This window comes from Hafnia alvei (genome assembly GCF_034424155.1).
Classification (GTDB): domain Bacteria; phylum Pseudomonadota; class Gammaproteobacteria; order Enterobacterales; family Enterobacteriaceae; genus Hafnia; species Hafnia alvei.
Map to the genome: position 1 here is coordinate 4434643 of NZ_CP139992.1, position 57671 is coordinate 4492313.

49 protein-coding genes and 1 pseudogene (2 of these 50 only partly in view) are annotated in these 57671 nt (G+C 48.1%); 28 read left to right on the plus strand and 22 right to left on the minus strand.

The features are described from left to right. From fdnG to U0008_RS20530, 5 genes are all read left to right on the plus strand, one after another. Window positions 1–2130: the 3' portion of a formate dehydrogenase-N subunit alpha gene (fdnG, locus tag U0008_RS20510; protein WP_121626087.1), read on the plus strand. Its footprint begins 921 nt before the window's first position; 2130 of the gene's 3051 nt are visible here — the last part of the coding sequence; its start codon lies off the left edge, out of view; it ends in the stop codon at window positions 2128–2130. 12 nt (window positions 2131–2142) lie between these two features. Then, window positions 2143–3087 carry a formate dehydrogenase subunit beta gene (gene fdxH / locus U0008_RS20515; protein WP_025799435.1) on the plus strand — a complete coding sequence of 315 codons (945 nt, stop codon included), beginning with the start codon at window positions 2143–2145 and terminating at the stop codon, window positions 3085–3087. Further along, window positions 3084–3716, plus strand: a complete 633-nt coding sequence (fdoI, locus tag U0008_RS20520; protein WP_025799436.1) for a formate dehydrogenase cytochrome b556 subunit — start codon at window positions 3084–3086, stop codon at window positions 3714–3716. Before fdxH ends, fdoI begins: the two co-directional genes overlap by 4 nt. A gap of 94 nt (window positions 3717–3810) precedes the next feature. Next, a complete protein-coding gene (gene fdhE / locus U0008_RS20525) occupies window positions 3811–4740 on the plus strand; it encodes a formate dehydrogenase accessory protein FdhE (RefSeq protein WP_025799437.1) in 930 nt (309 codons plus the stop codon). 352 nt (window positions 4741–5092) lie between these two features. Further along, window positions 5093–5479, plus strand: coding sequence for an endonuclease domain-containing protein (locus tag U0008_RS20530; protein WP_043489534.1), 387 nt, complete (start codon window positions 5093–5095; stop codon window positions 5477–5479). A 207-nt stretch (window positions 5480–5686) separates the two neighbouring features. On the opposite strand, the gene yigL is transcribed toward U0008_RS20530, so the two are convergent. Next, window positions 5687–6499, minus strand: a complete 813-nt coding sequence (gene yigL, locus U0008_RS20535) for a sugar/pyridoxal phosphate phosphatase YigL (RefSeq protein ID WP_043489581.1) — start codon at window positions 6497–6499, stop codon at window positions 5687–5689. Window positions 6500–6515: 16 nt separating this feature from the next. After that, window positions 6516–7541: a lysophospholipase L2 gene (gene pldB / locus U0008_RS20540; protein ID WP_043489582.1), complete on the minus strand. Its 1026-nt coding sequence runs from the start codon at window positions 7539–7541 to the stop codon at window positions 6516–6518. Between the two features lie 286 nt (window positions 7542–7827). Here pldB and asd point away from each other — a divergent pair, with 286 nt between their 5' ends. Beyond that, window positions 7828–8931 carry an aspartate-semialdehyde dehydrogenase gene (gene asd / locus U0008_RS20545; protein ID WP_025799443.1) on the plus strand — a complete coding sequence of 368 codons (1104 nt, stop codon included), beginning with the start codon at window positions 7828–7830 and terminating at the stop codon, window positions 8929–8931. Window positions 8932–8978: 47 nt separating this feature from the next. Here the strand turns inward: asd and U0008_RS20550 are convergent, their stop codons facing one another. Then, window positions 8979–10673 carry a sensor histidine kinase gene (locus tag U0008_RS20550; RefSeq protein ID WP_043489585.1) on the minus strand — a complete coding sequence of 565 codons (1695 nt, stop codon included), beginning with the start codon at window positions 10671–10673 and terminating at the stop codon, window positions 8979–8981. A 401-nt stretch (window positions 10674–11074) separates the two neighbouring features. On the opposite strand from U0008_RS20550, the gene U0008_RS20555 reads away from it, so the two are divergent. Continuing rightward, window positions 11075–11575: a GNAT family N-acetyltransferase gene (locus U0008_RS20555; RefSeq protein ID WP_043489588.1), complete on the plus strand. Its 501-nt coding sequence runs from the start codon at window positions 11075–11077 to the stop codon at window positions 11573–11575. On the opposite strand, the gene U0008_RS20560 is transcribed toward U0008_RS20555, so the two are convergent. After that, a complete protein-coding gene (locus tag U0008_RS20560) occupies window positions 11558–12196 on the minus strand; it encodes a LuxR C-terminal-related transcriptional regulator (RefSeq protein WP_025799449.1) in 639 nt (212 codons plus the stop codon). The genes U0008_RS20555 and U0008_RS20560 overlap by 18 nt on opposite strands. 443 nt (window positions 12197–12639) lie before the next feature. Here U0008_RS20560 and U0008_RS20565 point away from each other — a divergent pair, with 443 nt between their 5' ends. Next, window positions 12640–13503: a hypothetical protein gene (locus U0008_RS20565; RefSeq protein ID WP_025799451.1), complete on the plus strand. Its 864-nt coding sequence runs from the start codon at window positions 12640–12642 to the stop codon at window positions 13501–13503. A 74-nt stretch (window positions 13504–13577) separates the two neighbouring features. Here U0008_RS20565 and U0008_RS20570 read toward each other — a convergent pair whose 3' ends face one another. The 5 genes from U0008_RS20570 to U0008_RS20590 are packed head-to-tail and all read right to left on the minus strand — an operon-like array spanning window position 13578 to window position 19514. Next, window positions 13578–14285: a fimbrial biogenesis chaperone gene (locus U0008_RS20570; protein WP_043489590.1), complete on the minus strand. Its 708-nt coding sequence runs from the start codon at window positions 14283–14285 to the stop codon at window positions 13578–13580. Further along, a complete protein-coding gene (locus tag U0008_RS20575; RefSeq protein WP_043489593.1) occupies window positions 14257–15555 on the minus strand; it encodes a fimbrial protein in 1299 nt (432 codons plus the stop codon). Before U0008_RS20575 ends, U0008_RS20570 begins: the two co-directional genes overlap by 29 nt. 19 nt (window positions 15556–15574) lie before the next feature. After that, on the minus strand, window positions 15575–18172 hold the full coding sequence (locus U0008_RS20580; protein WP_043489595.1) for a fimbria/pilus outer membrane usher protein: 2598 nt from the start codon (window positions 18170–18172) through the stop codon (window positions 15575–15577). A 40-nt stretch (window positions 18173–18212) separates the two neighbouring features. Then, the gene (locus U0008_RS20585; RefSeq protein ID WP_043489598.1) at window positions 18213–18926 is read right to left on the minus strand and encodes a fimbrial biogenesis chaperone; all 714 of its coding nucleotides are present in this window, start codon (window positions 18924–18926) and stop codon (window positions 18213–18215) included. A gap of 48 nt (window positions 18927–18974) precedes the next feature. After that, window positions 18975–19514 carry a fimbrial protein gene (locus U0008_RS20590; RefSeq protein ID WP_043489601.1) on the minus strand — a complete coding sequence of 180 codons (540 nt, stop codon included), beginning with the start codon at window positions 19512–19514 and terminating at the stop codon, window positions 18975–18977. A gap of 1423 nt (window positions 19515–20937) precedes the next feature. Here U0008_RS20590 and mgtA point away from each other — a divergent pair. Further along, complete coding sequence (gene mgtA / locus U0008_RS20595) at window positions 20938–23646, plus strand: magnesium-translocating P-type ATPase (protein WP_025799464.1); 2709 nt, start codon at window positions 20938–20940, stop codon at window positions 23644–23646. A gap of 68 nt (window positions 23647–23714) precedes the next feature. Here the strand turns inward: mgtA and U0008_RS20600 are convergent, their stop codons facing one another. Next, the gene (locus tag U0008_RS20600) at window positions 23715–24044 is read right to left on the minus strand and encodes a type II toxin-antitoxin system HicB family antitoxin (protein ID WP_025799466.1); all 330 of its coding nucleotides are present in this window, start codon (window positions 24042–24044) and stop codon (window positions 23715–23717) included. After that, on the minus strand, window positions 24041–24310 hold the full coding sequence (locus U0008_RS20605; RefSeq protein ID WP_043489604.1) for a type II toxin-antitoxin system HicA family toxin: 270 nt from the start codon (window positions 24308–24310) through the stop codon (window positions 24041–24043). Before U0008_RS20605 ends, U0008_RS20600 begins: the two co-directional genes overlap by 4 nt. Window positions 24311–24614: 304 nt before the next feature. Between U0008_RS20605 and U0008_RS20610 the strand changes: the two genes are divergently transcribed. Beyond that, window positions 24615–25190: a nuclear transport factor 2 family protein gene (locus U0008_RS20610; RefSeq protein WP_043489605.1), complete on the plus strand. Its 576-nt coding sequence runs from the start codon at window positions 24615–24617 to the stop codon at window positions 25188–25190. Between the two features lie 41 nt (window positions 25191–25231). On the opposite strand, the gene U0008_RS20615 is transcribed toward U0008_RS20610, so the two are convergent. Next, complete coding sequence (locus U0008_RS20615; RefSeq protein WP_043489608.1) at window positions 25232–26428, minus strand: BaiN/RdsA family NAD(P)/FAD-dependent oxidoreductase; 1197 nt, start codon at window positions 26426–26428, stop codon at window positions 25232–25234. Between the two features lie 323 nt (window positions 26429–26751). On the opposite strand from U0008_RS20615, the gene pitA reads away from it, so the two are divergent. Then, a complete protein-coding gene (pitA, locus tag U0008_RS20620) occupies window positions 26752–28245 on the plus strand; it encodes an inorganic phosphate transporter PitA (protein ID WP_025799474.1) in 1494 nt (497 codons plus the stop codon). 251 nt (window positions 28246–28496) lie between these two features. Here the strand turns inward: pitA and U0008_RS20625 are convergent, their stop codons facing one another. Then, window positions 28497–29183, minus strand: coding sequence for a helix-turn-helix domain-containing protein (locus U0008_RS20625; protein ID WP_043489610.1), 687 nt, complete (start codon window positions 29181–29183; stop codon window positions 28497–28499). Between the two features lie 232 nt (window positions 29184–29415). Here U0008_RS20625 and U0008_RS20630 point away from each other — a divergent pair, with 232 nt between their 5' ends. From U0008_RS20630 to U0008_RS20665, 8 genes are all read left to right on the plus strand, one after another. Next, a complete protein-coding gene (locus U0008_RS20630; RefSeq protein ID WP_043489612.1) occupies window positions 29416–29976 on the plus strand; it encodes a fimbrial protein in 561 nt (186 codons plus the stop codon). Window positions 29977–30109: 133 nt separating this feature from the next. Beyond that, window positions 30110–30613, plus strand: coding sequence for a fimbrial protein (locus tag U0008_RS20635; RefSeq protein ID WP_226930034.1), 504 nt, complete (start codon window positions 30110–30112; stop codon window positions 30611–30613). A 96-nt stretch (window positions 30614–30709) separates the two neighbouring features. Next, window positions 30710–31408 (plus strand): fimbria/pilus periplasmic chaperone, encoded by a 699-nt coding sequence (locus U0008_RS20640; protein ID WP_227660066.1) that lies wholly within the window; start codon window positions 30710–30712, stop codon window positions 31406–31408. A gap of 3 nt (window positions 31409–31411) precedes the next feature. Next, window positions 31412–34021, plus strand: coding sequence for a fimbrial biogenesis usher protein (locus U0008_RS20645; protein WP_080723881.1), 2610 nt, complete (start codon window positions 31412–31414; stop codon window positions 34019–34021). Continuing rightward, entirely contained in the window at window positions 34021–35115 is a 1095-nt protein-coding gene (locus tag U0008_RS20650; protein WP_043489619.1) for a fimbrial protein, read from the plus strand. The genes U0008_RS20645 and U0008_RS20650 overlap by 1 nt, the downstream gene beginning before the upstream one ends. Window positions 35116–35124: 9 nt before the next feature. Continuing rightward, a complete protein-coding gene (locus U0008_RS20655; RefSeq protein WP_043489622.1) occupies window positions 35125–35649 on the plus strand; it encodes a fimbrial protein in 525 nt (174 codons plus the stop codon). Next, on the plus strand, window positions 35649–36182 hold the full coding sequence (locus U0008_RS20660; protein WP_051874043.1) for a fimbrial protein: 534 nt from the start codon (window positions 35649–35651) through the stop codon (window positions 36180–36182). Before U0008_RS20655 ends, U0008_RS20660 begins: the two co-directional genes overlap by 1 nt. Further along, window positions 36182–36889: a fimbrial biogenesis chaperone gene (locus tag U0008_RS20665; RefSeq protein WP_051874044.1), complete on the plus strand. Its 708-nt coding sequence runs from the start codon at window positions 36182–36184 to the stop codon at window positions 36887–36889. The genes U0008_RS20660 and U0008_RS20665 overlap by 1 nt, the downstream gene beginning before the upstream one ends. Window positions 36890–36945: 56 nt before the next feature. On the opposite strand, the gene U0008_RS20670 is transcribed toward U0008_RS20665, so the two are convergent. Continuing rightward, window positions 36946–38259, minus strand: a complete 1314-nt coding sequence (locus U0008_RS20670; protein ID WP_043489623.1) for a sodium-dependent transporter — start codon at window positions 38257–38259, stop codon at window positions 36946–36948. A gap of 307 nt (window positions 38260–38566) precedes the next feature. Next, the gene (uspB, locus tag U0008_RS20675; protein ID WP_043489625.1) at window positions 38567–38902 is read right to left on the minus strand and encodes a universal stress protein UspB; all 336 of its coding nucleotides are present in this window, start codon (window positions 38900–38902) and stop codon (window positions 38567–38569) included. 786 nt (window positions 38903–39688) lie between these two features. Between uspB and uspA the strand changes: the two genes are divergently transcribed. The 3 genes from uspA to gdhA all read left to right on the plus strand — a co-directional run bounded on the left by uspA (window position 39689) and on the right by gdhA (window position 43610). Continuing rightward, a complete protein-coding gene (gene uspA, locus U0008_RS20680) occupies window positions 39689–40126 on the plus strand; it encodes a universal stress protein UspA (RefSeq protein WP_008815546.1) in 438 nt (145 codons plus the stop codon). A 436-nt stretch (window positions 40127–40562) separates the two neighbouring features. Further along, window positions 40563–42041: a dipeptide/tripeptide permease DtpB gene (gene dtpB, locus U0008_RS20685; RefSeq protein ID WP_025799482.1), complete on the plus strand. Its 1479-nt coding sequence runs from the start codon at window positions 40563–40565 to the stop codon at window positions 42039–42041. A 225-nt stretch (window positions 42042–42266) separates the two neighbouring features. Next, window positions 42267–43610, plus strand: coding sequence for an NADP-specific glutamate dehydrogenase (gene gdhA, locus U0008_RS20690; RefSeq protein ID WP_043489626.1), 1344 nt, complete (start codon window positions 42267–42269; stop codon window positions 43608–43610). Window positions 43611–43727: 117 nt separating this feature from the next. On the opposite strand, the gene ampC is transcribed toward gdhA, so the two are convergent. Next, a complete protein-coding gene (ampC, locus tag U0008_RS20695) occupies window positions 43728–44897 on the minus strand; it encodes a class C beta-lactamase (protein WP_043489629.1) in 1170 nt (389 codons plus the stop codon). 226 nt (window positions 44898–45123) lie between these two features. On the opposite strand from ampC, the pseudogene U0008_RS20700 reads away from it, so the two are divergent. Then, a pseudogene (locus U0008_RS20700) lies at window positions 45124–45990 on the plus strand (LysR substrate-binding domain-containing protein). Window positions 45991–46197: 207 nt separating this feature from the next. Beyond that, complete coding sequence (gorA, locus tag U0008_RS20705) at window positions 46198–47550, plus strand: glutathione-disulfide reductase (protein ID WP_043489630.1); 1353 nt, start codon at window positions 46198–46200, stop codon at window positions 47548–47550. A gap of 87 nt (window positions 47551–47637) precedes the next feature. Here gorA and U0008_RS20710 read toward each other — a convergent pair whose 3' ends face one another. Together U0008_RS20710 and U0008_RS20715 are read right to left on the minus strand one after the other, a co-directional pair. Next, entirely contained in the window at window positions 47638–48267 is a 630-nt protein-coding gene (locus U0008_RS20710; RefSeq protein ID WP_043489632.1) for a helix-turn-helix domain-containing protein, read from the minus strand. A 750-nt stretch (window positions 48268–49017) separates the two neighbouring features. Further along, window positions 49018–49914 (minus strand): LysR family transcriptional regulator, encoded by an 897-nt coding sequence (locus U0008_RS20715; RefSeq protein ID WP_043489704.1) that lies wholly within the window; start codon window positions 49912–49914, stop codon window positions 49018–49020. 556 nt (window positions 49915–50470) lie between these two features. On the opposite strand from U0008_RS20715, the gene yhjD reads away from it, so the two are divergent. Continuing rightward, window positions 50471–51454, plus strand: a complete 984-nt coding sequence (yhjD, locus tag U0008_RS20720) for an inner membrane protein YhjD (RefSeq protein WP_025799495.1) — start codon at window positions 50471–50473, stop codon at window positions 51452–51454. 64 nt (window positions 51455–51518) lie between these two features. Here yhjD and U0008_RS20725 read toward each other — a convergent pair whose 3' ends face one another. Continuing rightward, the gene (locus tag U0008_RS20725; RefSeq protein ID WP_043489634.1) at window positions 51519–52412 is read right to left on the minus strand and encodes a LysR family transcriptional regulator; all 894 of its coding nucleotides are present in this window, start codon (window positions 52410–52412) and stop codon (window positions 51519–51521) included. Window positions 52413–52565: 153 nt separating this feature from the next. On the opposite strand from U0008_RS20725, the gene U0008_RS20730 reads away from it, so the two are divergent. The 3 genes from U0008_RS20730 to U0008_RS20740 all read left to right on the plus strand — a co-directional run bounded on the left by U0008_RS20730 (window position 52566) and on the right by U0008_RS20740 (window position 55311). Then, the gene (locus U0008_RS20730) at window positions 52566–53735 is read left to right on the plus strand and encodes an MFS transporter (RefSeq protein WP_025799500.1); all 1170 of its coding nucleotides are present in this window, start codon (window positions 52566–52568) and stop codon (window positions 53733–53735) included. Between the two features lie 43 nt (window positions 53736–53778). Further along, on the plus strand, window positions 53779–54555 hold the full coding sequence (locus U0008_RS20735) for a CDP-diacylglycerol diphosphatase (protein WP_226930038.1): 777 nt from the start codon (window positions 53779–53781) through the stop codon (window positions 54553–54555). 105 nt (window positions 54556–54660) lie between these two features. Next, window positions 54661–55311 (plus strand): DUF421 domain-containing protein, encoded by a 651-nt coding sequence (locus U0008_RS20740; protein WP_025799504.1) that lies wholly within the window; start codon window positions 54661–54663, stop codon window positions 55309–55311. A gap of 41 nt (window positions 55312–55352) precedes the next feature. Here U0008_RS20740 and U0008_RS20745 read toward each other — a convergent pair whose 3' ends face one another. The 3 genes from U0008_RS20745 to U0008_RS20755 all read right to left on the minus strand — a co-directional run. After that, on the minus strand, window positions 55353–55601 hold the full coding sequence (locus U0008_RS20745) for a GlsB/YeaQ/YmgE family stress response membrane protein (protein ID WP_025799506.1): 249 nt from the start codon (window positions 55599–55601) through the stop codon (window positions 55353–55355). Between the two features lie 66 nt (window positions 55602–55667). Next, window positions 55668–56180 (minus strand): E3 ubiquitin--protein ligase, encoded by a 513-nt coding sequence (locus U0008_RS20750; RefSeq protein ID WP_043489706.1) that lies wholly within the window; start codon window positions 56178–56180, stop codon window positions 55668–55670. Window positions 56181–56294: 114 nt separating this feature from the next. After that, on the minus strand, window positions 56295–57671 hold the 3' portion of the coding sequence (locus U0008_RS20755; protein ID WP_043489639.1) for an AsmA family protein. 675 nt of this gene lie beyond the right edge of the window; 1377 of the gene's 2052 nt are visible here — the last part of the coding sequence; its start codon lies off the right edge, out of view; its stop codon occupies window positions 56295–56297.

A 57671-nucleotide genomic window follows, 5' to 3' on the forward strand; every position in this document is an offset into this window, starting at 1 on the left:
GCCAGCCTGCTGGTGCGCGAAGACTATGCCTTCGACGACGGTTTATTCAGTGGCTATAACGAAGAAAAACGTACCTACGACAAAACGACCTGGAACTATCAGCTCGACGAAAACGGCTTCGCCAAACGCGATGACACACTGCAAGATCCGCGCTGTGTGTGGAATATGCTGCGCGAACATGTCAGCCGCTATACGCCAGAAGTGGTGGAAAACGTCTGCGGCACGCCAAAAGCCGATTTCCTCACCGTTTGCGAATATATCGCTGAAACCAGCGCCGCTGATAAAACAGCCTCGTTCCTGTATGCCTTGGGCTGGACCCAGCACTCCGTCGGTGCGCAAAACATCCGCACCATGGCGATGATCCAGCTGCTGTTGGGCAACATGGGGATGGCCGGTGGTGGCGTTAACGCCCTGCGCGGTCACTCCAACATTCAAGGTCTAACCGACTTAGGATTGCTGTCCACCAGCCTGCCGGGCTATCTCAATTTGCCGTCAGAAAAACAGGCCGATCTGCAAACCTATCTCACTGCGACAACGCCAAAACCAACGTTACCGGGTCAGGTAAACTACTGGGGTAATACGCCTAAGTTCTTCGTTAGCCTGATGAAATCTTTCTACGGCGATAAAGCGCAGAAAGAAAATAACTGGGGCTTTGATTGGCTGCCGAAGTGGGACAAAGGCTACGACGTTCTGCAGTATTTCGAAATGATGTCGCAGGGCAAAGTGAATGGCTATCTATGCCAAGGCTTTAACCCGGTGGCCTCGTTCCCGAACAAAAACAAAGTGGTGAAATCACTCTCCAAGCTGAAATTCTTGGTGACGATTGATCCTCTGAACACCGAAACCTCGACGTTCTGGCAAAACCATGACGAATTCAACGACGTTGATCCGTCACAGATCCAGACAGAGGTCTTCCGCTTGCCTTCAACCTGCTTCGCCGAGGAAAACGGTTCTATCGTGAACTCTGGCCGCTGGTTGCAATGGCATTGGAAAGGAGCAGACGCCCCGGGTGAAGCGTTAAATGACGGTGAAATTCTGGCCGGTATTTTCCTTCGCCTGCGTGAAATGTATGCCAAAGACGGCGGCGCCGTGCCTGAGCAAGTCCTTAATATGACGTGGGATTACCTCACGCCAGAAAATCCTGCGCCGGAAGAAGTGGCAAGGGAAAGCAACGGTAAAGCGCTGGCTGATTTGATTGACCCAGCTACCGGCGCTGTTCTGGTGAAAAAAGGTCAACAGCTTAGCTCCTTTGCTCAGCTGCGTGACGACGGCACCACCTCAAGCGGCTGCTGGATCTTCGCCGGAAGCTGGACGCCAGAAGGTAACCAGATGGCGCGCCGTGACAATAGCGATCCGTCCGGTTTAGGCAATACTTTAGGTTGGGCATGGGCATGGCCGCTGAACCGCCGCATTCTGTATAACCGCGCTTCAGCCGATCCATCGGGTAAACCGTGGGATCCAAAACGTCAGTTGCTGGAGTGGGACGGCGCAAAATGGTCAGGCATTGATATTCCTGACTACAGCACCGCCGCGCCAAACAGCGGTGTCGGTCCGTTCATCATGCAGCCGGAAGGTATGGGACGCCTGTTTGCGATTGATAAAATGGCCGAGGGCCCGTTCCCTGAACACTATGAGCCGTTTGAAACGCCGCTGGGAACCAACCCGCTGCATCCAAACGTGGTGTCTAACCCTGCTGCTCGCGTGTTTAAAGACGATCTGGCTGCCATGGGCAAAGCCGATAAGTTCCCCTACGTGGGCACTACTTACCGCCTGACCGAGCATTTCCACTACTGGACTAAACATGCCCTGCTGAACGCCATTCTTCAGCCTGAGCAGTTTGTCGAAATCGGTGAAACGCTGGCAGAGAAAAAAGGTATCAAGCATGGCGATACCGTGAAAGTCAGCTCCAACCGTGGCTACATCAAAGCCAAGGCGGTGGTGACCAAACGTATCCGCACGCTGAAAGTGGACGGTAAAGATATCGATACCATCGGTATTCCAATCCACTGGGGTTACCAAGGCGTGGCGAAGAAAGGCTTTATCGCCAATACCCTGACACCGTTTGTCGGTGATGCCAACACGCAAACGCCAGAGTTCAAGGCGTTCCTGGTCAATGTGGAAAAGGTGTAACGGAGACGCATTATGGCTTATCAATCTCAGGACATAATCCGGCGCTCTGCCACCAATTCCCTGACGCCGCCCCCCGAGGCGCGTAACCATCAGGAAGAAGTGGCAAAGCTGATAGATGTGACCACCTGTATAGGCTGCAAAGCCTGTCAGGTGGGCTGTTCCGAATGGAATGACATCCGTGATGAAGTTGGTCATAACGTCGGGGTGTACGATAACCCCGCCGATTTAACCGCTAAATCGTGGACGGTAATGCGTTTTTCCGAAGTTGAGGAAAACGGCAAGCTGGAATGGCTTATCCGCAAAGATGGCTGCATGCACTGCGCCGATCCGGGCTGTCTAAAAGCCTGCCCATCGGAAGGCGCAATCATTCAGTATGCCAACGGCATTGTCGATTTCCAGTCAGAGCACTGCATCGGCTGCGGTTACTGCATCGCAGGCTGCCCGTTTGACGTGCCGCGCATGAACAAGGAAGACAATCGGGTGTACAAATGCACCCTGTGCGTCGACCGCGTAACCGTGGGACAAGAGCCCGCCTGCGTGAAAACCTGCCCAACCGGCGCCATTCATTTTGGCACCAAAGAAGCGATGAAGAACCTTGCCGCCGAGCGTGTTGCCGAGCTGCAAACCCGGGGTTTTGCGAATGCAGGGCTGTACGATCCTGCTGGCGTCGGCGGTACTCACGTGATGTACGTATTGCACCACGCCGACAAGCCAGAGCTCTACCACGGCCTGCCGAAAGATCCAACCATCAGCCCAACCGTGCAGTTCTGGAAAGGTGTTTGGAAACCGCTGGCCGCCATTGGCTTTGCGGCCACCTTTGCCGCCAGTATCTTCCACTACGTCGGCGTCGGCCCTAACCGCGTCCACGACGAGGAAGAAAACGAAGTGGATGGCAAAGTCGACGATATCCCGCCAGATACCGAACAGCACGATCACGATAAGGAGGAGCGCAAATGAAGAAGGAAAAGCCGATTCAGCGTTACTCAGCGCCAGAGCGGATTAACCACTGGGTGGTGGCGTTCTGCTTTATTGTGGTGTCCATCAGCGGCTTGGGGTTCTTTTTCCCCTCGTTTAACTGGCTGATGAATGTCTTTGGCACGCCGCAGCTCGCACGCATCCTGCACCCCTTCTTTGGCGTGGTGATGTTCGCTTCGTTCCTGATCATGTTCTTCCGCTATTGGAAGCATAACCTGATCAATCGCGAAGACATCACATGGGCAAAAAACATTCATAAGATCGCGATGAATGAAGAAGTGGGTGATACCGGTCGCTATAACTTTGGGCAGAAGTGTGTGTTCTGGGCCGCCATCGGCAGCCTGCTCCTCCTTTTGGCCAGCGGCATCGTGATTTGGCGTCCTTATTTCGCCGATGCGTTCTCCATTCCAGTGATCCGTTTGGCGCTGATGGTGCATTCATTCGCCGCAGTGCTGCTGATTATTGTTATTATGGTACATATCTATGCGGCACTGTGGGTGAAAGGTACGATCACCGCGATGGTCGAAGGCTGGGTACCTGCTGCATGGGCCAAAAAACATCATCCGCGCTGGTATCGAGAAGTGAAAGCCAAAGAGCAAGAGCGGAAGTAACCTTATCTCCTCCACACGCCAGCGTCGTTTTGCGCTGGCATCTCCCCCTGATAAGGGGGAGCGCGAGAGGAGGTCTTAACACTGGATCAATTTCATGAGCATTAAAATCGTCCCAAAAGAACAGCTAGGTGCAGAACGCGAAAAATCAGGTGGTTTAGACAATATTCCTCCGGTGCTGTTTGCTAACCTTAAGAGCCTCTATTCCCGCCGCGCGGAACGTCTGCGTCAACTTGCGGAAAATAATCCTCTGGGCGATTACCTGAATTTTGCCGCGGCGATTGCTGATGCTCAGCAAAAAGCATTGCACGACAATCCATTAACCATCGATTTAACCCAAACGCTAACCAACGCGGCCGCCATGGGCAAACCGCCTCTGGATACGAGTATTTTCCCACGCACTCATCACTGGCACACCCTGTTGCAGGCGCTGATTGCCGAACTGATGCCTGATGCGCCAGAGCATGTTCAGCCGGTGCTAGAGAACCTATCTAAAACATCTGATTCCGAGCTGGAAATCATGGCGAAGGATCTGTTTGCCGGTAACTACGGTGTCGTCGGTAGCGATAAAGCCCCCTTCATCTGGGCCGCGCTGTCTTTATATTGGGCGCAAATGGCAACCCAAATTCCGGGCAAAGCCAAAGCCGAATATGGTGAACATCGCCAATTCTGCCCGGTATGCGGCAGCATGCCAGTAGCCAGCGTCATTCACATGGGTACCACCAACGGCTTACGTTATTTGCACTGCAACCTGTGCGAAAGCGAATGGCACGTAGTACGCGTAAAATGCACCAACTGTGAACAAACGCGCGATCTCAATTACTGGTCACTCGACAGTGAAAATGCCGCTGTCAAAGCAGAAAGCTGCGGGGATTGCGGAACTTACCTGAAAATGGTTTATCAGGAAAAAGACCCGAAAGTTGAGCCCGTTGCCGACGACTTAGCAACGCTGGTGCTCGATGCAAAAATGGAAGAAGAAGGCTTCGGGCGCAGCAGCATCAACCCGTTCCTGTTCCCAGGGGAATAAACCCCACCCGTTCTCTTTCTTCATAAAAAAACCCGCCGATGTATGGCGGGTTTTTTATTGCCCAGTCTGCGAGCTCAACTCCATCCTTGGTGACAACATTCTGTAAATCTATCCGAACTGTTTTCTTGGTGTAAAAGCTGGCGTAGCGTAACCCTTCACAAACGAGAAAACGAAATAGAGCTCGACCAGCTCCTCCCGCACCCAACAAGGCGAGGATTGGGAAAGGGTCAGTCCGTAATACTGATATTTCCCCCCCTAACCCTCCCCTTCACAAAAGCGGGAACTGTTCGGCTATATTCGTAAGGATCACGATCGGCTCCTCCCCCTGCGAAGGGGGAGGTTGGGAGGGGGTATGCCGAAAAACTCAATATTTAACGTTCCACAACATACCGATTTGCGTAAAGACTTAAGACATAACCTCACCTACCCAGAACGAAAACTCTGGTCAGCGCTTAAACATCGCCAGCTAGGCATTAAGTTCAGACGTCAGCATGGAGTTGGTCGCTACATCGTTGATTTTTATTGTGCCAGCTTATGCATGGCCATTGAGCTAGACGGCAATAGCCACTTCAACACAGAAGCCATCCAATATGACCGCATTCGCGATGATTATTTAAAATCATTAGGTATTCACGTAATTCGGATATGGAATAGTGATGTGATGGGGAATATCGATGGTGTTTTAGCGATGCTTGAGCACGAGATAAAAAATCTGGCTTTGCGACAGACCCCACCCTAACCCTCCCCTTCACAGGGGAGGGAACTGTCCGGCGATATTCGTAAGGATCTCGATCGGTTCCTCCCCCTGCCAAGGGGGAGGTTGGGAGGGGGTCATGATATTTACCTCACCCTAGCCCTCCCCTTCACAAAAGAGGGAACTGTTCGGCGATATGCGTAAGGATCTCGATCGGCTCCTCCCCCTGCCAAGGGGGAGGTTGGGACGGGGTCAGTCAGCAGATGCTTCCAAATACATCTTCCGCAGATAATGTGGCACCGCATCGTCAACGTTGCTGCCGATAACTTCCAGATTTGGCAACGCGTCTTTCAGGCGCTGATGGGAATCGCGCATGATGCAGCCTTTACCCGCCATCGATAGCATTTCCATATCGTTCATGCCGTCGCCGAAAGCGATGCAATCTTTAAGCGTATAACCCAAGAGCTTCGCCACATATTCCAGCGCGTGGCCTTTTGATACGCCGCCCGCCATCACTTCCAAGCAGGTTGGCAGCGAGAAACTGACGTTTACGCGATCGCCCCAGCGTGCATTGATAGCTTCTTCCAACGGCAGCAGTTTTTCATGAGTATCGCTGGTGAAGTAGACTTTACAGATGCCGTCTGTAGGTAAAAATGCCGGTTCAAACAGCTGATAGTGGAAAACGGACTCTTGGAAAAACTCTTTCTGCTCAGGGCTTTCACGGTTCATAAACCAATCATCATTACGATAGACGTTGGTCAGAATGTCTGGGTCGTTATGCACGATGTTATAAAGATCGCGGGCGATATCTTCATCTACGTTATGGCTGAAAATCAGTTCACCGGCGGTGTTATGTACACGCGCACCGTTTGACGTGATCATGAAAGCGCTGATACCTAAACTGTCTCTAACCTGTGCAATATCAATATGATGACGGCCTGTGGCAAACACAAAGTTTACCCCTAGCTGGGTCAGCTGTTGCAAAGTTTCACGGGCAAACGGAGTCAATGTATGTGCAGGTGACAGCAGGGTGCCGTCCATATCAGAAGCAACAATGTGGTACATAAAGTGTGTTCTAACCTCAGCTGGGGTTGGCGGCAGTTTCTGCCGACGAATCGGAGTGAAGAGCGTAAAAATGCAAAATGGCATTTAACGCCTCAGAGCGCATTGCGTCCCGCTCAAACAGGATCTCGTGGCGTGCGCCCTTAATAATATGGGGAGCCCCACCGTATGGTGGATTCCCCGCTTTCGTGAGTGACTGACAAAAAGCAAAATGCGATGCGTTGGCAACGACCCGATCATCACCCGCTTGTAATAACAGCAGCGGCGCAGTGATATTTTCAGCGTTGGCGATGGCTCGTTCTCCCGCCTGAATACTCTCGCGCACCCAGTGGTAAGTCGGCCCGCCGACCTGTAATTCAGGGTAATCAGCGTAATAGCGTAAAAAACGACGATAGCGAACCCGACTATGAGTGAGTTCATTAACAATAAAAGGCAATGGGCGCCAATGGCCGGTACCTAATGCGTAATTATCCCGCATTTTCGGATAGCGTTCTGCCCAGTCAGCAATCCGTTTGGCAACCCATAACGGCATGGGCAATTTTATCCCCGTCATAGGCGCACACAGCGCGGCGGCGGTAACGCCCTGCGGCCTGCGAGCCAAAAACAGCGCGAGTATCGCACCGCCCATGGAGTGGGCCAGCGCAAAACGCTGTTTGTAGGGTTTAGATAAAATTTCTTGCTGCCAGAGAATCTCTAGATCATCGACGTAATCATCAAAACGAACGACGTGTCCACGGTGATGATCGTCCAGCATTCGCCCTGATTTTCCCTGTCCACGATGATCGACAATCACCACGTCATAGCCGCTGTGAAACAGATCGTAGGCGAGTTCAGGATACTTCATGTAGCTTTCGATGCGCCCTGGCGAAACCAGTACCACACGGGAATGCTGTTTTGACGTAAAACGGACAAACCGAATTGAAACATCGTCCACGCCCATAAAAACCTCTTCCTGACGTTGTTGCCAGAAATCGAGTAATGGACCGGTGGTAAATGCGGCGAATTCGTTCTCGCGCTGTAACCAGCTTTGGTTCAGAGGAGGCATAGGAGCCGTTATTGTCCTTTGGTAATTTTGTGAGCAATCGCACAAGAAATAGCTGTTTCGTATTGTGGCATAAAAGCGTTCGTTCAGGGAGTGATAACCATATTGTCGGCGGAACATGAACCAAAAAGGTGATTATTAGTTACACACATGAATACATTCTCCCATATCGAATAAATTCACTTGCGCATCGTCACACATTTTGTAAGTTTGGTTAATGGGGCAAGCCCCACCGCACAGACAGGCGGCTTTAATTTCTTAATATAAAAACTCCAAGGCAGGACTACATATGAAAAACGTTGGTTTTATCGGTTGGCGCGGGATGGTCGGCTCTGTACTCATGCAACGCATGATTGAAGAACGCGATTTTGACGCCATTCGCCCGGTTTTTTTCTCAACATCTCAGCACGGTGAACCTGCGCCAACCTTTACCGGTCAGCAAGGTACCTTGCAAGATGCGTATGATATCGACGCATTGAAGGCGTTGGACATTATCATCACCTGCCAGGGCGGCGATTACACCAACGAGATTTACCCTAAGCTGCGCGCCAGCGGCTGGCAAGGTTACTGGATTGATGCCGCGTCTTCGCTGCGCATGAATGAGGACTCGGTTATTATCCTCGATCCGGTTAACCACGATGTGATTCATGATGCGCTCAACAAAGGTATTAAAACCTTCGCGGGCGGTAACTGCACCGTAAGCCTGATGTTGATGTCTCTGGGCGGCCTATTTGCCAATAATTTGGTCGATTGGGTATCCGTGGCGACTTATCAGGCAGCCTCCGGCGGCGGTGCACGCCATATGCGTGAGCTGCTCAGCCAAATGGGTATGCTGCATAACAGCGTTGCCAAAGAGCTACAAAACCCAGCATCCGCCATTTTAGATATCGAACGTAAAGTCACCGAACTAAGCCGTAGCGGCACACTGCCAACGGATAATTTCGGCGTACCGCTAGCGGGTAGCCTAATTCCTTGGATCGACAAAGCGCTGGATAATGGCCAGAGCAAAGAAGAGTGGAAAGGTCAGGCTGAAACCAACAAGATTTTAGCCACCAAAGAGATCATTCCCGTCGATGGTTTGTGCGTGCGCGTTGGTGCTCTGCGTTGCCATAGCCAAGCTTTCACCATCAAGCTCAAACAAGATGTCTCCCTGCCTGAAATCGAGCAAATGCTGGCCAGCCACAACGACTGGGTCAAAGTGGTTCCGAATGACCGCGAACTTAGCATGCGCGAGCTAACGCCTGCCGCCGTCACCGGTACGCTATCAACGCCGGTCGGTCGCCTACGTAAGCTGAATATGGGACCACAGTACCTTTCTGCATTTACCGTGGGCGATCAGCTGCTGTGGGGCGCTGCGGAACCTCTGCGTCGCATGCTGAAGTTTGTGCTGTAAATGATTAGCCCTCTCCTTCGTTGGAGAGGGTTCCCATTCCGTCACTATCACGCCTCGACCACCACCTTCGGCACCCGAATCACAATACGGGTAAATTTATCAGCCTCGCTTTCCACGCTCACACCAAACCTATCGCCATAGCGAGCTTTAATCCTTCTATCAACCAAGTTCATGCCTAAGCCATCTCCGCGTGGTTTGGACTGATAGAGACCCGCATTATCTTCAACGCTAATCAGAATATCGTCGCCCTCCCTCCAGCTATGCAAACGAACCTCGCCAACGCCAAACAGCTGCGACGTGCCATGCTTAATCGCATTCTCCACAATCGGCTGCAACGAAAACGCGGGTAAGCGTATGTGTAGTAAGGACTCGTCAATATCAAAATCAATCATCAGATGATCGGAGAAACGCGCTTTCTCAATTTCCAAATAAGCTTTTACATGTTCAATTTCATCACCCAGCGTCACTTCGTCGCTGCTGCGTTTTAGATTTTTGCGGAAAAACGTCGACAGCGAAAGCACCAGCTTACGGGCATGGTCGGGATCACGCCGGATCACCGCCGATAAGGTATTCAGCGCGTTAAATAGAAAATGGGGATTCACCTGCGCATGCAACAACTTGATCTCAGACTGAGCCAGCAATTGTTTCTGCTGCTCATATTTACCCGCCAATATCTGCGCCGAAAGTAAGTGAGCAATACCCTCACCCAATGTACGGTTAATGCTTGAGAACAACTTATTCTTCGGCTCATACAGTTTGATGCTGCCTACCACGCGGTTATCTTCACCGCGCAGCGGGATCACCAGCGTTGAGCCAAGCTTACAGTTCGGCGTGACCGAGCACTGATAGGCCACTTCGTTGCCATCGGCATAGACCACCTGATCAAGCTCAATGGCACGATGCGTGTGATGAGAGGTAATGGGCGACCCCACTAAATGGTGATCGTCGCCAATGCCTATAAATGCCAACAGCTTTTCACGATCGGTGATCGCCACTGCGCCGACCCCTAATTCTTCATACAGCACTTTGGCAACTTTCATGCTGTTTTGTGGGTTAAAACCTTGCCGCATAACACCTTCAGCTCGAGCCGCAATTTGCAGGGCTTTTGAGGAGAACGCCGAAGTGTACTTTTCAAAGATCGCCCGCCGATCGAGCAAGATCTGCATAAACATGGCCGCACCGACGGTGTTGGTGATCATCATCGGCAAAGCAATATTTTCCACCAGCTCTTCGGCCTCCCAGAACGGGCGCGCCACGATCAAAATGATCAGCATTTGGAAACACTCAGCCAAAAATGTAATTGCAGCAATCACCAACGGCTGGAACAGCAGATCTAACCGATTATTTTTCAGCATATAGCGATGCAATAACCCACCGACCAAGCCTTCCACCACCGTGGAAATCATACAGGCCATTGCCGTCATGCCGCCCATCGAATAGCGATGCAGGCCGCCGGTCAATCCCACCAAAAAGCCCACCGATGGACCACCAAGAACCCCACCTAAAACGGCGCCTATGGCACGGGTATTAGCGATAGAATCATCGATGTGCAGGCCAAAATAGGTACCCATGATGCAAAACATCGAAAAGGTGAGATAACACACCAGCTTATGCGGCAAACGAATAGTGACCTGCATCAGCGGGATAAACAGCGGGGTTTTACTCAACAAATAGGCGATAACCAGATACACGCACATCTGTTGAAGTAGGGAGAGAATTAAATCGATCTGGCTGACACCCATGGAAAATATCCTTCATTCACATGGCAGGTTTTACATGGTAAATAGTGTAACTGATCGAGGAGTAGCGACCGTGCTTTTATCCCCAAAAATCATAGGCGATACTCGAAGCACAGCCGAATTTAGGCAAAAAAAAAGCCAGCACCCGAGCTGGCTAAAAAAACACTGGAAGCAATGTGAGCAATGTCGTGCCTTCTCGAAAGGACTCCTTGGATAGCGTGAGTCAAATATGAGCTACTTGACTGACGTTTCTCTAAGGTTGTCTTCCCTAGAATGCACGGCAATGATAATCATTATCAATATCACTTGTAAAGCGTTTTTTTATCTATTAATAACCCTACTAAAATAGTTTTTATCCTTTATATTGAATGGGTTATTTGCTAACTCGTTGACAGGAAAAACAAATGCCCGAGATTATAATTCGCGCAGCAACGCCAAAAGATGTCGAAGAATTGCACAAATTACATACTTATCCGCAGGTCTACGCCCAAACGCTACAGCTTCCGTATGCCACGACAGAAGTTTGGGAAAAACGCCTGAATCAAACGCCGGCTGGCACCTATCATCTTGTGGCGGTGCATGAAAATGACATCGTGGGATGTGTGAGTTTAGACGCCTACCAGCGGCCACGTATGCGCCACAGCGGAACGTTTGGCATCAGCGTTAGACATGATTTTCAAGGGCGCGGCGTGGGAAGCAAACTGATGACAGCGATGCTGGAGCTTGCCGACAAATGGCTGGATTTAAAAAGAATTGAGCTTACGGTGTTTACCGACAACGTCGGTGCCGTTGCGCTGTATAAAAAATTTGGTTTTGAAATAGAAGGCACCAGCCGTAGCTACGCATATCGTGATGGTGATTACGTTGATGCATTCCATATGGCGAGACTACGCGTGCTCCTGTAGCAACCCTTCCTTGTGGCTGACCAGATAACGACAGAAATTGGCGTGATTGGTTAGCCCAAGCTTGCGCATTGCGCTACGTTTATGGCCACTAATCGTTTTCTCACTCACCTTCAATTTACGCGCAATTTCTCCGAGCGTTTGTCCCTGCTGCAAACAACTCATCACCCTTTCTTCGCTACGCGTTATCTTAACATCGGCTTGTTTTCCTCGCTTTTCAAGGAAGCCTCTAATGGCATCGCTGTGATCAATCACGCCCGATAATAAACGAGCCAAAATCGCCTCACGCAGCGACGAAATTGGTTCCTGCTTAGACAGTAATGTATAAGTGTTATGTGAGATGACTCTCGACAAAACATAAGGATCTTCAGAGCGCGTTAAGACGATCACTGGAAGTTTAGGAAAAGCCGCCTTCAGAAAATGCAACGTATCTAATGCGCCTGATAAGCCATATTCAAAAGGAACAATTTCGATAATTAATGCATCAAATGGTTTTAGCGTGTGCTCAAGAACAAACTGAGAACATAGATTGAAGGGCTGACATTTGATATCCATGCCATCCATGCAACTATATATTCCCATCGCATCAACATGAGAGGTTTCAACTAATGCAATTCTTAACATTTTATCCCTAATGATAATTATATGAGGAAAAATCTTCAAATTATCCTGCAAATTTGCAATGCAATGTATAAATTCCTAAGGCAGTAAAAATAATTATTCACAAACCTTAAAGAAAACTATAACACTCTAAGTTGTTATCAATACATGAACATTTCTGGTATGTTTTGTATATAATTTCACCGCTTTTTGCAAAATAAAAAACCATTACTTTACGAAAAACCAGAATTATTACCTACTAAAATGATGTTTTGCATGCTGAAAAAGTTATTTTATGGCTGTATTTTACTCAATCAAATAATAGGTTATACAATTAACAAATAGCATTGACATCATGACATTGCGCTTAATCTAGATATAATGAATCTGGGACACTAACCTAAATTTTTACACACAGTGCAAATACCTCAATCGTGGTAATTGCAATCAATATAAAAAAGAGAAATATGCACAAAAACAATTTAGCAAAAGAACTATTTCTTTATAGTTCAGTTATACAAACGCTGCCTAATTTTAGACAGTCCATCGGACGTCATTATGATTTGATGTTATCAATGTGTAACACTCATCCTTTATTCTATAAAACGATGTTTAAAGATACGCGTTTCAATATCGCTATAACGATATTATGTTTTTATTTTACGCGTAAAGACCCCACATTATCCGATGTTAAAAGCTACTGTGTAAATCATGGACTAGGAAGCCATAACAGTTTGGAATCATTAATGTTTTTCTTGCGTGTCGGTGGAAGGCTTAATGTAAGAAAAAGCGAAAAAGACAAACGAATTCTATTGTTCAATCCTACAGAAAAAGGTTTGGATGAGACTCGTCGTTATTTAGCAAATTCTCTCGCTATTTTTCCCGATCTCCTACCGGATTATCGATTAAAAAAAGATCACCTTGAAAATTATGAGGGATTAAAAAATTTCTTCATCCGCTGTGCTGACCTGATGTTCAATGATGTTATTGTGAGCAATATACTTCCTGACTCTCAGGTTTTTTTATTAAAAGATGCAGGACATATGATCTTTATACGTCTTTACATCGAATCGTTAAAACAAAAGGAAAATCATGGCGTCACTGCCAATATATCCTATAGTCAAATTGCCAAAGAAACTTCCGTTTCACGTACTCACTTACGCAGGATTGTTGATGCCGCAGCCAAGAAAAATCTTATGACGCCTCATGAGAATATGACGCTGACATTGCATGACTCTTTCATTACATTAGCGGAAGAATACATGGGATTATATTTTGCCTTTGTGCTGTATTGTTTAGATATTGACCCTACAAATTCAGTATTAATGTAGAGCGGTTACAACCATATATATTTAAAGCTAATCACATCTAAAATAGCACCGATGAAAAATGGTCACTTAAATGATTAGTTGATTATCTGGTTGTAATCCCAGTAATTCCCTTCATCGTTTATTAGCGAGAAGGATATCTTCTTGCTCGTATTTTCTAAGCCCGAAGGCAACGTAATTTGATGATGGCTTTTGGGCGGTAACGTTCCTATATCTAAAGGAATATTATTTATTGTCACACCAATAAGACTTAAGTAAAACTCGGTTGGATTTTCAATTGTTAGGCTCTCGTTTTGCCGCATAAATGTGATCTTTTGACCAATCGACTTTTCTGGCTTACCCAGTCCTTTTGGGCGTAAAAAGAGCTTCATTTGAGTACGTAGTGCAATCGTAATTTTCTGCACAGAGTCCCCTGCCAAACGTGGAGGGATCTCATAAATATTCAGCCAAAACATCGATTCACGGTCCTTGGGAAGCGGATTGTCCATCACCATTAAGCGTAAATTCGTCATCTCTTCGGGTTGCAGCTTAAATACAGCGGGCAATACCAACACAGGGGAAGCGCTTTTATCCGGCGTTGCCTGTGGATCTCCATCGTCAGACCAAGCCTGAACAACCACGGGATAAGTGTTTTTATTCACCAGCTGTAGCGACGCTTCTGTTTCGCCATCGTTAAACACCACGCGAGTCGCCGCGGCGTTCACCGCTGCCTGCACATTGGCTACGCCGAGCAGAGCAAAAATAATGCAGCCAATACTACTGAATGCGGATAAGAATCTGTGCATGCGCCTGATAGCTCCCTGCGGTGAGTTCATCCGAGCCAAATTTCTCTAGCTGCGCCATAAATGTTTCGGTGTAGCTATCAATTCCCTGAGCCGTATTCGAATCCACTTTGGTTTGATCTCCGCCAAGAATCGGTGACCAACCGGTTGTTTGAGTCGTATCCGTGGTTAAGAACTGCATCGGCTGATTATTACGGTAGATCTTCACTCCCACTCCGCGGGCATGACCTTGCGCACCATACTGTTCATCTAATAGGTAGTTCGCTGCACCTGACGTGATGAGTCCATATTTTGTTGCAGCCGCAACGCTAGCAGGCGGAGCCAAGAAACCTAGCGCTATCTGCCCCGTTTTCAAACCCGACTTAGCGGCGGATTGACACTTAAAATCTAGCGTAAACGGCGATTGGCTTACTTCTCCCGCCTGAAGCGCACTGATATTGATCGCGGGCAATGTCACCACCGGCGTGAAATTACTGACCTTACAGGTCGCCCCCCGGCGAAACGTCACGTATTTATACAGTCCAATCGATGCAGGCCAAGTGCCGTACCAGCCAGGAAAACTGGTTTGGGAATCCGCGCCATCGGCAGGCCCAGAGATACCAGGCCCTCGAAATGCAATATATGCGTTAGGTTGCGTGTACCCATACAAATAGCTCGCAACGCTATAGGTTCCTGCACGCACGTAGTTGAGACGAAAGAGTTCAGTTTGCACCGCGCTAAAATTCTTCGCTTTAATCAGCAAACGTCCTTTGCTATCAGTATCAAGCCCTGTCAACAAACGAGACTTCCAGATTTTGTCGTAGAACTGGCCCGTTTCCATGTTAGTAAAGCGTATAGCAATGTTGCTCACAAAAGTGGCGTAGGCTTTCGGTGCAACACCGGTAATACTGCCATCATCGTACAAGCCGCCATAGGCCGCATCGCCGTTGGTCGCATACATTTCAAAAATTTGGTTGGCATCTGCCGCATCGCAGCGAAACAGGACTCGCTCACTCTCAAAGCCTGAGTTAATTGCATAGGTGGTAAACGGTGCCACGCTGGAGGCTAATAAAGTGCCATCAGGCTGGAAATCATTGCTGGTGCTGATATCCACAACGCTAGGCAACCCTAAAGAGCCGTTGTTGTTATCTAGACTACCGAGCCATGAACTTGCCACCCCATCACTGGGACTGCTCAGCTGCGATTGAGCGGTAATTTTTGTGCAATTAGCGATTGCAGATGTTGATATCATCAACAGGAAAAGTGTTGATATTGCACCGGTGTTGGCTCTCATCCTGAACATTCCCTTCCCCTTAATGTACACATTGCCCAGAAACAGAAACCAACTCCTGCTCTTCAGACGACTCTGGTAAGACGTAGCTCACGCGACACATCTCTTCTGCACTCTCACCCCAACGCACGGTCAACGTACCTTGACGCTCACGTACGCGGGCATAAATCAGGCTCGCTTGGCCAGACATCCCTACTACATGATTTTGGTCATCCACCACGTTGGCGCCCATTGGCAAAGCATCGGTGCCATTGATTTTGGCTTTGATTAACACGCCATAACCACTCAGCGTATCGAAGGACGCCTTCACGGCAGCACCCGCATACGGGATCACGCGGCTTTGCGTGCTCTTAAGTTCGGTATGCTTGTTGATCCCTTTAGGATCAAGGCTGATCGTGTTGTAACGATAAGGCGTCAGCGATGGAATAATGGCGTAGCCATTGCCGTCTATTCGCGCGCCCTGCCCGTTTTTCACCAATGCGCCTTTAGCGCCTTTGGCTTCAACCAAACCAAACGTCTCGCTCAGATAAGGCCCAACCGTAACGCCACCGCGATGGATCACCGCCGCGCCGCGCCCCCCGACACCCCATTGGGTATATTCGCTCGAGGCGGAATAACTACCGTTAAGCGTACCGAACGCAGAGTTCTTTTGCAGATTCGCGCCCCAGTTATTAGTGCTACCCGCTTGGTTTTCGCGGTTTTGCTGATATCCGGCATATACCGAATAATTCAGCGTTCCTTGTTCATCTAACATGCCAGAAAGGGATGTTTGCGCTGAGTTACCGGAGCTATCAGCATGACTGAGCGACGTCGAAACGTAGTTTTCACGTCCGCCAAACGAAAGCGGGATTGAGAACGTTAATGTAATCAGGTTCTCAGTATTGCCCACGTAGGAAGAGGAATACCTGCGCTCAGAATCATCATCACCACCAATATCCATCTGGTTACGGTATACCGACTGCTGACGGCTGATCGCCAAGTTGTAGCTAATGCTTTTCCAACTGTTGGAATAACCCAGTTGAAGCTGCGTATTACGCGATTGATTATCGTAGTAATCCATCACCGATCCCGACAAGTACAAGCTGCCGTAATCACCCAGCGTCTGGTTGATCATCGCGGTAAACTGATTACGCTGATTCAAGGTATCCGACTTAAACACATTGTTTGAGCCATGTTTTTTACTTGCTCGCTCGCCTAATACATCACTCAGCTCGCGATAGCCTTCCGTGGAATAGCGATAACCCGCCAGCGCAACGTTAGTACCGGTGTAATCAAATGTTCGGCTATATGAGGCCTGCACTCGCCACCCTGACTGACTTTGTTCATCATCAATTTTGGCATGCGACCATGTGGTGTTCACACCAAATGCGCCTAACCAATGACTCCATACGCCACCGGCCAAAATAGCCTGATAGTCATCTGCAACACGCAAGCCGAGGTTGCCGGTAAGGCTATTGGAAACCCCGCGCTCATAGGTGAAATCACCGAACAGGTTCTGCGTACCGCCGTAATCACGTGCTTTCCCAATGAGAGCGTTATAACGACCAACGCCAGGACGCATCGAATCAGGTACCGCAGAAAATGGCACGGTAAACGTTGAGCTACGCCCATTTGCTTCGATGACTTCAACCTTCAAGTCACCTTCATAGTGGGTGCTGCTCAAATCATCAATAACAAAAGGCCCCTGAGGGACGTTGGTTTCGTAGATAGTACGGCCATTTTGGCTCACCACTACGCGCGCGTTGGTCTGCGCTGTTCCTCGGATCTCAGGCGCATAGCCACGACGCGACTGTGGCCACATACGCTGGTCGGTTTCCAGCTTGACGCCGTTAAACGCCATGCTGCCAAACAACGAGCCACCGCTATAGCTTTGGCCAATCATCAAGTTGCTGTTCAATGCCGCAATTGGCCTTTGCAGGTAAGTTTGCAGCGATTGCCACTGATAATGGGATTGGCTCGGCGACTGGCTATACGTTGCCGATGATTGCTGGCGTAGCTGCCATAAACCTAGGTTGATACCCGACTTCAAGCCAAGAAAACCATACTGACTGGTTCCACCAGAGCCCGAGCGATAGTGACTTTGATAATAGTTAGTGCTGTAGTTGAGGAACATCAACGATTCGCCAGCATCCCAACTTTCCACGGGAACGGCGTCACGCGGTGAGCGCGTTAACAAAGCCTGAGGAATATAGAGATCCAAACGCAGCCGAGGCTGGTCAAAGGCCCAACTGGCTCCCTTTAGCAGCTGTTCAGGCGCCTGACATACCGCTTTTTGTTGTGGATCGGCGGCTTTATCGACGGGCGGCAGCGAACTTTCGTTAACACCTGATTCCAAATAAAAATCACGGCTAAGGCAAGGTTCGCTCTTTTCTTGAGCGGAGTTGTTAACAAAGTCAACGCTGTCTCGCTGCATAAAACGGCCATTCAGATAAATATCGACTGAATATTTTCCCGCAGCGGTATTATTATCCGTATTAAAACGCTTTAGTCCCTTAGCAAATCCACCACCTAAAAACAATGACTCATCAAAGGTATATTGGCTATTATCTGTCGCCCACGAATAAACGCTCATCGGGAATAATGCACAGGTAATCCACGAAGCTAATTTACGATTATTCATCTAAATACCCTCTCATTCCATGAGATGAATGAGGAATCCATTATAGTTGGTAACGGTGCGTTATTTTCGCTCCCTGATCGTTAATATAATTAATCGTTAACTCAGGATTTTTTGTTCTGCTTGGCACCGGCCATGCTTCACTACTAAACGGGGCGATCATTTTATTGCCGAGTTGAGTCACTTTATTTTCTGACAAAATGCTGGCCCCTGAAATAGACAGGTAATAGCCACTCATATTTTCTAATTCCAGCGAGTAAGAGTTTCCCCGCTGAACTATTTTTGGTTTTACGTTTTGAGCAATCTCTGCAGGTGATGTCGTGATTCCAGCCGGGCGATAAAAAACCTTCACTCTGTTACGCAGCATTATCAACATTTGATTACTGCTGCTTTTTGCTTCTCTTGGTGGAATTTGTAAAAAATTAAGGTAATAGACGGACTCGCGATCCTGAGGTAATTGTGCCCCAGTAAACATTAGCCGTACGGTTTGGCCTGCTTTAGCCGCCATTTTAAAAAATGGCGGTGTAATAATGAATGGCGCTTGGCCTGTTTCAGGCGTTGAGTCTTCATTACCGCTGTCCATCCATACCTGAATCACATTAGGAAAATCATCGTGATTAGTCAGTTGGATATTTACCTCTTTGTTTTGTGCAGGGTAAACCACACGGTTTCCTGTCATCACCACGCTTGCCTGCGCCGAAGCAACTAGGCAAAGCGCCAAAACACATCCAGTAAAAACACCCCTGACAGATAACATATTATTATTCCTAAATAATTTACAGACCGGCATCCCGGTCTGTATGGCTTACTGGTAAGAAATTGCGTACTGTAATGAGCCCGCTACGGTGCCCGCTGTTGCTGCTGCAGTTGCGTAATACTGAACAGCGAAGTCATGCGTCGCTTCGGTATCACCTTGTTTCAGTACCAGACCATCAACGCTTTGTGGGCTTGTTAAATTAATACCCGTCGTGTCTTGCGTGCTTTTCAGGATTTGTAATTCGACGTTTCCAGCACCACCGGTATTACCTAAATTGCCGCTATTGGTAACGTTATTACCAACGAAAACGGTTTTAATATTGGTGTCTGCCGCATCATTTTTGGTGCAGCCTGTTACGCCCAGAGTAAATATCGTTTGGCCAGCAGTGTCACCAGATGCCGCCAAATCAGTAGCCGCTACGGTTGGCAGTAAAACAATTGGGCTCGCATCATTTCCGTTAATAGAAACAGAGCAAGTCTGAGCGGTAACTTCACCTTGGAAAGTGATGGTATTCGCACTGATTGCCATTGCAGATGCAGAAACAAAACAGCCCGCCATTAGTGCGATTGATAAAATAGATTTATTCATTAGGTTCTATCCTTTAATTTATACAGATGATTATCGTTATTTGTTTTAACGATTTTATTAATTTAAAAATCCCTGTTTTTTTAGTCGCTAGAATAAAAACGGGCTATTTGGTGTTTACTGCAGAGTGAAGCGCGATCACTCTGGAGTAGAAACCTAAAGCAAGTTTTTAGTTATCTAAGGAAAACAAAAACGTCGAATTAAAAGTGTATTTCAAAACAAACAAAAATGTATTCATGATCCTTCACCTTATATATCGGCTAACACCACTTTTCTATGCGTTCACATAGCAGGAAGCGTTCCTCTTATCCGAGAGGAATATGCGTAATTAACCAAGAGATTTGTTATTTATTTTTTAATTCGATTTAGCTAATCCTTATAAACATGACCAGATAGAAAGTAAGAAAAAGATTAACAGACTGCTCAGAAGATTCCTATACCCACAAGGTGAATGAGGTGTTAAATAAATGTTATTTCATTCGGAAGTCAGATCTATTTCAGGTGTCAAATCGATAACATTTGTGAATGCAAGGTAAAAAAACACCATGATTTACATATAATTAGCATGTTTATCATGAATCCTAACTTTTTAGCCAGCGAAAAATCGCCCCATTTTTGTTCAGGGTGTACATTTTGGGGGTCATATCTAAAAACATGGTTTTTTACAAAAATACATAGACGCGTCATGATCAATTTTTGCAAAAATAAGATAAATCGTGTTTTTGCAGTCAAGTTACATCCAGACGCAATAAATCACTTACGTTGACTATTGGTTTATCAAATCAACCTTTACATAACCAATAACCACACTTATAGTTTGCGCAGTTAATCAGCGGAGATCCTTCCTTGGAAAGTCAGAGTAGTAACTTACATAGCAGTGACATATCACTGGCAAGCTGACTGTCTCCCCAGATGCTTTGCTTGCCAGACTCGGCGGGCAGCATCATTTCTCATCTCAGAACTGTTGCGTACCCATAAAAGACGTTATCAGCCAATAGGCTGATGGATTTGATGCGGACAGTTATCATGCAAATTTATACTCGCGCCCTATTCCCTCCGGGGAGAAACCTATCGATGTGAGTTGTCGGTAACGTTTAACGTCGCCAACTTTCTCGCGTCAGCTTTTCTTGTTGCTGTTGATTGCACCAAATCAACCTGCGCAGGAAGGCTTTCTCACGCCGGTATTTCGATATACGTCCACTTTGGACACACAGCAAACACTCTCGCCGCGAGGCGTAAGGAATCAATATGGACGAGCACCCCAGAAGCAACGTTATCCGCGTTGCACGGGCTGACGTGAGCAAACTCCGTCCCTAGTCTGCAACGCATACTCTTAGCCATTGGCTAATTAAGTAATTTAGCGAAAGAAAACTCCTCATTTTGGGGCGGGTTTCTGCACGCAAAAAACAGTGATGAGTACTGTGTTATGACCCAGATAATCGATCAGGCCGCTGAAAAACGCAGCCGCAAAGACAAGAAAAAAGTGACCTATCTGATTGCAGAAGAATCTGCGGTCAGCTTGGATGCAACCCTATCTAATCTCTCTTCAAACCTCAGTGGACTTGAGGAAGAAGACGCACGCGAACGCCTGCTGGAAACAGGCCCAAATCAGGTCGCTCATGAAAAAGTGCCACCAGCTTTGGTGCAGTTGATCAGCGCGTTTAACAACCCCTTCATTTTTGTTCTGATGGTGCTGGCAGCGATCAGTTTCTTCACCGACTACTGGCTACCGCTACAACGCGGTGAAGAAACCGATCTCATTGGCGTCATCATTATTTTGATCATGGTGTCGTTAAGCGGATTACTGCGTTTCTGGCAGGAATTTCGTACCAACAAAGCCGCTGATGCTTTGAAATCAATGGTGAGAACCACCGCGACGGTGCTGCGCCGGGCGCATCCTGCGGCCAAAAGCGAGTGCAAAGAGATCCCTCTGCAAGAGCTGGTGCCGGGCGATATTATTTTGCTTTCCGCAGGCGATATGGTTCCAGCCGACGTTAAATTGATTGAATCGCGCGATCTGTTTATCAGCCAAGCCGTTCTGACCGGTGAGGCGATTCCAATTGAAAAATATGATGTTACCGCCAGCGTTAGCCAAAAATCATGCAGCGGCAATAATAGCGAAAGCGAGCTGTTAGAGCTGTCCAACATTTGTCTGATGGGTACCAACGTCGCCAGCGGCACCGCGAAAGCCGTTGTCGTTGCGACCGGTGGCAAAACCTATTTTGGTTCTCTGGCTAAATCCATTGTTGGCACGCGCACGCAAACGTCGTTTGACCGTGGTGTTAACAGCGTAAGTTGGCTGCTGATCCGCTTTATGTTGGTCATGGTGCCCGTTGTTCTGTTAATCAACGGCTTCACCAAAGGCGATTGGGCAGATGCCGCGCTGTTTGCTTTGGCCGTTGCCGTGGGTTTAACCCCAGAAATGCTGCCAATGATCGTGAGCTCTAACTTGGCGAAAGGGGCAATTACCATGTCCCGTCGTAAAGTTGTAGTTAAGCGTTTGAATGCCATCCAAAACTTTGGTGCCATGGACGTTCTGTGTACGGATAAAACCGGCACGCTAACGCAAGACCGCATCATTCTTGAACATCATATCGACATCAATGGGCACGAGAACAAAGAAGTGCTACAGCTGGCGTGGCTAAACAGCTACCACCAGAGCGGCATGAAAAACCTGATGGATAAAGCGGTGATCCGCTTCGGGCGTGCCCGTCCTGAAGTTGAGGCTATGGCTCGGTTTAGTAAAATCGACGAACTGCCATTCGACTTTATTCGCCGTCGCCTGTCGATTGTGGTGAGTGATGAACAACGTCGCCATACGCTGATTTGCAAAGGCGCCGTCGAAGAGATGTTGGCTATTGCCACGCATATCAGCGATGACGGCAACATTTTGCCACTCGATGACAGCGCGCGTGCCGAGCTGCTGAAATTAGCCACTCACTATAATGAGCAAGGTTTCCGCGTGCTGATGGTGGGTACCCGTGATTTAGGTATCGATGGCTGTGTTTTCCCGCTGAGCAACAGTGATGAGCGCGATTTGGTGATCTGCGGATTGCTGACGTTCCTCGATCCACCAAAAGAGTCTGCGGCTGAGGCGATCACCGCGCTGCGTGAAAACGGCGTGATGGTTAAAGTATTGACCGGCGATAACCCAATTATCACCAGCAAAATCTGCCGTGATGTGGGTTTAGAACCGGGCGAGCCTCTGCTGGGTAGCGAGATTGAAGGCATGAGCGACGAGCACCTTGCCTTGCTGGCCGAGCAACGCACCGTGTTTGCTAAGCTAACGCCGCTGCAAAAATCACGTGTACTGAAAGCGCTGCAAAGCAACGATCATACCGTCGGTTTCTTGGGCGATGGTATCAATGATGCCCCAGCGCTGCGCGATGCTGACGTTGGTATCTCCGTAGATACCGGCACCGATATTGCCAAAGAGTCTGCCGATATCATTCTGTTGGAAAAAGATCTGATGGTGCTGGAAGAAGGCGTCATTACCGGCCGTGAAACCTTCGGGAACATCATTAAGTACCTGAACATGACCGCCAGTTCTAACTTTGGCAACGTGTTCTCCGTGTTGGTTGCAAGCGCCTTTATTCCGTTCTTGCCGATGCTTGCCATTCAGCTGTTGCTGCAGAACTTGATGTATGACATCTCACAGCTGACCCTGCCATGGGACAAAATGGACAAAGAGTTCCTGCGCAAACCGCGTAAATGGGATGCCAAAAACATTGGACGTTTCATGCTGTGGATTGGGCCGACGTCATCCATTTTTGATATCACAACCTACGCGATTATGTGGTTTGTCTTTGCCGCCAACAGCATTGAACATCAGGCGCTGTTCCAATCTGGCTGGTTTATTGAAGGCTTGCTGTCACAAACATTAGTTGTGCATATGCTGCGTACCCAGAAGATCCCGTTCATTCAAAGCACGGCAGCGCTGCCGGTCATGCTCACCACGGGCATCATCATGGCGCTTGGTATTTATATTCCGTTCTCACCGCTCGGTACGTGGGTAGGCTTACAACCGCTGCCATGGCAGTACTTCCCATGGTTAGTGGGTACGCTGTTCAGCTATTGCGTTGTCACTCAGCTGATGAAACGTTTCTATATTCGTCGTTTCGGACAGTGGTTCTAATCTCGGATCCTGTTTGAATCTAAAAGCCGCGGTCATCATGCCGCGGCTTTTGCTTTTGCTTTTGTATATTAAGAACAGGCTTTAATTAAGGTATCGGTGATCCACTGGTTCACGCTTTTACCCGCAACCTCTGCCGCCACATTGATTTGTGAGTGCACATCTGGCGGTACACGTAGGCTAATTTTGCCGCTCGCGGGACGCTGGGGTTCACGCCCTCGTGAAGCGCAATATTCCAGATAGTCATCCACAGAAATCTCAAACTCTTTACGCAAATCAGCCACGTTGTCGGCATGAAAGCCAATAATATCTCTGATCCCCGCCAAATGCCCTACCAGACATTTATCTTCTTCACTGTATTCAATACGTGCTGCATAGCCTTTATAGAGCATAGTGTTCATGGAATAACTCCTAACTCCTCAAGAAAGACTCTGGCATCTATGATTTGATAAATCTTTGCATTCTTTCCAGGATGAGGCCGATGAAAAGCAACTGACAAACCACCAATTTCAAATTTAACGCGCGAGCCTTGACCTTCAGAAACCACGGCACCGAGGGCGATTAACAAGTTTTCAATCTTCCGCCACTCTAGCGTTCGAATCGGCGGGTTAGTGAAAATGACGTATAGCGTTCGTTGGTGTCTGGCACTGAGCTTATGAGTCGACATCCTTGCACCTCATCCGTGTCGCTCACGCGATAACGATATCAAATTTTGATATCATGGCAAGCGTTTTGCGATGAAAATTTGAGCGCAATGTAGAGCGAATTGAATGAAGTGGCTAACCGCTAAACGCCGTTATTTACTCTGCTTCGCAAACAAAAAATGTATCCTCAGCGGCGTGGAATAATCTCTGCGGCACTTCTCGCATAATTAATTTGAGTGGCAGCAGCCTATACTGATTTCTAGTGCCATTTGTGCGCCAACAACACAACATCAGCGACATGCTGCTCATCCTATTTAGAGACATCACATGACAAATTCTTGGGAAGACCGTTTAATCATTGCCGATTTAATGACGGGTTGGATGCACAGGGATCTGGCCGAGTGGGACCAAATGCTAGAGCTGTTTCACCCAGACGGAACCATCGAGGTAACATGGTTTGAAGGGCTATTTACCGAGTTCGTGAAAGGCTCCCAGCGCATGGGGAATTCTGCGCTAGTCACTAAGCATCTTATCGGCTCACCGATGATCCAGTTTAACGGTGACAAAGCCATCGCTGAAACCAACGCCATGATCGTGATTGAAAATGCGCAACTGAAACTCGGTGCCAGCGTTCATAACCGCTTTTACGACTGGGTGGAAAAACGTAACGGCGTGTGGAAAATCACCCATCGTCAGTCTATCTATGATTTTGGCTCGTTCAACTTTCCACAGGGCATCGTTGAAATCGATAAAGCCACGGCAGAAAAATTCCCAATTGCCTACGCTCCATTGGCATATCTGTTAGAAAAGAGCGGTTTCCCACTATCGCGTGAATTTGCCAGCAAAGGCAGCGTGCTAGAAACAGAAATGAAAGCCGAAGGACAGGCGTGGCTGAAAGGGTAATGCTCAAATCTATCCGCCCCGAACGGGGCGGAAGAACAGTTTTATCGTGCCGCTAGCGCCTGCGCACAGGCCCAAGCAGAGCTCCACGCCCATTGGAAGTTATATCCCCCCAGCCAGCCGGTTACGTCTACCACTTCGCCGATAAAGAACAACCCCGGAGCTTTGTGCGCCTGCATGGTTTTCGACGACAGCTCATTGGTGTCAACGCCGCCTAGCGTCACCTCTGCGGTACGATATCCCTCAGTGCCGTTTGGGATCACCTGCCAGGCTTGTAGGGTTTCCACCACCTGCATCTGCTGCGCAACGTTTAACTGTTTCAGCGTGACGTCAGGGATTTGCCCTAAGGTTTGTAAGCACTCAACTAAACGTTTAGGCAGCTGTTTTGCCAGCGTATTTTTCAGACTCTGATTCGGATGCTCAATACGTTCCGCATCGAGAAAAGCAGTCAGATCGCAATCCGGCAACAGATTAATCGTCACTTTCTCACCGGCCTGCCAATAGCTGGAAAGCTGGAGAATTGCTGGGCCGGACAAACCACGGTGGGTAAAGAGAATGCTTTCACGGAAGCTGGTGCCAGATTCGGCGGTCACAACCGAAGGAACAGCCACGCCCGAGAGAGTTTGCAGATGATCTAACAGCGGTTTATGCAGCGTAAACGGCACCAACGCCGCACGCGTTGGCAATACCTTAAGGCCAAACTGCTCTGCAATTTTGTAACCGAATGGCGTTGCGCCAAGGCCCGGCATAGAAAGGCCGCCGCTGGCAATCACCAGCGATCGGCAGTTAACCTGCTCGCCGTTTAGCTGGAGGGAAAACTCGCCGTTCTCCATCCGCTCAACGTTTAAGATTTCACTGCGTAAACGAATAACCACCTGCCCCAGCTCACACTCTTTTAGCAGCATGTCCACGATCTGCTCGGCGGAGTCGTCGCAAAAAAGCTGGCCCAATGTTTTCTCGTGGTAAGCAATTTGGTAGCGACTCACCAACTCGATAAAATCCCATTGGGTATAGCGCGCCAACGCTGATTTGCAGAAGTGTGGATTCTGAGACAAATAGGCCGCAGGTTCGGCATACATATTAGTAAAGTTGCAGCGACCGCCACCCGACATCAGGATTTTGCGTCCTGCTTTTTTGCCGTTATCAACCACTAACACACGCAAACCAAGTTGCCCTGCCTGAGCAGCACAAAACAGGCCAGCGGCACCAGCGCCAACGATCACTACATCGAAATTTTCCACACATAACCTCTTGTTTCACGGTTTTAAACGCAACCGCGAACGTAAATACCGATTTTTCCAATATGAGCTAATCTGGTAATAAATGCCGAAATAATCCCAGACCAGCGGCGGGGGATTGTAAACGGGGTAATTCTTCACCGCCAGTGTAAGAAAAAATTAATCTGAAGATATTCACTCAACATACTGAAATGATAGGACTAATCCGAGATATGTATTGATAACCAATGTAAACAAATCAAAAAAACGTCATATTTTGCTTTTCCCCAGCACGCGTTCTCGCAGATAATGCGCCGCGTTCATGACCACTAACTGGCGTAACGCTTATGCTACATCTATTTGCAGGGCTGGATTTTCACACTGGCCTTATGTTAGTCCTCGCACTGATGTTTGTTTTGTTTTATGAAGCCATCAATGGTTTCCACGACACAGCAAACGCAGTCGCAACAGTTATCTATACTCGTGCACTACGCTCGCAGATCGCGGTCGTTATGGCGGGTGTTTTCAACTTCTTAGGTGTGATGTTGGGTGGCCTCAGCGTCGCCTACGCAATTGTGCACCTCCTCCCAACAGATTTGCTGTTGAACGTGGGCTCGACTCACGGTCTGGCAATGATGTTCTCTCTGCTTCTAGCTGCGATTATCTGGAACCTCGGCACCTGGTATTTTGGTCTGCCGGCCTCCAGTTCTCACACGCTAATCGGCGCGATTATCGGTATTGCACTGACAAACGCACTGATATCCGACACTTCCGTGGTGGATGCGCTCAACATTCCGAAGATGCTGGAAATCTTCCTATCGTTGATTCTCTCCCCACTCATTGGTCTGGTTTTGGCCGGGCTGATGGTATTTGTACTGCGTCGTTACTGGAGCGGCACGAAAAAGCGCCGCCGTATGCATATGACGCCTGCTGAGCGTGAAAAGATTGATGGCAAACGTAAGCCACCGTTCTGGACGCGTATTGCCTTGATTCTGTCTGCTATCGGCGTGAGTTTCTCTCACGGCGCTAACGATGGTCAGAAAGGCATTGGTCTGTTGATGCTGGTATTGATTGGCGTGGCTCCGGCCGGCTTTGTGGTTAACATGGACGCCACTGGCTATGACATCACTCGTACCCGCGATGCCATCACGCATCTGGAACAGTATTATCAGAAGCATCAGGAAGCACTGCCGCATATCGTTGGCATTGAAGAACACCAGCCCGTTGCGCCAAGCACCGGCAACAATGATTTCCATTGTGATTCTTCACGCGCACTGATTGCTATCGACCACAGCAAAGCCTTGCTGAACAACCTGCAACGCTACGATGAGCTGACCGTTGATCAACGTAATCAGATGCGTCGTTTGCTAATGTGCGTTGCTGATACAGCGGGTAAAGTTGCCAAACTGCCAGAGACCGATGCTCAGGATAAGCGCTTCCTGAACGACCTGCGCAAAGACCTGCTGGAGACCGTTGAGTACGCACCGATGTGGATTATCGTTGCAGTCGCTCTGGCGCTGTCTCTGGGTACGATGGTTGGCTGGCGTCGCGTAGCGACCACCATCGGTGAGAAGATTGGTAAGAAAGGCATGACCTATGCGCAAGGCGTTTCTGCGCAGATGACTGCCGCCATCTCCATCGGCGTGGCAAGCTACACAGGTATGCCGGTTTCAACCACTCAGGTACTTTCGTCTGCGGTTGCAGGTACCATGATCGTGGACGGCGGCGGTGTACAGAGTAAAACGATCAAAAGCATTCTGCTGGCATGGGTTCTTACCCTTCCAGTCGCAATTGTGCTTTCTGGTGGTTTGTACTGGCTGGCGCTGACCTTCGTGATCTAAGCGATCAACTAATGCCAACTATCCTAAAAGCAAATTGCAACTCGGATAGTTAGGTCAGAGAGAACAAAAACACCGTAGGATAAAACCTTCGGTGTTTTTTTTGAGCTTAACATTTAATAATGCATCGAAAAGGCTATATGGACTCATATCCAGCAAGGTTTTTTACTATGAGTCATGGTTATAGTCATCGTGACTTTTAAAATGGCATTTTCTAATCAACACATTATTTATGTGCCGATTATTCGTCAATATTAATACACACAGGGAAACGGTTTCAATATTCCTTTAAGCTTCCCATATTGAATTTCAATATACCCACCAAAGCGAAGATCAGACAATATTTTTGCCACTCCACTCCTAGCCAATTTGCTACGAACAAGAATGTAATTTATAACGCTAATTTTTATTCTTTTCTCATATGGAATTATATTAATTTCCTGCAACAGCGCACAGACTATTTCATATGTTGTTCTGTTGATCAGTAAATTACTAGTACGAGCTTGGTAGTCACTCATGTAGGAATAATAATTTAAAACCTCCCTAATCAGTCCTTGCTTCGCAATCCTGTCAATCGCGATATCACGTGAAAGGCAATAGAGTTCACAACCCGATTTAGGAATAAGTTTGTAGGTGTCATTTCGAAATGATGATCCCATCAAACCAAACACCGCAGGAGCCTGAGCAGTAGCCACAAGCCGCCTATCCGTAACAACACTCCATAAATTGATCTCTCCTTTGACTAATAAAATAACAGCGCATTCTTTTTCACCCTGCTTTTCATCTATGGAGGTAATCAATTTAATTGATTCACCTTTATGCAAAGCAAGTGCTAAAGATATGGGTTGCAAACACGTTATTAATCGTTCTATATCATCTACAGGCTTTTTCAACTGAATGGGGTAACCATAGAGAAAAGGCTCATCATCTAGGCCTTTCATAATTATCACCAATTAAAGCTTAATAATTTAATATAATGACATACGATACCAAGAAACAAAACTAACCAGTATTGGATACTTTTATTTGTGTATATGTCATAAATTCAGCGCGATAATTTTTAGACCAAGAACAGACTAATCTTAGATTCGGTATTATTAGAATCTAGCTCTATGTCTGCCTATATGGAAGAACACCAACGTAATAACATATTACCTAAAGGACTATTTATTTATGACCACTCCATTCAAATTATCCGCCCTTTTTGCCGCTTCTTTTATCATCTTGTCTGGCTCCGCAATGGCAGCGACAACATCAGTCACCGGCGGAACCGTGCATTTCAAAGGTACGGTTATTGACGCCGCCTGTGCCGTTGATGACAACTCCATTGAGCAAACCGTTACAATGGGTCAGGTACGTACCGCCCGCTTTGGCACTGCAGGTTCCGTTACCATCGGCACCGCCGCTAACCAGAAAGTCCCTTTCTCCATTTCTCTGAAAGATTGCGATAGCACCGTGGCTAGCAATGCCTCCCTGACTTTTAACGGAACAGCCTCAGCAGATTACCCATCAGCGTTAGAAAACGCCGGTGGTCCAGGTTCAGCATCGGGCGTAGGCATTCAGATTTATGATGCTGAAGGTGCGGCTCTTGGCTTAGGCACTGCATCAGCAACCGTAGCATTAATTAACGGTGAGAATACCCTGTCCTTCACCGCTGACTACATCTCAACGAAAACAACCGTCACTTCAGGCGATGTTGAAGCTACTGCAACTTTTAACGTGACCTATTCCTAATTCATCACGTTTAAGCCTTCAAGGATGAGCAATGCGCCAAGGATGGCGCGCTATAACCCGATTTCGGAATGGAATACCGCCGATGAATCATTTTGCTTTCAAGCCGGCAGCGTGGGTTTCAGGTGCATGTCTGTTGCTCACGTCCTCGATGGCATTGTCTCAAAGCATGGCTAAGGTTGACGGCGGCAGCGTGCATTTTAAAGGAACCGTGGTGAACGCGGGTTGTGCGGTAGACACCAACAGCATCGAACAAGAAGTGTCGATGGGTCAGATCAGGCGTGATGCCTTCACGGGCGTCGGCAGTTGGGTCGATCCTGTTGGTTTCACGATTACGCTCACCGATTGTGATATCTCAGTGAGCCAATCCGCAGGGGTCGCTTTTCAAGGGCCATCCGATATTCACGATCCCCTCGTCTTCGCCGTCGCGAACGGGCCCGGTTCCGCAATAGGTGTCGGGCTAGGCATCTATGATGAACAAAGCAATCTAATTGTCCCGAACAGTGCGCCACGCGCTTATAAAACATTGATAGACGGCACTAACGTCTTGCACTTCATCGCTAAATATCGCGCGACAGAGCAACTCCCAGTCGCTGGCGACGCGAGTGTTACCGCAAATTTCATCGTGCTTTATCAATAGAGCGTATGCGCAGGTGAATAGGCATGCAACAGCGGCGAGCACTTTCCCTCTGCCACTTTTAACCCACTGATATGAATAAATAACGCTGAGGCTAACGTGTTTAATTCCACAAAAAAACTCTTGCTCACTTCGCTCTTATTACTCCCTTTTATTGCCAGCCAAAACGCCTCCGCCGGTGGTGTTGCGCTGGGGGGGACTCGTCTGATTTACCCAATAGGCAACAATCAAGCGTCAATGCCCATCACAAACTCAGATGAGAAGGGTACTTTTTTAATTCAAACATGGGTCGAAGATAGCAAAGAAGTCAAAACCAGTGATTTTGTCATCACTCCGCCGTTATTCGCCATCGATCCAGAAAGTGAAAATACGCTGCGTATTGCATATATTGGCAGTAAAACATTGCCAAACGATCGTGAGACCGTCTACTGGCTGAACGTGAAAGCCATACCGGCAGCAAAGTCGCCCATTAAAGATAGCAATACGTTACAGATAGCCGTCCTCAACAGAATCAAGCTGTTTATGCGGCCAAAAAATCTACCGATGAAATCCGTGGATGCTCCGGCTCAACTACGTTTCCATCGTAGCGGTAGCCAGCTCATCATCAAAAATCCAACACCTTATTATGTCACGCTGGTGCAGTTCAAAGCGGGAAGTCAAAAGATCCCGAATACGATGGTGTCGCCAATGGAAAGCACCACGTTAACCCTTCCTGACAATGCACAGGGGGAAATCACTTTCCAAACGGTCAGTGATTTTGGTGCAAACTCCGCCACACAAAAAAGTGTGATGGAGTAATTCATGCCACGGAGAATGGACTCTTCTCTGCACGGTGTTGCCTGTGCTGTTGCGCAGGCAGTTGGTGTTTTGCCATTGGCGCTGTTTCCCTGCTTTGCCATGGCGGATAATTACTATAACCCTGCATTTTTATCTAACGACCCATCGGCCGTGGCAGATCTATCTCGCTTTGAAAAAAACAGTAGCCAAGCGCCGGGAAAATACCTCGTTGATCTTTACCTTAACGATGTACTTATCTCAACGGAGAACATCAATTTTGTCGCATCGACAAGCTACAAAAGTAAGATTATCCCCTGCCTAACCAGCAAACGTTTAGGGGACATGGGCGTAAATCTAAAAGCCGTTCCCGATCTGGAGAAACTGCCCGCCGATGCCTGTGTTTCTTTAACGGATAGTTTTCCCGGTGCGCGCGCCGACTTTAACATCAAACAGTTACGCCTAGACATTTCCCTACCGCAGGCTGCATTAACGCAGAACGCACGTGGCTATATTCCCCCTGAACAGTGGGATGATGGCATCAACGCCCTAATGTTTAACTACAACTTTACCGGCAGCAATAGCTGGGGCGATAACGTCAGTAATAATTATTATCTCAATCTACAAAGCAATCTCAACGTAGGCGCGTGGCGGGTGCATGACTACTCAAGCGGCACCTATAACGGCGGTGGTTCTAGCGACAGCAGCCATGACTGGCAACATATCAGCACCTATGTGCAGCGCAGCATCATTCCGCTCAAAGGCGAACTGACACTCGGCGACAGCTATACACCATCAGACGTATTCGACAGCCTGGGTTTTCGCGGCATACAAATCGCCTCCGACGATAATATGCTGCCAGACAGCCTGCGTGGTTTTGCCCCAACCGTGCGCGGCATTGCTAAAAGCCACGCCAAAGTTACGGTAAAGCAAAACGGCTATGTCATTTATCAAACTTATGTTTCGGCCGGTGCGTTTGAAATTAACGACCTCTATCCCACGTCATCCAGCGGTGATATGGACGTTGAAATTGAAGAGGCGGACGGCAGCAAAAGCACCTATTCCGTACCCTACTCCGCCGTGCCGCTGTTGCAGCGCGAAGGTCGAGTGAAATACGCCGTTACCGGTGGCCAATACCATTCCAACAACCAAGATCAGGACGAAAATGAGTTTGCTCAGGCAACGATAATCTGGGGGTTACCGTACGGGATCACCGCCTACGGCGGAGTGCAACACTCGGATAACTACCAATCTGAAGCATTAGGAATGGGGGTAAATCTGGGTGATGTTGGAGCGCTGTCCGTCGACATCACCCAAGCCAGCAGCACGCTGGCAGATGACAGCCAACACACAGGACAGTCGCTGCGTTTTCTCTACGCCAAATCATTAAACTCAACCGGCACTAACTTCCAGCTCATGGGCTATCGCTACTCAACAGAAGGCTTTTATACGCTGGATGAAACCACCTATTCTCACATGAGCGGCTACAACACTGATAATACTCAAGATGACGAGCAGGACGAAGAACCTGATTGGACAGATTATTACGATCTTTATTACAACAAACGCGGGAAAATACAGGTCAATATTTCCCAACAAGTGGGGAGCAACGGTTCAATTTACGTCACGGGCAGCCAGCAAAGCTATTGGAACACCGACGAAACTGACAGCGTTGTTCAGTTGGGCTACAGCGGTAACTATCACGATGTTAATTACAGCGTTTCGTGGAACTACAACAAATCGCAGGGTCAGCCAGAAGCGGATCAGCAGGTTGCCATTAATTTCTCCGTGCCAATCGGAAAATGGCTTTCACCGGGTGGCGCTGACAACAGCGATGTGTACAGCTCACCAAACAACGCCTATGCCACCTACAACAACAGCACCGATAACCACGGCAAGATGCAGCAAATGGCGGGGCTCAGCGGCACGCTGCTGAAAGACAATAACCTCAGCTACACCGTACAGCAGGGCTACGCCAATAAAGGCGACGGCACCAACGGCAACGCCTCACTGAACTACCAAGGCACCTACGGCAACAGCAATATTGGCTACAACTATAGCAGCGGCTATCAGCAAGTGGACTATGGCATAAGTGGCGGCATGGTAGCGCATGCCAACGGCATTACCCTCAGCCAGCCACTCAGCAGCACTAACGTGCTGATCAAAGCGCCGGGCGCGGCAAACGTAGACGTAGAAAACAGCACCGGCGTAAAAACCGACTGGCGCGGCTATGCCGTAGTGCCTTACGCCACCACCTACCGCCAAAACCGCATTGCGCTAGATACCAATACGCTGGGCGACAAAGTCGATCTCGACAACGCGGTAGTGAACGTAGTGCCTAGCGAAGGGGCGCTGGTGGTGGCCGATTTCAAAGCCCACACCGGCCTACGCGCACTGGTCACCTTGCTCTATCACCACAAGCCGGTGCCGTTTGGTGCCACCGTTAGCCGCAGCGATAGCGAAAATGGCACCATCGTCGGCGACGACGGCCAAGCCTATATGCTCAGCATGCCATTAAGCGGTGATTTGCAGGTGCAATGGGGCGACGATGCCGATCAGCAATGCAAAGTACATTATCAACTGCCAGAAAGTGAAATGAATAAACCTCTTACCCAGTTCAAAGCGGAATGCCAATAATGAAAACGTTCTCTATTTTTAATCTTTCGATATTTAAAAAAATAATACTGGGGCTATTTTTAATTATTGGCACAACGCAGGTGGCAAAAGCCTATACCGGAGCTTGCTCCGCCGATAATGGCACTTATAATTACTACGACAATTTCGGCATGCTCACCGTTGTTGACCCTAAAGGTAATCAACCAGGTTATCTATTCCCCCGTGCTTATAATTGGAACCTTGGAGGCGAATATACTGCGACTTGCGATTGCGACCCTGCAGAAGAAAAAAAAGCAGTTGTTAACCCAGATATATATTATAAAGCATCTAGCACTCTTTCAATAGGTCACACAGATGGAACATTACAGTTTTATAAAATTAATGACTATTTAGAAGTATCTACATTAGTTTGGATTGGTGGGATGCTAAAGCAATATGTAGCTACTCCATTTCATGATATCAATAACGAAGCATCTACACAGGAACATGCACGCGTAGGTTACGTGTGCGGAGCAAATGCCAACTCTCAATTTTCGTCTGGTAGTAAGGGATTGTTATGGCTTTATATCACCAAGCCATTCGTTGGCACAACCTATATTGAGAATGTTAGAGTTGTCGATCTTTATGGTACCACCATACCAGGAAGTTATGGTGGTACCCCGTTATCCTCCATTTGGGTAAATGGACAAGTGACCGTACCGCAAAACTGTGAAATTAACGCAGGGCAAATTATCACCGTTGATTTTGGCAAAATATGGTCTGGTGATTTCACCACCAAAGGCCAAAAACCCGATGGCTATGTAGCCAAAAATATTAAAGCCTCAATGAAATGCAATAATATTAATGCCTACACCAATTTAACTATTCGCTTCCAAAGTGAAATATCCTCCGATTATCCCGATGCGATTAAAACCAATAACCCCGATATTGGCGTAGAAATTATCGATGATAATGGCCATCTAGTATTACCCAATACGGGGCTTATTCCTTTTCATATCGATGATAAATATGAAGCTAGCGTAACGTTTAAAGCCCAGCCGGTTAGCACTACGGGAAATCCGCCTTCTGCCGGTCAGTTTCAGGCGCAGGCCTATATTCGCGTTGATTTTGCCTGAGGATAAACCATGCACAAATTCACTTTTATGTTACTGGCAATATTCTCAGCGCCTCTTTTCGCAGATCTTGGGCACGTTAACCTGATCATGACTGGCACGGTGCTACAGGAAAGCTGCGATATCAGCGCCGATACCAAAAACCAAACGGTGACCATTGGCTCGTTTTCATCGGCCGAATTTAAATCCGTGGGCAGCGTCACTACCGCCGTGCCATTTACTATTCAGCTCAACAAATGCTCGCCAAATATCAGCACCGCAGGCGTCACCTTTAACGGCACCCAGTTTGGCTCCGACCCCACCCAACTGGCGCTAACCGACACCAGCGGCAGCGGCGATTTAGCCGTCGGCGTGGTGGTGCAGGTGTTGGATAACAACGGGCCTATCGCCCTAAACAGCGTCAACGGCACGCGCTACGCGCTGCATCCGGGTGATAAAAATAAGCTGCCATTTTCATTACGTTATCAGGCCACACAGATACCGGTTAAGCCGGGGAATGGTTCTGCCGTTTTATATTTTTCAATGGACTACCAATAATGAAATCCAATACAGGCGTGTTTCATTATGGTTTATTGACGCTAATGATGGCTTCAGGCACCTGTTTAGCCTCCGATGACGGTAAAGGCACCATCAATATTATGGGCGATATCCACAACAATACCTGCGTGGTGGATACCACCGAGCTAAACGTCGATATGGGCAATGTGGCAACCAAACAGTTTTACCAGACGGGAAACGTGCCTCGGCCAGTGCTTTTTAATATAGCTCTCAAAGATTGCGGCCCAGATGTCAGCGGCGTTGCCGTGAAATTCACCGGCGAGTCTGCCGCAGCCAATAGCCCTCTGCTAAAACTCGATGCCTCTGCTGGCGCCGCTACGGGGGTAGGGATTTCCCTTATGGATAAGAACAAAACGCAGATCGCCATCAACGATAGCAGCAAAATTTATCCCCTTACTGCGAGTCAAGAAACGGCGAGGCTGGATTTTTACGCCCAATATTCGGCCTACACCCTACCGATAACCGCTGGTCCGGCAAGCGCTAGCGTCATCTTTACCATGACCTATCAATAATGAATATTTACGCTGTTTGGTGCATCTTTCCGTTGTTAATGTTTAGCTTCGCTGTTCAAGCCGGAGTGGTTATCGGCGGCACACGCTTTATCTACCCAGAGGCGGCGGACTCCATCTCATTTGAGGTTAAAAACACCAGTTCGGATACCTATTTAGTCAATACCAAAATTACCCAAGAGAGCGGCAGTGCTCCGTTTATCGCAACGCCGCCGTTATTTCCTATCTCTCCGGGTGATGCGAATAAAATCCGCATTGTTCGCACCGGTGGCAGTTTACCCAACGATCGTGAAAGCTTATTCCATCTGTATATCGCCGCGATCCCCTCAGGAAAAGCGCCCACAAACAGCCTACAGATTGCGGTGAAATCCCGCATGAAATTATTTTATCGGCCTGAAAACCTAAGAAAGGGCGCCGCAGAGGCTTGGCAAAAACTGGAATGGTCACAAACAAACAGAGAATGGCAGGTGAGAAATCTTTCGCCCTATTACATCACGCTCAGCCAGTTAAAGGTCAATAACCGCCCCAATAATGCCGTTATCATGCTCGCGCCCTTTGAACAGCAACGCTTTACGGGATGCGAAAAAAGCCAGCCATGCTCAATTTCATGGCGAAGTATCAATGATTACGGCGCATTAACGCCTGTCTGCCATGCTCAAATTAGCGGTGACAAACTTCGACCAAACTCATGTGAGACTAACGAGAAATAAGATGAGCCACGAACTAGGTCGTGGCTCATCTCAACAACAAGGTTATCCGCGCAGCCTTACATCAGCCCTCGCACCAAAATCACACCGATAAACAGCGGGCCAATGTAGCGCCAAGTGATACGCAGACTGGCACGCCAGAAAGGTGAAATATCCGTAGGCATCAGCGTTGCGGCACGCGGCGACCAGCCAAATACTAAGCAGATAATAATACCGAACAGCGGCATCATCAGATTCGAAGTTAAGAAATCCAGCACATCAAACAGCGTTTTACCACCCAGCGTAAAGCCGCTTAATTCACCGAACGATAAGGTCACAGGAATACCTGCCAGCATGATACTCGCGGTGATAATCAGGCTCGCATTGCGGCGCGACCAGCCCCAGCGCCCCTGAGTAAAGGCAACGATATTTTCCAGCAGAGAAATCGACGAAGACAGCGCAGCCACCAGCAACAGTAAGAAGAAGGCGACGGCCAATACGGCACCACCCGGCAAATGCGCGAAGAACACGGGCATGGTCATAAACGTCAATCCAGGGCCTGCGGCAGGGTCCAGACCCGCTGAGCTTAACGCAGGGAAGATCATCAAGCCCGCCAACACACAAACCAGACACGACAGCGTGACAACCCAAACGCTTGAGCGCGCAATGCCTTTGCTATCCGGCAAGTACGCTCCGTAGGTCACATGAATACCTAAGCCAATCGACAGTGAGAAAAACGCCAGCCCCAGCGCATCCAAAACACTTTTTCCGCTCATATGGCTAAAATCAGGGTATAAGAACAGCTTCAGCCCAGCGCTCGATCCAGGCAGCGTCATACCCACCACAATCAACACCAGCATAATTAAGAACAGCAGCGGCATCATGATCTTAACCGCTTTCTCAACGCCGCGCTGCACGCCGCCTAACACCACATAGCAGGTCAGCGCCGCAAACAGCAGGTGAGTGATTACCGGCAGAAACGGATTGCTAATGAAATCGGTAAACAGCGAATTCAGCTGGCTTGAGTCGGTAATATTCAGCTTGCCCGCCGCCGCCATGAACGTGTATCCCACCGTCCAACCGCCGACCACGCTATAAAAGCTGAAGATACACCATGAGCACGTCACGCCTAACACGCCAACCCAGCCCCAATGACGCCCTGCCAGCTGTTTAAATGCCTTTACCACGCCCTCGCGGGTATGGCTGCCCAGCAGCGTCTCCGCCATGAATACGGCCAGACCCAGCGTAAAACTGAACACCAAAAATACGATCAGAAACGCGCCGCCGCCGTTGGTGGCAGACACATAAGGGAATTTCCAAATAGCACCAATGCCAATCGCAGAGCCTGCGGCAGCCAAAATATGCCCAATTCGAGATGACCACTGCTGACTCATGCGAACCTCCGAGAGGAGGAAAAAATGCTGAACTTCATGTTGATGCTCCGGTGTTGAATAAATGCTGCCGGAGGGTGCTAGAAACAACAAGGCCGCCCTTCCGGCGGCCTTGTGAAATTTGAATGCGTGCAGGCCACCTAGATGATAAGGAGAAGGAGGCTGAGTTGGAGGTTAACTGCTTGCACGTTAGGATTTCCTAAAATTGAATACCTTTTCAAACTAATCAATGTGCATCGTGCCTGCAATCATTATTTTTCACTTTTACCTTTCGGCAACATCCCGTTGTGCCAAATGCTTCCCTCACTGGCTAATACCAAACGACCATGGCGCACAGGCTAACCACCACCAAACCGCATAGCCCGCTGGTTAAAATAAACTGTCGGCGTAGCCGTTCGCAGCGGCGAATAAACTCATCGTCATGGTGATCAAGATAGCGCTGAGCCTGAATATAACGCACCAAACGCACCTGTTTGCTCGGCTGTCCGTGCGAAGTAAAGAAACCACCGCCATCAACATATTGATAAAGCAGGGGATCGCAACCACGCAGAACCACCAGCAACGCACGCAACGAGGAGTAATAGCGCAGCATGTTAATCACGCACACAAAAAACAGCGCCCAAAAAAGCGCGACGGTATTAATCATGATCTCCTCCCGGCATCTTCTCTAGCTAAGCATCAGCGATGAGATAACGGTGCCTTTCAATTTTCTCGCCAGACAACCTTAGTCCAACAGGCATCATCAGACTAAACCACGATGGTTATTATCAACGTCGGCAGAATTACGCTTCACGCTCCGCAACAGTGCCCATTAATCAGTTTAGGAAAGGAACGGAAAAACGGTATGGGGATCACAGAATTAATTTAGCGGGCTAAGCGATAAAGCGCAGAATACGCTGGCGAATGATTTTACCTCGCGATTAATCCCTACAAGAAATCGGCCCAATAGAGATAAACCGAATAACAAAAGCAAAAAAAGGTGAAAATCTTTCTTCAGAAGATAAACAGCTCTTGCTTTACAGCCACGCTATCCTTATAAAAAACGGGTCTACTATTTTTAGTCACAGGCTAAAGCGCACGCTACAGAGTGCCCAATAAGACGATTTTTTCGCCGTTTACGCAGTTTTAACGTGTAAAACCGCGTCTTTTGTGACGAAAGCATGTTCAGCTTTAGCTCAAAAGAGTAAAACAATAGATAGAAGCAATATGTTAAGGATTTGAGTGACGAGTGTGAGCAAAACGACACCCTCGTGATCTATACCCGAAATGATTCGGGTTGCATTGAGGCAACGAGTAAACACAGCCAACAAAAATGCAGCCTGAAGTATGATGGGTATGAATGAATGCTAACATGCAGGCATGCAAGCGAAACTAGGTAGCGACACCCAATGCCTGCTACCCCGTTAACCGGCTTTATGGAAGGAGTAAACTTATGGCTTATAAACACATTCTGGTTGCTGTAGACCTTTCCCCAGAAAGTAACATCTTGGTTGAGAAAGCAGTATCTATGGCGCGCCCTTATGACGCTAAAGTTTCTCTGATTCACGTGGATGTTAACTATTCTGACCTGTACACCGGCCTAATTGACGTGAATCTGGGCGACATGCAGAAACGTATTTCTGACGAAACTCACCACGCCTTGACCGAGCTTTCTCAAAACGCAGGCTACCCAATTACCGAAACCCTGAGCGGCAGCGGCGATTTGGGTCAGGTACTGGTTGATGCTATTAAGAAATACGATATGGATTTGGTTCTGTGCGGACATCATCAGGATTTCTGGAGCAAGCTGATGTCTTCTGCGCGCCAATTGATCAACACCGTACACATCGACATGTTAATTGTTCCACTACGTGACGAAGACGAAGACTAACCTTTTCGCTCTTCTGCTCAATTAAGCTTTCAACGCCCGCTCTGCGGGCGTTTTTGTTTTTACCCTACCACCCCCTCCCAGCCTTCCCCTTCACAGGGTGATGGGCCGATCGAGATGCCTACAAGCATCACAGCACAGTTCCCTCCCCTGCCAAGGGGAGGGTTAGAGTGGGGTTATGCTTTCAGCTTCAGCTAAAAACTTAAGGTGGGGTCATTGAATTCTCTACAAAAAAACCACGAATCATCTTTTAAAGAGTGTGATCAACCACTAAGATCGCAATCAGTCCATACAATAATCTACATCATCACCAAAAATTGGCATTAACACGGCATCAAAACATATAAAAACGGAATTCTATTTCATCAGGGATGTATCTTCGGCAGTAGGCTCCGCGCATGCCTACACTTAATTAATCAATATTCGAAGGCGAACTAATATGAATAAGCCCGCCCCAGTCGGTTTATTGCAGCAACCTAAACCGTTTTTCATGATTTTCTTTGTTGAGCTATGGGAACGCTTTGGTTACTACGGCGTGCAAGGCATTCTGGCTGTTTTCTTCGTTAAACAGCTAGGCTTCTCACAGGAACAGGCCTTCATCACCTTCGGCGCATTTGCTGCTTTGGTTTATGGACTGATCTCCATCGGCGGCTACGTCGGCGACCATCTGCTTGGCACCAAACGAACCATGGTACTGGGCGCAATTGTCTTAGCGCTCGGCTACTTCATGACCGGTTTGTCACTGCATAAACCCGATATGATCTTTATCGCCCTCGGGACTATCGCGGTTGGTAACGGCCTGTTTAAAGCCAACCCGGCCAGCCTGCTATCAAAATGCTATCCGCCAAAAGATCCCCGCTTAGATGGCGCATTTACCCTGTTTTATATGTCTATCAATATCGGCTCGCTGCTGTCATTGTCACTGGCTCCGATTATTGCCGACAAATATGGCTACGCCGTGACCTATAACTTATGCGGCATTGGCTTAGTCGTGGCATTGCTGGTTTATTTCTGCTGCCGTGGCATGGTGCGTGACATCGGTTCAGAGCCTGATGCCAAACCAATGAACTTCAAAAACCTGCTGCTGGTGCTCATCGGCACCGTGGTTATGGTGTACGTTTGTGCATGGCTGATGCATAACGTCAAAGTTGCCAATATCGTGCTGATCGTGCTGTCGATCATCGTGATTTTCTTCTTCTTCCGTGAAGCGTTTAAGCAGAATAAAAGCGACCGCAACCGCATGTACGTGGCTTTCGTTTTAATGATTGAAGCCGTACTGTTTTACATTCTGTATGCCCAGATGCCGACCTCGCTGAACTTCTTTGCGATTAACAACGTGCACCATGAAATCCTGGGTATCGCAATTAACCCAGTCAGCTTCCAAGCACTAAACCCATTCTGGGTGGTCGTTGCCAGCCCGATTTTGGCATCGCTCTATACGCGTTTCGGCGCTAAAGGCAAAGACCTGACCATGCCTGCCAAATTTACGCTGGGTATGTTCCTGTGCTCGCTGGGCTTCCTAACTGCCGCAGCGGCTGGGCTCTGGTTTGCCGATGCGCAGGGTCTGACGTCTCCGTGGTTTATTGTGCTGGTTTATCTATTCCAAAGTCTGGGTGAGCTGATGATCAGCGCCTTAGGTTTAGCCATGGTGGCTGCGCTGGTACCTCAATATTTGATGGGCTTCATTCTTGGGATGTGGTTCCTGACTCAGGCCGCCGCCTTCCTGCTTGGTGGCTATGTGGCAACCTTTACCGCCGTACCTGAAGGTATTAGCGATCCGCTGCAAACCCTGCCAATTTATACTGGCGTATTCAGCAAAATCGGCATCGCCACCTTTGTTATCGCCATCATTATGGCCGCAATGGTGCCATGGCTAAACCGCATGATGAATACCCAACCGGAAAGCCAAAAAGCGTAAATACAGGTCTTTTCGTCATTTCCCCTAACGCCTCCATCTGGAGGCGTTTTTATTTGCTACGTGATAATAAATCGCTTGATTAAAAACCTATTCCTAGTGATATAGTCAAAACGCAAACACAAAACATAATTGCATTTATAACCATAAAAAACGCATAAAACATCAACTACACTTCCCCTAAATAATCCAAGTTGAAGGACTACGGGAAATAAGGAGTACCAAACTATGGAGCAGCTATTGTCTCTGGAAAACTTTCTCGCCAGCGTACAACAACGCGATCCCAACCAACCCGAATTCTTGCAGGCCGTGCGAGAAGTAATGACCACCCTGTGGCCATTTCTAGAGAAAAATCCACGCTATCGTGACGCCGCCCTGCTAGAACGCCTGATCGAGCCTGAACGTGTCATTCAGTTCCGCGTCACATGGGTTGACGATCGTGGACAGGTTCAGGTCAACCGCGCATGGCGCGTACAGTTTAGCTCGGCCATTGGGCCATTTAAGGGCGGAATGCGCTTCCATCCTTCAGTTAATCTGTCGATCCTGAAATTCCTTGGCTTTGAGCAAACGTTTAAAAACGCGCTTACCACGCTGCCGATGGGCGGGGGTAAAGGCGGGAGTGATTTCAATCCGAAAGGAAAAAGCGACGGCGAAATCATGCGCTTCTGCCAAGCCTTAATGACTGAACTGTATCGTCATTTAGGTGCCGACACCGACGTTCCGGCGGGTGATATCGGCGTGGGTGGGCGAGAAGTGGGCTTTATGGCTGGCATGATGAAAAAGCTGTCGAACAACACCGCATGCGTATTCACCGGTAAAGGGCTGTCGTTTGGCGGCAGTTTAATCCGGCCTGAAGCGACGGGCTATGGCCTGGTTTACTTCACCGACGCCATGCTAAAACGCCATGGTTTAGGCTTTGAAGGAATGAAGGTCGCGGTATCAGGCTCGGGGAACGTGGCTCAATACGCCATCGAGAAAGCAATGGAGCTGGGCGCGCGCGTCGTCACCGCTTCAGACTCTAACGGCACCGTAGTCGATGAAGCTGGCTTTACGCCGGAAAAACTGGCGCGTCTGTGCCAGATTAAATCTCAGCAGGATGGGCGCATTGCCGACTATGCCAAAGAGTTTGGCCTCACTTATCTTGAAGGCCAGCAGCCTTGGGGCATCAGCGTTGATATCGCTCTGCCTTGCGCCACCCAAAACGAACTGGATGCGCCAGCCGCACGTCTGTTGATCGCCAATGGTGTTAAAGCCGTGGCCGAAGGCGCAAATATGCCAACCACGATTGAAGCCACGGATCTCTTCCTTGAAGCGGGTGTTTTATTTGCGCCGGGTAAAGCGGCTAACGCCGGTGGCGTAGCAACATCTGGTTTAGAAATGGCGCAGAACGCGGCACGCATGGGTTGGAAGGCTGAGAAAGTGGATTTGCGCCTGCACCACATCATGCTAGATATTCACCAAGCCTGCGTGGAATATGGCGGTGAAGATAAACAAACTAACTATGTGCGCGGGGCGAATATTGCAGGCTTTGTGAAAGTCGCCGATGCCATGCTGGCGCAGGGTGTTTTATAAGGTTTTCTCAAGAAAGGTTTTCTCAAGAAGTTACCCCACCCTAGCCCTCCCCTTCGCAGGGGAGGGAACCGTTCGGTGATCTCTCCCTACCAAGGGGGGGCTGTATAACTGAACTGATTACTTCCCTTCCAACTCACTTAAGATTTTATACGCCACCGTTACACGCTGATCGATAGAGTAGTTCTTGTTCGCCAGCATCACGATACCCATCTTTTTAGCCGGAACAAATGCGATGTAGGCACCAAAACCATTGGTGGAACCGGTTTTGTTAATCCATACATTTTCCTGTGGTGGCAGCGGTGGAACAATCGGCGTAGCAACGCTTTTTGTCATCGCCATATCGTTGCCAGTGAGCAGATCCGGCAGAGATACCGGATATGGCAGCTGTTCCCACATCAGATCCTGAGTGATTTTGCCTGACTTGAAGTAACCGATATGCGTGTCGGTGAGCGCTTTTTGCAGCGTCGAATTTCCATCAAGTTTTAGCTGCCCCATATTGGCTTGCACATAGCGAATCAGGTCACTCGCATTGGTTCTAATGCCATAGGCTTCGTTGCCCAACACTTCCATATTAACGTGGATCGGCTCATTCTTTTTGTTATAGCCCCAAGCATAATTTTCCGCTTGGTCTGCTGGAACATTAAGATAGGTGTGCGTCATGCCCAACTTCGGAAGGAGCGTTTTCTCAATCGCATCTTCGTAAGTCATTCCCATGCTTTGCGCGGCAATCATGCCCAACAAGCCGGTACCAATATTGGAATAAACACGGTGAGTCCCCGCAGGATCGGCGGGTTTCCACGCTTTCAGATAAGCCATCAGCTGATCGGTGTTTTTCACTTCTTCAGGCATGAACAGCGCTAAACCTGTGGTATGCGTTCCCGCATTCAGCACGCTAATGTGATCGAAGCTGCTGCCGCGCAGTTCTGGAACATAATGGCTAATGCTTTTATCCAGCGATAACTTGCCGCTGACCTGTGCATAAGACGCCAGCGTCGCTGCAAAGGTTTTGCTCAGCGAGCCAACTTCAAATAGCGTGTTGTCCGTTACGGGCTGCTGGGGCTGTTTGGAGGCTAAGCCATAGTTATAAATATAATTTTTACCGTTCAGCGTAACTGCCACCGACATGCCCGGAATATTATTCTTCTGCATCAGCGGCTGGATCAGGCTATCAACGGTGTCTTTAATTTTGGCCTGATCCATTTCTGACGCCATGGCACCCTGAGCCGTTAAAGCCAGACAGGTAATCACGGATAACAACTTCAATGTGCTCTGCATTTTTTTACGCATATCAAATGACCTTTTAATCGGAGATATTTTGAATCTTGCACGCCTATCAGCATGCAAAAGAAAAAGTTTAGCGAAATAATCATTCACATGATGAACTGATGGCGCAACAGCACCAAACTCATCGTGGCGGCAGGAATATCCGCTATCACCCGTAGATTGACAAGCGAGATTAAATTCCCTTAGGGTAAAGAAAAACTTATAGCCAGCTTCTTAAAGGGCCATGATCATGCGTTCCCATCTCCCGCTTAACGCGCTGCGCGCCTTTGAAGCCTCTGCCCGCCACCTTAGTTTTACTCGTGCGGGACTGGAGCTCAGCGTGACGCAGGCAGCCGTTAGCCAGCAAGTGCGCACCCTTGAGGCGAGGTTAGGAACGCAGCTATTTAAACGCCTACCGCGAGGATTAGAACTCACCGATGAAGCTCATGTCTTAATGCCGGTGCTCAGCGAAGCGTTTAGCCAGATTGAGGCGGTGCTTAAACAGTTTGACGGCGGTCATTTTCATGAAGTGCTAACCGTCGCAGCAGTAGGCACTTTCGCCGTGGGCTGGCTGATGCCTCGCTTATAAAGTTTTAACGCTGACCATCCCTTTGTTGAGCTTAGACTGCTCACCAATAACAATCTGGTTAATTTAGCCGGAGAAGGCTTAGATTTTGCCATACGCTTTGGCAACGGCATGTGGCCCGCGACCCATAACGTTCGGCTATTTGATGCTCCCCTCAGCGTACTGTGTACTCCTAGCGTTGCTCAGCGATTAGAGCAGCCTCAAGATTTAGCCAAAGAAACGCTTATGCGCTCTTATCGAGCCGAAGAGTGGAACAACTGGTTTCTCGCGGCGGATATTGAGCCCATCAGAGTTAACGGGCCTATTTTCGATTCGTCACGCTTGATGGTTGAAGCTGCTATTCAGAATGGGGGCGTCGCGCTGGCTCCAGCCAAAATGTTCGAACACGAACTACAAAACGGCATATTAGTGAGCCCTTTTGATATCAGCGTTGAAGTCGGTAGCTATTGGCTAACGTGGCTGAAATCCAAACCCTTATCACCCGCCATGCAACAGTTCCAGCAATGGCTTGTGGCACAAGTCAACGAGTAGCGTTGTTAACATAACCATGACCAAACCGTGGCCTATCACAACCATAGACGCAACCTTTGCGGCAATAGCGTGAGTAGCGGTACACTCTAAGACAATTTTCTCACCGGCAGTGATTAGCTTTGCGCCGCCGGATATATACCCTAAATAATTCAAGTGGCATCGATGCGGCTTGAAGTATGACGGGGACACAACTCATGGAACTCCCTGATGACTAAACATTATGACTATCTCGCAATTGGCGGTGGCAGCGGCGGTATTGCTTCCATCAACCGTGCGGCCATGTATGGCCAAAAGTGTGCGCTGGTTGAAGCCAAGTATCTGGGCGGCACCTGCGTAAACGTGGGTTGTGTGCCGAAAAAAGTAATGTGGCACGCTGCACAAATCGCGGAAGTGATCCATCTGTATGGCCCTGACTATGGTTTTGATACCACGGTGAATAAGTTCGATTGGGGCAAACTGATCGAAAGCCGCACCGCCTATATCGACCGTATCCATCAGTCCTATGAACGTGGACTGGGCAACAATAAAGTGGATGTGATCCACGGCTTTGCCAAATTTATTGATGCGCATACCGTTGAAGTGAACGGCGAAACCATCACCGCCGATCATATCCTGATCGCAACCGGTGGCCGCCCTTCTCGCCCGAATATTCCAGGGGCAGAATACGGCATTAACTCCGATGGTTTCTTTGAATTAGATGCACTGCCAAAACGCGTGGCAGTGGTGGGTGCTGGCTATATCGCAGTAGAAATTGCCGGTGTGCTGAATGGTTTGGGCTCTGAAACCCATCTGTTCGTGCGTAAACACGCGCCTCTGCGTACCTTTGATCCAATGATCGTTGAAGCATTGGTTGAAGTGATGAACGCCGAAGGCCCGCAGTTGCACACCCAGTCAGTGCCAAAATCCGTGGTTAAAAATAGCGACGGTAGCCTGACGTTAACGCTGGAAAATGGCAAAACGTTTGAAGTTGACTGCCTGATTTGGGCCATTGGCCGTGAACCTGCCAACGACAATATCAACCTGAGCGCCGCGGGTGTCAAAACCAACGATAAAGGCTATATCACCGTTGATAAGTATCAGAATACCAACGTAAAAGGCATTTATGCCGTTGGTGATAACACCGGTGCCGTTGAGTTAACGCCGGTCGCCGTTGCTGCAGGCCGCCGCTTGTCTGAGCGTTTGTTTAACAACAAACCTGATGAGCATCTCGACTACAGCAATATTCCAACCGTAGTATTCAGCCATCCGCCAATTGGCACCGTTGGTTTAACTGAAGACCAGGCGAAAGAGCAGCATGGCGAAGACAACGTGAAGGTGTACAAATCCTCCTTCACCGCGATGTATACCGCTGTGACTCAGCACCGCCAACCGTGCCGCATGAAGCTGGTCTGCGTAGGTAAAGATGAGAAGATCGTTGGCATCCACGGTATTGGCTACGGCATGGATGAAATGCTACAGGGCTTTGCCGTTGCACTGAAAATGGGTGCAACCAAAAAAGACTTCGACAACACCGTGGCGATCCACCCAACAGGCTCGGAAGAGTTTGTAACTATGCGCTAATCATTGATGGCGCAGTAACAGAAAAGGCCGAAGATTTCTCTTCGGCCTTTTGTTTATCTTTCTCTCAGGCTTGATGTTATTGCACGATCACGAAATGTCGTGAATAAAGCTCAAAAAGTCGCTTTTACGCAGCAAAGATAGGCGCTCACGGAACTGACGCAGCTTGCTGTAGATCGACTTGTCCGCGGTATGTAGCTTGGCAGCGATACACTTCACACGCATGCCGCTCATCATGTCATCTAAGATCGTGAACGTTTCTTCAGTGACGCGACCCGGACCATTGGATGTCTGGAACGTATGCTGAACTTCTTGCGTCACAAAACGACCACCGCGCAGGACTTCCTGCACCGCTGATTCTACCGACTCAAGGGACGCTTTCTTGTTAATAAAACTTGCATTATCAATGAGTCGAATGAAATTCAGCGTATGCTCTGCCTGATTCGATGTCCAAAATACGGTGCGATAGGCATCATACGAACGTAAACCGGCCAGAGTACGAACCACCTGAAAAATAGATTGATTCAAGCTGTCTAAATCAACCATAACAATTTTGGCTCTATCAGAATCAATCACAGCCCCTTGGCCTAGAGGTGCAATTTTCTTCAATAGGCTTTTTACTCCCGCAGCAAACATAGGATCGTCAGATAAAATAGCGATCACCGCGTTATCAATATTAATGACTTCAAGCTCAGATGATGATGTGGATAATGAATTCATTTTTTATTACCTTAAATATCATCGGCAACACCACTGCGGGGTATCTTGCCTAGTAGTACATCCTTGTGATAACTCCAATCCGACGCTATGCAGCTGCAATATAAAATCAAGCAGTCATGAGATAAAAACGCAATAGGATGATTTTCAATATCATCTACAAATACCAAATGAGTGCCTTTCATCCCGTTACGTTTATTCAATCAAACGTAAACAGATAGAAAGTAAAGTGCATCGTAATTTAGGGAGGACTAATAACCAAGACATCCTCAATGCAGAATAACAGCAAGCTGAATATGATTCGGTATATCTTGGGTACAAGTTAGGCAGAAAGAAGACTCTTAACAATAACCGTGGGCGGAAATGCCTTTTGCACAAAACGAAATGTAGTCTTTTTGTGTCTGTCATGTAGGTGTACGAAAGCAAAAATCAGATTAAGAATATAGAAAAAATCATTTAATTTCATTTAGTTATTGAATTCTTTTAACATATGTTTGTTTTTTGATAGCTTTAAGCCTATTCACAGCACAACTTCAGTTATGTTACCTAGATCACAAAAAAAGCACTAAATGTTCAGAGTAAAACATGTATAGATATGCGATATTTTGCTTGCTAAACGCTAATAGTTCTCTATTGAAGAAATAAAAATGGATAACACTTTAGTTATCCATTTTTATATATGAACAAATAAATGTAATTTTAAGCAAAAAAAAGAATTTATAGGAATTAACTATCAGTTAATTCCTATTGTTTTTATTCGTGTAAAGCCCCAGCCTTAATTTTATTAATCAGGTTAACGATATTAACGTCCGTCGCTCTGCTCTTATGATAATGGGCATAAATGGTTCCCATCGGCTTCGCGTGTGGGAATTCGAGAACCTGCACATCAACCAATTTCTCAAATTCACGCGCAAAAGGTTGGCCACAAATCAGAATATAGTCTGTGGTAGCCGTCATCATCATCAAATTGAGTACCGAGGTGCTCGAGTAAATAGGCGCTTTGTTATGCGGATTCAGCACAATGTTATCTTCAAACAAAGATGGCCACATCGTTGGGCTTAAATACTCTTCCCGCTCAAGCTCCTGTAAGCTAAATCCAGCTTTAATTCGCGGGTGATCCTTGCGGCACATTACCACTGGCACCAGATCGAAAAGCGGCACATTGGTTATCATCCAATCTGCATATTTTTGCGGTGTAAAGCTAATGTCGATTTTGCGGGTACGTAGCCGAGTGATGTCTTTGGTCAAATCACCGTCATGGGTTTCATTCGTTAGGGCAACATCGTCAAAAGGATACCCTTGATGCTGCAATATGCTCGTCAAGTAATATTCAAGCATCGGGGACAAGCTCAGCTTCAAACGCGTCTGACGATTATCACCATTGCGCAGAGTGGTCGAAACACTCACCGCGCTCTGAATACTATTCAGAGCCAGCGCTAAATTGGGCGTAATGTTATAGGCCAGAGCGGTGGGTTCTAATCCTTTCTTCGTACGAATAAAAAGCGGATCGTTAAAACTATCACGCATTTTCTTGAGGGCACGACTAACCGACGCCGTTGAACTATTCAGCAGCTCTGCCGCTAAGGTGACACTGCGTGTATCCATCACCGTAAGAAAAATTCGGATAACGCTAACATCAATATCGAGCATGCCTTTACCTTGAATCGTTAGCTGAGGACGAATATAAATCAAAAACTATTTCCTATTCGTCTATACCCTAAATAATTTAAGTTGCTTGAAGGCTGCAAACCGGTAAATTCTTGTCGCCTCACCCAAGCCTGTGAATTGGTTGATTATGCATGGCCAACACACCTCTTACTAAGAGTTGAAAAATAGTAATTGAACGGTCTAATTATGCCATAACATACTGAATTGCACTCATTAAATAAAAAACCTGCCTCACAGATTCTTTGTTTAATTTTTAGCTTACCCCCGATATTACTCTCTATTTTTTCGTCATATTATGCAATCTATGTCGTAATTTACTCAGTTCGAGTTAAATTAGCAGAATATTCTTAATACTCCCGGCTTAATGACGAAAAAAATGGCATTAAAAGCCATCAGAAAATATTTATTAACCTAGATTTTCTCTTCACCTATTTTGCCTTACAGCTCGACTCTGCTAGGATCTAGATTATTCGCCCATCCTGACGTGAGAAATTAAGCGCCTGAATTTGCCTATGTTCCCAAACGCAGACAGGTGAAAATGCTTATGCCAAAAGAATTAGACCACAAAAGCAGTAAAGCAACCGTCACCACCCAAGTGGTGAAAACGCTGGATAAAGCCAATGGCGTCATGGACTGGTTCAAAGCCATTCCCAGCGTGGCCCATGTTATCCGCGCAGTTGATCGTTTTAATGACCGACTGGGCAGTCAGTTCGGTGCAGCGATTACCTACTTTTCGTTTTTATCTCTTATCCCTATTTTGATGGTGTCGTTTGCCGCCGTCGGTTTTGTACTTGCCTCAAATCCCGATTTGCTTACTGAACTGATTAACAAAATAGTCAGCAGTATCAGCGATCCAAATTTAGCAACGACCCTGAAAAATACCGTGAATACCGCCATCCAGCAGCGCACCACCGTGGGATTAACCGGTTTAGCCATTGCGCTCTATTCAGGCATTAGTTGGATGGGAAATCTGCGTGAGGCGATTCGCGCGCAGTCTCGAGAGGTTTGGGAGCGCAATCCACAGGATCAGGAAAAATTCTACTTTCGCTACCTGCGCGATTTTATCTCGCTTACGGGTCTAGTGATTGCGTTAATCGTTTCACTTTCTTTTACGTCTATCGCCGGTGCCGCGCAGGCTTCTATTGTTCGCGCCTTAGGTTTAGACGGCATTGAATGGTTACGCCCCGTAATGACGGCAATTGCGCTGTCTATTTCGATCATGGCTAACTATCTGTTGTTCCTTTGGATTTTCTTAGTATTACCGCGTCATAAGCCAAAGAAAAAAGCGTTGCTGCGTGGAACCTTAATTGCGGCTATTGGCTTTGAAGTGATTAAATTTGTGATGACGTGGACATTGCCTAGCCTTGCACGCTCACCTTCCGGTGCGGCGTTTGGCTCGGTCATTGGCCTGATGGCTTTCTTCTATTTCTTCGCCCGCTTAACGCTATTTTGCGCCGCGTGGATTGCCACCGCCAACTATGACGGCGACACCACCGTAGAACGCAAAAATCCACAGCCATAAGTTATTCCACGCCAAGCTTCCCTGTGCAAAGAGGGGAAGCTTGGCAGATATCTTTACCACTCAGTCACTTGTGCAGCGGATATCTCTCCGTCAAAAAATCCAGAAAACAGCGAATACGTGCCGAAAGCTGACTATTTCGATAATACACCGCATGAATTGACTGATATGTCTCCAAGGTGTGCTCGGCAAGCACCTGCACCAAACGCCCTTCAGCAATATCCTGATGCGTCATAAAATCAGAAAGACATACAATTCCCCGCCCGTTTATCGCCAAATGACGCAGCGTTTCACCGCTGGATGCCGCAATGTTAGGCGTAACGGAAAATGTCGCGCACTGGCTCTGCTTAAGCGGCCACTGGTTAAGTGATTGTGGCTGGGTAAAGCCTAACAGCCGATGTTCACTCAGTTCTTCTACCCGCTCTGGGGTACCAAATTTTTGCAGGTATTCCGGCGCAGCCAGCACCTTCAATCCCGAACGCCCAATAGGACGCGCGTGCAGACTTGAGTCTTGCAGAGTCCCAATGCGGATCGCCACATCGGTGCGCTGTTCCAGTAAATCGATAATTTGGTCGCTAGTATTCAACTCCAAATCAATCTCTGGAAACTGCGCAGTGAACTCTTCAATCAGAGGAACCACTACATGCAGCATAAACGGCGATGCGGCGTTTATGCGCAGACGACCAGCCGGACGATGCCGCTGCAAGGCCAACTGCTCTTCTGCTTCTTCAATCGCTTCGAGAATAGCGCGTGCGCGATCGAGAAAAATTCGCCCTTCTTCGGTTAAATCAATGCGCCGCGTGGTGCGGTTAAGCAGCGTGGTTTCTAGCTTTTGTTCTAAACGCCCTAGCGCACGGCTAATACCGCTGGGCGTTTGACCTAACTGCTCTGCGGCGCCGGTCAGGCTTCCCGCATCGACAACGGCGACAAAAGCCACCAGCTCTTCGGTTGTTGTTTTCATTGTTGCTCACCAATCAATTATCTTGTGAGTATAGACCTATTTTTCTGCAAAAATAATCCGTGCAAACTCAGCGCCATCAATTATTCATACCCAAGAGATTTCAAACCCCGCTGTCTGTGGCTTGAAAGATGAAGAGGATAGGAGTTTGCAGTTATGCCATTAGCTCTGTTTGCACTGACCATCAGTGCGTTTGCCATCGGCACCACGGAGTTTGTTATCGTGGGCCTGATCCCAACTATCGCCGCAGATTTGCAGGTTTCCCTGCCGTCTGCTGGCCTGCTTGTGAGTTTATATGCGCTCGGTGTTGCCATCGGAGCACCGGTGCTCACCGCGTTAACCGGCCGTATGCCGCGTAAAACGCTGCTGATTGGCCTGATGGTGCTGTTTACTCTCGGTAACCTGTTAGCGTGGAAAGCGCCCGGCTATATGTCGCTGATGACCGCTCGCGTGCTGACCGGCTTAGCCCACGGGGTCTTTTTCTCCATCGGTTCTACGCTGGCCACCAGCCTAGTGCCGAAAGAAAAAGCCGCCAGCGCCATCGCAATTATGTTCACCGGTTTAACCGTGGCACTAGTCACCGGCGTACCTTTAGGGACGTTCATTGGCCAACATTTTGGCTGGCATGAAACCTTCTTGGCGGTTTCGCTGCTGGGGATTATCGCCCTTATCGGTAGCCTGATTTTCGTGCCTAACGGTTTAAAACATACGCCACCGGCTTCCATCGCTCGTCAGTTGACCATCTTGAAACAGCCACGCTTGTTGATGGTCTACGCTAAAACCGCATTGGGCTACGGCGGTAACTTTGTGGTCTTCACTTTCCTTGCGCCTATTTTGCAGCAGGTCAGTGGATTTAGCGCCAGCGCCGTAACGTGGGTAATGCTGATTTACGGAGTATCTGTGGCAGCAGGTAACCTGTGGGGTGGACGCTTAGCCGACCGTATGGGCCCAATTAAAGCACTACAAATTATTTTCTTACTGTTAGCCGCCGTACTTGCCGTGTTTAGCTTCACCGCACACAGTCCAGTGCTGGCCTTGATTACCGTATTGTTCTGGGGTGCAGTCGCCTTTGGTAACGTCCCTGGTTTACAGGTTTATGTGGTGCAACAGGCAGAACGCTATGCCCCTCACGCCGTTGACGTCGCTTCTGGTTTGAACATCGCAGCCTTTAACCTCGGCATCGCCGGTGGTGCATGGGTCGGCGGTATGATCGTTGAGAACTATGGCCTGATGGTGACACCGTGGGTTGGTGCAATCGTAGTCTTACTGGCATTTGGTATGACTCGTTGGAGCGGCGCATTAGACAAACGTGCATGTGCTCAGTAAGGTAAGCGTCCTTTAGACCACTTTATTGGGAAGTTTGGTAATGATGAGATTTCAGCGCAAAACAGGATTCATCGTACTACTTGTTATTGTGCTCCTCGTCATTACCGGCTTCTTCTTCCTTCAGCCCTCGCATCCCGATGCTCTGTGGAAAATTGTCAGCCAACAGTGTGTACCGCATCAACAACAACGACAAAACCCAAGTCCCTGTGCCGAGGTCAACCTTGCACAGAGATTTGTGGTATTTAAAGACCGCAACGGCCCCCTGCAATATCTATTGATGCCAACCGCCAAGGTCACGGGCATTGAATCGCCCCTCTTATTAAACCCACAGCAACCCAACTATTTTGCCGCCGCATGGCAGCAGCGCGATTGGCTGTCAAAGCGTTATGGCAAACCAGTGCCGGATGACCTGCTGTCATTCACCATTAATTCTGAATATGGTCGAACGCAAAATCAGCTGCATATCCATATGTCCTGTACGAAACCTAAGGTACTTGCACGGATTACGGCTTTAACACCTTCACTCTCATCACAGTGGCAACCAGTACAGATTGGGATCAATAACCACAGTTATTGGGCACGCACGCTCGACAAAAACGCACTGGCAAAAAATAGCCCCTTCATTCTGTTAGCCGAAGGCTTACCGCAGGCGCGGGAAAACATGGGAGCGTTTGGATTGGCATTGCTCCCTACTGCTGAGGGCAACTTTGTGCTGTTAGCCACCCAGCGTGAATGGTGGCGATTGAACTTAGCATCGATTGAAGAAATACAAGATCACAGCTGTGCAAACCTTGCCGCTCGCGTAAAAAACTCTCAATAAATTTAAGCCTAACCTCAAGCTCTCTTGTATAAAAAGAGAGCTTCTGTTTTTATGATTAAGAAATATAAAGATAATCTTATTGTTTTTGATCGCTTGGGAGGGCGTATGGAATACTACGGATACGTTTTGGTGAAGTTTATTTTGGGATTCGCCATTGTGATTACGCACCTGAATTTTTCAGGTAAAACTCAGCTGTCGCAAATGACACCGGTCGATTTTATCGGCAACTTTGTACTAGGTGGCATTATTGGCGGCGTTATCTACAGCGATGCTATTCCTCTTTATCAATACATTATCGTGCTGCTCATCGGCGTAGGTTTAATCTCATTGCTGAATGCAATCAGTAAGCATGTCTATTTCTTTCGTTCAGTCACCATCGGCGATCCCATTCCTATCATTAAAAAGGGTCGTTTCCTGATGGAGAATATCCTGACTAAGAAAAACAAAATCGATATTTTAAACGTGTCATCGCAGCTACATGCTCAAGGTATTCATTCGTTCCAAGAAATCAACTATGCCCAAATAGAGCCAAGCGGACAGCTTACCGTCGTATGTGAAGGGGCTCAAATGCCGTCGATCATTCTTATGAAAGATGGGCGTTTACGCTCTTATGAGCTCAACCAAATAGAAAAAGACGAAGCATGGATGGAGCAAGAACTAGAACGCTGCGGTATCAAAGCTGAAGATGTCTTTATCGCGGAATTTTGGGACGGAAAACTGATGTTTATTCTTCGCGATGGCGAAATCGTTCGTTAACCCATAAAACATCGGGGCGGAAATCCGCCCCGAGATTACATCTAGCTGCGGATCTTACGGTAGATAAACAACACCACCAGAGCACCAATAACGGCAACGATAAAACTGCCGAAATTAAAGCCATCGACTCGACCGTAGCCAAAGAAGGTGCTGATATAACCACCAACAACGGCACCCACAACCCCAAGGATCACGGTAACAATAAACCCACCGCCGTCTTTCCCCGGCATAATCCATTTAGCCAGAATACCGGCAATAAGCCCGAAAATAATCCACGAAAGGATACCCATACACTCCCCCTAAATTTACTGATTAAAAATAATCTTACCCACACCTAAATTATAGTGCGCCTTACGCTACGGATTGGCATTTGTCTTTGGCGTTTCATTTGACGCTGGAGCTACACCATTCTGAGCAGGTGGGTTTTGCTTCATGCTGTCTTTAATCGCCTGAGTTTTGGTTTGAGCATCGGCGGAAAGATCGTTCGCACCGCTGATGGCGCTCTCTTTAATCGTCTTAGCCTGATCGATTATTTGATCGCTCTGCTGCTTGGCCTGCTGCTCTATGGATTTGGCCTTAGCTTTCGCATCATCCGTAAGGGCATCGGCGCGTTTTTCGGCCTCACTTTTAATCGCTTTAGCTTTATCGCTGAGTTGATCGGCCTGCACATCCGCTTCTTTCTTCAGCTCATTGGCTTTTTGCTTAGCGGCATCGGTAATTTGATCGGCTTTATTATCCGCAGCGTCTTTAATTTGTTCCGCGTTGTCTTTCGCTTTATCAAGATTGGCATCAACTTTAGTGGAATCGTCACAGCCCGCGACAACCAACCCAATAAAAGAAGCTAACAGGACTTTATTCCATACTTTCATCATCCGTTTTCCTTGATATCTGTGTGTATTAAAAATGAACAACACAATCATGTTGTTACACCCAGAAAGCATAGTACAAATTCTCTGCCTCGCCAGTAATGGCGAGGCGATTGGCTATTTTTTCATCCCTTTCAGCATGCCACCGCACTGGTTAGAGTCCACATCACTAGGGGAAATCAACGCCAGCAAAGCTGCTGCGGGGGCAACCACAGCACCAAGCGCCACGGCAGCTACGCCGCGCGCAATCAGCGGCCCAGCTTTAACGCCCGCATCAGGATGCTTGAATGTGCCCTTCACATACAATGGCGAACGCAGGGTCAGAACCCGCATGCCTTTGCTTTCGGGATCGACAGACAAATCCATACGTTCGGTAGCCAAATTGACGTTACCCGAAATATTGATCACCGCATTTTCGGTGTCGAACACAAACAGGCGAGTCGCGGCTAAACCATTTTTAATGCCGATATCCGCTGCCGCGCAGTTGATCTTCACCTCATCATCACCAAACAGCTTACCAACCAGATAATTACCCACGTTCAGGCCCGCAATTTCCATCAGGTTGCGACTTATCACACCATCGTTGATTAGGAGACGTACATCACCGTTGCTGGTAGCCAGCAAGTCAGCCACCGAGTTGCCCGTACCGCTGATTTTGGCATCGCCGTTGAGCTGTCCTAAGCTACGGCGCATCGACTCAACGTTAGGCAATAGCTTTTGTAACTGGAAACCACGCGCATGCAGATCCGCCATACCGCGCATTGGCGTGCGTTGTCCTTCCAAGCGAATTGTCGAATTCAAATTACCGCCAGCCACGCCAAAACGCAGCGGATCCATTAACAACGTGCCATTGTTGAGCACCAAATGGGTGTAAAGATCGCTAAGCGGCAGAGATTCGCCGTGTTCAATCCGTTTGGCGGTAAATTTAACGTCGGCATCCATCGTCGACCACTGCTTAGTATCAAATTTATCCGCGGGTAAAACTTTGTCAGACGGCTGTGTGGCTTTATCGCCTCGGTTCACCTTTTCCTGATTGGAATCGGCACCGATCAGCGGCGCTAAATCAGCAAAACGGAGCTGGTTAGACACCAGCTCGCCGTTCAGTGAAGGACGTGGCTTGCTCACTTGATAGCTAAGGCTACCGTGAATATCACTATCGCCAATTTTACCGTTGAAGTTTTGATAGCGATAAATCGCGCCTTTAGCGCGTTTAAGCTCGGCGCTTAAGTGGCCATCGGTGGAATAAGGCGGGGTATCAGGTAACACGATTCCAGTCAGTTTATGCAGCTGACTTAAGCTCTGGCCGGAGAACTGTAATCGCAGATCCAGCGCACCTAAATTCAGTGGATCGCTGAGCGTACCGGCAACCGCAACTCGGGTTTTGCCTGAACGCACATCGGCCTGTAGTGGAAATAAACCATCAGGATCGCGCAGCGCCAGCATGCCGCCAATCTTGCCGCTACCTGAGAGCGATTCGCCGTTATATGTTCCATC

Coding starts and splice junctions, on each gene's coding strand:
- fdxH (WP_025799435.1), top strand. CDS start 2,143: ATGGCTTATCAATCTCAGGACATAATCCGGCGCTCTGCCACCAATTCC.
- fdoI (WP_025799436.1), top strand. CDS start 3,084: ATGAAGAAGGAAAAGCCGATTCAGCGTTACTCAGCGCCAGAGCGGATT.
- fdhE (WP_025799437.1), top strand. CDS start 3,811: ATGAGCATTAAAATCGTCCCAAAAGAACAGCTAGGTGCAGAACGCGAA.
- U0008_RS20530 (WP_043489534.1), top strand. CDS start 5,093: ATGCCGAAAAACTCAATATTTAACGTTCCACAACATACCGATTTGCGT.
- yigL (WP_043489581.1), bottom strand. CDS start 6,499: ATGTACCACATTGTTGCTTCTGATATGGACGGCACCCTGCTGTCACCT.
- pldB (WP_043489582.1), bottom strand. CDS start 7,541: ATGCCTCCTCTGAACCAAAGCTGGTTACAGCGCGAGAACGAATTCGCC.
- asd (WP_025799443.1), top strand. CDS start 7,828: ATGAAAAACGTTGGTTTTATCGGTTGGCGCGGGATGGTCGGCTCTGTA.
- U0008_RS20550 (WP_043489585.1), bottom strand. CDS start 10,673: ATGGGTGTCAGCCAGATCGATTTAATTCTCTCCCTACTTCAACAGATG.
- U0008_RS20555 (WP_043489588.1), top strand. CDS start 11,075: ATGCCCGAGATTATAATTCGCGCAGCAACGCCAAAAGATGTCGAAGAA.
- U0008_RS20560 (WP_025799449.1), bottom strand. CDS start 12,196: ATGTTAAGAATTGCATTAGTTGAAACCTCTCATGTTGATGCGATGGGA.
- U0008_RS20565 (WP_025799451.1), top strand. CDS start 12,640: ATGCACAAAAACAATTTAGCAAAAGAACTATTTCTTTATAGTTCAGTT.
- U0008_RS20570 (WP_043489590.1), bottom strand. CDS start 14,285: ATGCACAGATTCTTATCCGCATTCAGTAGTATTGGCTGCATTATTTTT.
- U0008_RS20575 (WP_043489593.1), bottom strand. CDS start 15,555: ATGAGAGCCAACACCGGTGCAATATCAACACTTTTCCTGTTGATGATA.
- U0008_RS20580 (WP_043489595.1), bottom strand. CDS start 18,172: ATGAATAATCGTAAATTAGCTTCGTGGATTACCTGTGCATTATTCCCG.
- U0008_RS20585 (WP_043489598.1), bottom strand. CDS start 18,926: ATGTTATCTGTCAGGGGTGTTTTTACTGGATGTGTTTTGGCGCTTTGC.
- U0008_RS20590 (WP_043489601.1), bottom strand. CDS start 19,514: ATGAATAAATCTATTTTATCAATCGCACTAATGGCGGGCTGTTTTGTT.
- mgtA (WP_025799464.1), top strand. CDS start 20,938: ATGACCCAGATAATCGATCAGGCCGCTGAAAAACGCAGCCGCAAAGAC.
- U0008_RS20600 (WP_025799466.1), bottom strand. CDS start 24,044: ATGAACACTATGCTCTATAAAGGCTATGCAGCACGTATTGAATACAGT.
- U0008_RS20605 (WP_043489604.1), bottom strand. CDS start 24,310: ATGTCGACTCATAAGCTCAGTGCCAGACACCAACGAACGCTATACGTC.
- U0008_RS20610 (WP_043489605.1), top strand. CDS start 24,615: ATGACAAATTCTTGGGAAGACCGTTTAATCATTGCCGATTTAATGACG.
- pitA (WP_025799474.1), top strand. CDS start 26,752: ATGCTACATCTATTTGCAGGGCTGGATTTTCACACTGGCCTTATGTTA.
- U0008_RS20625 (WP_043489610.1), bottom strand. CDS start 29,183: ATGAAAGGCCTAGATGATGAGCCTTTTCTCTATGGTTACCCCATTCAG.
- U0008_RS20630 (WP_043489612.1), top strand. CDS start 29,416: ATGACCACTCCATTCAAATTATCCGCCCTTTTTGCCGCTTCTTTTATC.
- U0008_RS20645 (WP_080723881.1), top strand. CDS start 31,412: ATGCCACGGAGAATGGACTCTTCTCTGCACGGTGTTGCCTGTGCTGTT.
- U0008_RS20650 (WP_043489619.1), top strand. CDS start 34,021: ATGAAAACGTTCTCTATTTTTAATCTTTCGATATTTAAAAAAATAATA.
- U0008_RS20655 (WP_043489622.1), top strand. CDS start 35,125: ATGCACAAATTCACTTTTATGTTACTGGCAATATTCTCAGCGCCTCTT.
- U0008_RS20660 (WP_051874043.1), top strand. CDS start 35,649: ATGAAATCCAATACAGGCGTGTTTCATTATGGTTTATTGACGCTAATG.
- U0008_RS20665 (WP_051874044.1), top strand. CDS start 36,182: ATGAATATTTACGCTGTTTGGTGCATCTTTCCGTTGTTAATGTTTAGC.
- U0008_RS20670 (WP_043489623.1), bottom strand. CDS start 38,259: ATGAGTCAGCAGTGGTCATCTCGAATTGGGCATATTTTGGCTGCCGCA.
- uspB (WP_043489625.1), bottom strand. CDS start 38,902: ATGATTAATACCGTCGCGCTTTTTTGGGCGCTGTTTTTTGTGTGCGTG.
- uspA (WP_008815546.1), top strand. CDS start 39,689: ATGGCTTATAAACACATTCTGGTTGCTGTAGACCTTTCCCCAGAAAGT.
- dtpB (WP_025799482.1), top strand. CDS start 40,563: ATGAATAAGCCCGCCCCAGTCGGTTTATTGCAGCAACCTAAACCGTTT.
- gdhA (WP_043489626.1), top strand. CDS start 42,267: ATGGAGCAGCTATTGTCTCTGGAAAACTTTCTCGCCAGCGTACAACAA.
- ampC (WP_043489629.1), bottom strand. CDS start 44,897: ATGCGTAAAAAAATGCAGAGCACATTGAAGTTGTTATCCGTGATTACC.
- gorA (WP_043489630.1), top strand. CDS start 46,198: ATGACTAAACATTATGACTATCTCGCAATTGGCGGTGGCAGCGGCGGT.
- U0008_RS20710 (WP_043489632.1), bottom strand. CDS start 48,267: ATGAATTCATTATCCACATCATCATCTGAGCTTGAAGTCATTAATATT.
- U0008_RS20715 (WP_043489704.1), bottom strand. CDS start 49,914: ATGCTCGATATTGATGTTAGCGTTATCCGAATTTTTCTTACGGTGATG.
- yhjD (WP_025799495.1), top strand. CDS start 50,471: ATGCTTATGCCAAAAGAATTAGACCACAAAAGCAGTAAAGCAACCGTC.
- U0008_RS20725 (WP_043489634.1), bottom strand. CDS start 52,412: ATGAAAACAACAACCGAAGAGCTGGTGGCTTTTGTCGCCGTTGTCGAT.
- U0008_RS20730 (WP_025799500.1), top strand. CDS start 52,566: ATGCCATTAGCTCTGTTTGCACTGACCATCAGTGCGTTTGCCATCGGC.
- U0008_RS20735 (WP_226930038.1), top strand. CDS start 53,779: ATGAGATTTCAGCGCAAAACAGGATTCATCGTACTACTTGTTATTGTG.
- U0008_RS20740 (WP_025799504.1), top strand. CDS start 54,661: ATGGAATACTACGGATACGTTTTGGTGAAGTTTATTTTGGGATTCGCC.
- U0008_RS20745 (WP_025799506.1), bottom strand. CDS start 55,601: ATGGGTATCCTTTCGTGGATTATTTTCGGGCTTATTGCCGGTATTCTG.
- U0008_RS20750 (WP_043489706.1), bottom strand. CDS start 56,180: ATGAAAGTATGGAATAAAGTCCTGTTAGCTTCTTTTATTGGGTTGGTT.